At 64.4% G+C, this 56,802-nt stretch carries 51 protein-coding genes; 23 read left to right on the plus strand and 28 right to left on the minus strand.

Features of this window, described 5'->3' with window-relative positions; all coding sequences use genetic code 11:
- The 8 genes from Q0Q36_RS17070 to Q0Q36_RS17105 form a co-directional block, all read right to left on the minus strand.
- Positions 1 to 157, minus strand: a 157-nt coding sequence (locus Q0Q36_RS17070) for a CoA-transferase (RefSeq protein ID WP_293799738.1), incomplete at its 3' end; no start/stop codon positions are given.
- Positions 154 to 1,125: a DMT family transporter gene (locus Q0Q36_RS17075; RefSeq protein ID WP_293799585.1), complete on the minus strand. Its 972-nt coding sequence runs from the start codon at positions 1,123 to 1,125 to the stop codon at positions 154 to 156. The genes Q0Q36_RS17070 and Q0Q36_RS17075, both read right to left, overlap by 4 nt.
- Positions 1,118 to 1,777 carry an ABC transporter permease gene (locus tag Q0Q36_RS17080; RefSeq protein WP_293799587.1) on the minus strand — a complete coding sequence of 220 codons (660 nt, stop codon included), beginning with the start codon at positions 1,775 to 1,777 and terminating at the stop codon, positions 1,118 to 1,120. The genes Q0Q36_RS17075 and Q0Q36_RS17080 overlap by 8 nt, the downstream gene beginning before the upstream one ends.
- Before the next feature lie 184 nt (positions 1,778 to 1,961).
- Positions 1,962 to 2,927 (minus strand): ABC transporter substrate-binding protein, encoded by a 966-nt coding sequence (locus Q0Q36_RS17085; protein WP_293799589.1) that lies wholly within the window; start codon positions 2,925 to 2,927, stop codon positions 1,962 to 1,964.
- A gap of 69 nt (positions 2,928 to 2,996) precedes the next feature.
- Positions 2,997 to 4,025 (minus strand): ABC transporter substrate-binding protein, encoded by a 1,029-nt coding sequence (locus tag Q0Q36_RS17090; RefSeq protein WP_293799591.1) that lies wholly within the window; start codon positions 4,023 to 4,025, stop codon positions 2,997 to 2,999.
- A gap of 64 nt (positions 4,026 to 4,089) precedes the next feature.
- Entirely contained in the window at positions 4,090 to 5,052 is a 963-nt protein-coding gene (locus tag Q0Q36_RS17095) for a LysR family transcriptional regulator (protein WP_293799593.1), read from the minus strand.
- A 77-nt stretch (positions 5,053 to 5,129) separates the two neighbouring features.
- Positions 5,130 to 5,885 carry an ABC transporter permease gene (locus Q0Q36_RS17100; protein WP_293799595.1) on the minus strand — a complete coding sequence of 252 codons (756 nt, stop codon included), beginning with the start codon at positions 5,883 to 5,885 and terminating at the stop codon, positions 5,130 to 5,132.
- Positions 5,886 to 5,888: 3 nt separating this feature from the next.
- Positions 5,889 to 6,944 carry an ABC transporter ATP-binding protein gene (locus Q0Q36_RS17105; protein WP_260348573.1) on the minus strand — a complete coding sequence of 352 codons (1,056 nt, stop codon included), beginning with the start codon at positions 6,942 to 6,944 and terminating at the stop codon, positions 5,889 to 5,891.
- A 120-nt stretch (positions 6,945 to 7,064) separates the two neighbouring features.
- Here Q0Q36_RS17105 and Q0Q36_RS17110 point away from each other — a divergent pair, with 120 nt between their 5' ends.
- Positions 7,065 to 7,568 carry a MarR family winged helix-turn-helix transcriptional regulator gene (locus Q0Q36_RS17110; protein ID WP_293799601.1) on the plus strand — a complete coding sequence of 168 codons (504 nt, stop codon included), beginning with the start codon at positions 7,065 to 7,067 and terminating at the stop codon, positions 7,566 to 7,568.
- Positions 7,569 to 7,666: 98 nt separating this feature from the next.
- On the opposite strand, the gene Q0Q36_RS17115 is transcribed toward Q0Q36_RS17110, so the two are convergent.
- From Q0Q36_RS17115 to Q0Q36_RS17125, 3 genes are all read right to left on the minus strand, one after another.
- Positions 7,667 to 9,454, minus strand: a complete 1,788-nt coding sequence (locus tag Q0Q36_RS17115; RefSeq protein ID WP_293799603.1) for a thiamine pyrophosphate-dependent enzyme — start codon at positions 9,452 to 9,454, stop codon at positions 7,667 to 7,669.
- A 191-nt stretch (positions 9,455 to 9,645) separates the two neighbouring features.
- Positions 9,646 to 11,115, minus strand: coding sequence for an aldehyde dehydrogenase family protein (locus Q0Q36_RS17120; RefSeq protein WP_293799605.1), 1,470 nt, complete (start codon positions 11,113 to 11,115; stop codon positions 9,646 to 9,648).
- Between the two features lie 73 nt (positions 11,116 to 11,188).
- Complete coding sequence (locus tag Q0Q36_RS17125) at positions 11,189 to 12,526, minus strand: Rieske 2Fe-2S domain-containing protein (protein WP_293799607.1); 1,338 nt, start codon at positions 12,524 to 12,526, stop codon at positions 11,189 to 11,191.
- 115 nt (positions 12,527 to 12,641) lie between these two features.
- Here Q0Q36_RS17125 and Q0Q36_RS17130 point away from each other — a divergent pair, with 115 nt between their 5' ends.
- Complete coding sequence (locus Q0Q36_RS17130; protein ID WP_293799610.1) at positions 12,642 to 13,601, plus strand: PDR/VanB family oxidoreductase; 960 nt, start codon at positions 12,642 to 12,644, stop codon at positions 13,599 to 13,601.
- A 9-nt stretch (positions 13,602 to 13,610) separates the two neighbouring features.
- A complete protein-coding gene (locus Q0Q36_RS17135; protein ID WP_293799613.1) occupies positions 13,611 to 14,810 on the plus strand; it encodes a Gfo/Idh/MocA family oxidoreductase in 1,200 nt (399 codons plus the stop codon).
- Between the two features lie 29 nt (positions 14,811 to 14,839).
- Here Q0Q36_RS17135 and Q0Q36_RS17140 read toward each other — a convergent pair whose 3' ends face one another.
- Complete coding sequence (locus Q0Q36_RS17140; RefSeq protein WP_293799616.1) at positions 14,840 to 15,913, minus strand: hydroxyacid dehydrogenase; 1,074 nt, start codon at positions 15,911 to 15,913, stop codon at positions 14,840 to 14,842.
- Between the two features lie 255 nt (positions 15,914 to 16,168).
- Here Q0Q36_RS17140 and Q0Q36_RS17145 point away from each other — a divergent pair, with 255 nt between their 5' ends.
- The 7 genes from Q0Q36_RS17145 to Q0Q36_RS17175 all read left to right on the plus strand — a co-directional run bounded on the left by Q0Q36_RS17145 (position 16,169) and on the right by Q0Q36_RS17175 (position 22,937).
- Positions 16,169 to 17,119, plus strand: coding sequence for an ABC transporter substrate-binding protein (locus Q0Q36_RS17145; RefSeq protein WP_293799619.1), 951 nt, complete (start codon positions 16,169 to 16,171; stop codon positions 17,117 to 17,119).
- Between the two features lie 198 nt (positions 17,120 to 17,317).
- Positions 17,318 to 18,133 (plus strand): ABC transporter ATP-binding protein, encoded by an 816-nt coding sequence (locus Q0Q36_RS17150; protein ID WP_293799620.1) that lies wholly within the window; start codon positions 17,318 to 17,320, stop codon positions 18,131 to 18,133.
- Positions 18,134 to 18,152: 19 nt separating this feature from the next.
- On the plus strand, positions 18,153 to 19,142 hold the full coding sequence (locus Q0Q36_RS17155; RefSeq protein WP_293799623.1) for an ABC transporter substrate-binding protein: 990 nt from the start codon (positions 18,153 to 18,155) through the stop codon (positions 19,140 to 19,142).
- The gene (locus tag Q0Q36_RS17160; RefSeq protein WP_293799626.1) at positions 19,139 to 19,882 is read left to right on the plus strand and encodes an ABC transporter permease; all 744 of its coding nucleotides are present in this window, start codon (positions 19,139 to 19,141) and stop codon (positions 19,880 to 19,882) included. Before Q0Q36_RS17155 ends, Q0Q36_RS17160 begins: the two co-directional genes overlap by 4 nt.
- Entirely contained in the window at positions 19,864 to 20,649 is a 786-nt protein-coding gene (locus Q0Q36_RS17165; protein WP_293799629.1) for an ABC transporter permease, read from the plus strand. Before Q0Q36_RS17160 ends, Q0Q36_RS17165 begins: the two co-directional genes overlap by 19 nt.
- A 63-nt stretch (positions 20,650 to 20,712) precedes the next feature.
- Positions 20,713 to 21,909 (plus strand): alpha-hydroxy acid oxidase, encoded by a 1,197-nt coding sequence (locus Q0Q36_RS17170; protein WP_260348635.1) that lies wholly within the window; start codon positions 20,713 to 20,715, stop codon positions 21,907 to 21,909.
- 101 nt (positions 21,910 to 22,010) lie between these two features.
- Entirely contained in the window at positions 22,011 to 22,937 is a 927-nt protein-coding gene (locus Q0Q36_RS17175; protein ID WP_293799634.1) for a DMT family transporter, read from the plus strand.
- A gap of 37 nt (positions 22,938 to 22,974) precedes the next feature.
- Here Q0Q36_RS17175 and Q0Q36_RS17180 read toward each other — a convergent pair whose 3' ends face one another.
- The 4 genes from Q0Q36_RS17180 to Q0Q36_RS17195 all read right to left on the minus strand — a co-directional run bounded on the left by Q0Q36_RS17180 (position 22,975) and on the right by Q0Q36_RS17195 (position 26,761).
- A complete protein-coding gene (locus tag Q0Q36_RS17180; protein ID WP_066734985.1) occupies positions 22,975 to 23,181 on the minus strand; it encodes a hypothetical protein in 207 nt (68 codons plus the stop codon).
- Between the two features lie 250 nt (positions 23,182 to 23,431).
- Positions 23,432 to 23,899, minus strand: a complete 468-nt coding sequence (locus tag Q0Q36_RS17185) for a MarR family transcriptional regulator (protein ID WP_293799642.1) — start codon at positions 23,897 to 23,899, stop codon at positions 23,432 to 23,434.
- 90 nt (positions 23,900 to 23,989) lie between these two features.
- Positions 23,990 to 25,936 (minus strand): FAD-binding monooxygenase, encoded by a 1,947-nt coding sequence (locus Q0Q36_RS17190; protein WP_293799645.1) that lies wholly within the window; start codon positions 25,934 to 25,936, stop codon positions 23,990 to 23,992.
- A 33-nt stretch (positions 25,937 to 25,969) separates the two neighbouring features.
- On the minus strand, positions 25,970 to 26,761 hold the full coding sequence (locus tag Q0Q36_RS17195) for a class II aldolase/adducin family protein (protein WP_293799648.1): 792 nt from the start codon (positions 26,759 to 26,761) through the stop codon (positions 25,970 to 25,972).
- Positions 26,762 to 26,961: 200 nt separating this feature from the next.
- Between Q0Q36_RS17195 and Q0Q36_RS17200 the strand changes: the two genes are divergently transcribed.
- Positions 26,962 to 27,204 (plus strand): hypothetical protein, encoded by a 243-nt coding sequence (locus Q0Q36_RS17200; protein ID WP_293799651.1) that lies wholly within the window; start codon positions 26,962 to 26,964, stop codon positions 27,202 to 27,204.
- A gap of 17 nt (positions 27,205 to 27,221) precedes the next feature.
- On the opposite strand, the gene Q0Q36_RS17205 is transcribed toward Q0Q36_RS17200, so the two are convergent.
- Positions 27,222 to 29,501, minus strand: coding sequence for a methyl-accepting chemotaxis protein (locus Q0Q36_RS17205; RefSeq protein WP_293799654.1), 2,280 nt, complete (start codon positions 29,499 to 29,501; stop codon positions 27,222 to 27,224).
- Positions 29,502 to 30,226: 725 nt separating this feature from the next.
- Between Q0Q36_RS17205 and Q0Q36_RS17210 the strand changes: the two genes are divergently transcribed.
- The 10 genes from Q0Q36_RS17210 (at position 30,227) to Q0Q36_RS17255 (ending at position 43,317) form a co-directional block, all read left to right on the plus strand.
- Complete coding sequence (locus Q0Q36_RS17210; protein ID WP_293799657.1) at positions 30,227 to 31,693, plus strand: amidase; 1,467 nt, start codon at positions 30,227 to 30,229, stop codon at positions 31,691 to 31,693.
- A 60-nt stretch (positions 31,694 to 31,753) separates the two neighbouring features.
- On the plus strand, positions 31,754 to 32,764 hold the full coding sequence (locus Q0Q36_RS17215) for an ABC transporter permease (protein WP_293799660.1): 1,011 nt from the start codon (positions 31,754 to 31,756) through the stop codon (positions 32,762 to 32,764).
- 2 nt (positions 32,765 to 32,766) lie between these two features.
- The gene (locus Q0Q36_RS17220) at positions 32,767 to 33,606 is read left to right on the plus strand and encodes an ABC transporter permease (RefSeq protein WP_293799663.1); all 840 of its coding nucleotides are present in this window, start codon (positions 32,767 to 32,769) and stop codon (positions 33,604 to 33,606) included.
- Between the two features lie 10 nt (positions 33,607 to 33,616).
- Entirely contained in the window at positions 33,617 to 34,603 is a 987-nt protein-coding gene (locus Q0Q36_RS17225; protein WP_293799666.1) for an ABC transporter ATP-binding protein, read from the plus strand.
- Positions 34,531 to 35,403 carry an ABC transporter ATP-binding protein gene (locus Q0Q36_RS17230; RefSeq protein WP_293799669.1) on the plus strand — a complete coding sequence of 291 codons (873 nt, stop codon included), beginning with the start codon at positions 34,531 to 34,533 and terminating at the stop codon, positions 35,401 to 35,403. Before Q0Q36_RS17225 ends, Q0Q36_RS17230 begins: the two co-directional genes overlap by 73 nt.
- Before the next feature lie 207 nt (positions 35,404 to 35,610).
- The gene (locus tag Q0Q36_RS17235) at positions 35,611 to 36,975 is read left to right on the plus strand and encodes an ABC transporter substrate-binding protein (protein WP_293799672.1); all 1,365 of its coding nucleotides are present in this window, start codon (positions 35,611 to 35,613) and stop codon (positions 36,973 to 36,975) included.
- 44 nt (positions 36,976 to 37,019) lie between these two features.
- A complete protein-coding gene (locus Q0Q36_RS17240; protein ID WP_293799675.1) occupies positions 37,020 to 38,555 on the plus strand; it encodes an ABC transporter substrate-binding protein in 1,536 nt (511 codons plus the stop codon).
- A gap of 108 nt (positions 38,556 to 38,663) precedes the next feature.
- Positions 38,664 to 40,067 (plus strand): M20/M25/M40 family metallo-hydrolase, encoded by a 1,404-nt coding sequence (locus Q0Q36_RS17245; protein WP_293799677.1) that lies wholly within the window; start codon positions 38,664 to 38,666, stop codon positions 40,065 to 40,067.
- 180 nt (positions 40,068 to 40,247) lie between these two features.
- Complete coding sequence (locus tag Q0Q36_RS17250; RefSeq protein ID WP_293799680.1) at positions 40,248 to 41,003, plus strand: GntR family transcriptional regulator; 756 nt, start codon at positions 40,248 to 40,250, stop codon at positions 41,001 to 41,003.
- Positions 41,004 to 41,997: 994 nt separating this feature from the next.
- The gene (locus Q0Q36_RS17255) at positions 41,998 to 43,317 is read left to right on the plus strand and encodes a hypothetical protein (protein WP_293799683.1); all 1,320 of its coding nucleotides are present in this window, start codon (positions 41,998 to 42,000) and stop codon (positions 43,315 to 43,317) included.
- A 117-nt stretch (positions 43,318 to 43,434) separates the two neighbouring features.
- On the opposite strand, the gene Q0Q36_RS17260 is transcribed toward Q0Q36_RS17255, so the two are convergent.
- Genes Q0Q36_RS17260 through Q0Q36_RS17280 form a run of 5 tightly spaced genes read right to left on the minus strand, consistent with a single transcriptional unit; the run spans position 43,435 to position 47,521 of the window.
- Complete coding sequence (locus Q0Q36_RS17260) at positions 43,435 to 44,172, minus strand: ABC transporter permease (RefSeq protein WP_293799685.1); 738 nt, start codon at positions 44,170 to 44,172, stop codon at positions 43,435 to 43,437.
- Complete coding sequence (locus tag Q0Q36_RS17265) at positions 44,172 to 44,924, minus strand: ABC transporter permease (protein WP_293799687.1); 753 nt, start codon at positions 44,922 to 44,924, stop codon at positions 44,172 to 44,174. The genes Q0Q36_RS17260 and Q0Q36_RS17265 overlap by 1 nt, the downstream gene beginning before the upstream one ends.
- Before the next feature lies 1 nt (position 44,925).
- Complete coding sequence (locus tag Q0Q36_RS17270) at positions 44,926 to 45,696, minus strand: ABC transporter ATP-binding protein (RefSeq protein ID WP_293799689.1); 771 nt, start codon at positions 45,694 to 45,696, stop codon at positions 44,926 to 44,928.
- 44 nt (positions 45,697 to 45,740) lie between these two features.
- Positions 45,741 to 46,718 (minus strand): ABC transporter substrate-binding protein, encoded by a 978-nt coding sequence (locus tag Q0Q36_RS17275; RefSeq protein ID WP_293799692.1) that lies wholly within the window; start codon positions 46,716 to 46,718, stop codon positions 45,741 to 45,743.
- A 53-nt stretch (positions 46,719 to 46,771) separates the two neighbouring features.
- Positions 46,772 to 47,521 carry a class II aldolase/adducin family protein gene (locus Q0Q36_RS17280; protein ID WP_293799695.1) on the minus strand — a complete coding sequence of 250 codons (750 nt, stop codon included), beginning with the start codon at positions 47,519 to 47,521 and terminating at the stop codon, positions 46,772 to 46,774.
- 252 nt (positions 47,522 to 47,773) lie between these two features.
- Here Q0Q36_RS17280 and Q0Q36_RS17285 point away from each other — a divergent pair, with 252 nt between their 5' ends.
- Positions 47,774 to 48,703, plus strand: coding sequence for a LysR family transcriptional regulator (locus Q0Q36_RS17285; RefSeq protein WP_293799698.1), 930 nt, complete (start codon positions 47,774 to 47,776; stop codon positions 48,701 to 48,703).
- Here Q0Q36_RS17285 and Q0Q36_RS17290 read toward each other — a convergent pair.
- The 5 genes from Q0Q36_RS17290 to Q0Q36_RS17310 all read right to left on the minus strand — a co-directional run bounded on the left by Q0Q36_RS17290 (position 48,700) and on the right by Q0Q36_RS17310 (position 54,463).
- Positions 48,700 to 49,608 carry an NAD(P)-dependent oxidoreductase gene (locus Q0Q36_RS17290; protein WP_293799701.1) on the minus strand — a complete coding sequence of 303 codons (909 nt, stop codon included), beginning with the start codon at positions 49,606 to 49,608 and terminating at the stop codon, positions 48,700 to 48,702. The two genes, Q0Q36_RS17285 and Q0Q36_RS17290, sit on opposite strands and share 4 nt — an antisense overlap.
- A 355-nt stretch (positions 49,609 to 49,963) precedes the next feature.
- Complete coding sequence (locus tag Q0Q36_RS17295) at positions 49,964 to 51,139, minus strand: enolase C-terminal domain-like protein (protein WP_293799704.1); 1,176 nt, start codon at positions 51,137 to 51,139, stop codon at positions 49,964 to 49,966.
- A gap of 41 nt (positions 51,140 to 51,180) precedes the next feature.
- The gene (locus Q0Q36_RS17300) at positions 51,181 to 52,155 is read right to left on the minus strand and encodes a tripartite tricarboxylate transporter substrate-binding protein (protein WP_293799707.1); all 975 of its coding nucleotides are present in this window, start codon (positions 52,153 to 52,155) and stop codon (positions 51,181 to 51,183) included.
- Between the two features lie 75 nt (positions 52,156 to 52,230).
- Positions 52,231 to 53,559 carry an adenylosuccinate lyase family protein gene (locus Q0Q36_RS17305; protein ID WP_293799741.1) on the minus strand — a complete coding sequence of 443 codons (1,329 nt, stop codon included), beginning with the start codon at positions 53,557 to 53,559 and terminating at the stop codon, positions 52,231 to 52,233.
- Positions 53,560 to 53,713: 154 nt separating this feature from the next.
- Positions 53,714 to 54,463, minus strand: a complete 750-nt coding sequence (locus tag Q0Q36_RS17310; protein WP_293799710.1) for a GntR family transcriptional regulator — start codon at positions 54,461 to 54,463, stop codon at positions 53,714 to 53,716.
- 501 nt (positions 54,464 to 54,964) lie between these two features.
- Between Q0Q36_RS17310 and Q0Q36_RS17315 the strand changes: the two genes are divergently transcribed.
- Positions 54,965 to 55,807, plus strand: coding sequence for a carboxymuconolactone decarboxylase family protein (locus tag Q0Q36_RS17315; protein ID WP_293799713.1), 843 nt, complete (start codon positions 54,965 to 54,967; stop codon positions 55,805 to 55,807).
- 73 nt (positions 55,808 to 55,880) lie between these two features.
- Here Q0Q36_RS17315 and Q0Q36_RS17320 read toward each other — a convergent pair whose 3' ends face one another.
- Positions 55,881 to 56,777 carry a LysR family transcriptional regulator gene (locus Q0Q36_RS17320; protein WP_293799715.1) on the minus strand — a complete coding sequence of 299 codons (897 nt, stop codon included), beginning with the start codon at positions 56,775 to 56,777 and terminating at the stop codon, positions 55,881 to 55,883.
- Positions 56,778 to 56,802 lie beyond the last annotated feature (25 nt).

The raw sequence follows: 56,802 nt of genomic DNA on the forward strand, positions 1-56,802 counted from the left end.
AGATCACGGTGATGTTCTTCACGCCGGAATCGCGGATCTGCGGGATCAGGCTCTCCGGATTGCCCGACAGGCCGAAGCCGCCCGACATGATCGTCATCCCGTCGAACAGCAAACCCTCCAGCGCCGCCGAAGGGCTGCTATAAATCTTCGTGCTCATGACCTACTTCCGATCTCCGCTCGTTGCCGTTCCCCCGACCTGGGGGATGCCTGCGTCGTGACCAGGGTGACACCCGCGACGATGACAACGAAAGCCAACGGATGATACCAAGCCAACGTTTCCCCAAGGAAAACCGACGCGAGCCCTGCGCTGAAGAGCGGAAGGAAATGCATGAACATTCCCGTCGTTGCTGGGCCGAGCACGGCCACCGAGCGGTTCCAGAAAATATAGGCCAAGATAGAGGGGAAAATGGCGAAGTAGATTAGAGCGGGCAGGGTGCTCGATGTCGGCACGAACGCGCCGACCGTGTTTACCTCGAAGAGCATGAAAGGAAGATGGAAAAGGACTCCGAAGGCCGTCGTGCTTCCTAGAAGAGACAACGGTTTGAGGCCGGGCGGCCGCCACCTGATGAGCACGGTATACAGCGCCCAGAAGCTCATGCCGGCGAAGACCAGGACTTCGCCGCGACCGATCGTCAGCCGAGCGAGCGCAGATGGGTCGCCCCTGGCGATCACCAGGGCGGCACCTGCCAGCGACATCAGGATGCCGAGCGCGCGCCGAGAGGTGACGAGCTGGCCGAGCAGTACTCGCGCGATTGCAATGGTTACGACCGGCAGCAACGAATTGACGAGCGCAGCATTGACCACCGTGGTGTAATGGAGCGCAACATAGACGAAACAATTGAAGGCCGTCACACCGATCGCTCCCAGCAACGCCAAGAAGGCGAGCTGGGAACGGATGCGCGACCAGTCCCGCCGCACCGGCGCCACGATGAACGGCAGCAGGATTGCAAGCGCCAGCAGCCAGCGCCAGAACGACATCTGGATTGGCGGGATCTCGCCGCGCATCAGCCGCGCGACCAGAAAATTTCCCGACCAGAACAGGGGTGGAAGCACCGCGACCAAATAGGCCGCCAAGGCGGGGACGGACGCTTGGCGCGTCCGCTCGGCCCGAACAGTCTCAGCCATCGGATGCCTTCTTTGCCATCCGGACCTCCGTGTAGCGTCCAAGGGCGGTGTTCACCGCAATGGCCAGAAGAAAAACGATCAGCAGCAGTGCGTACATGCGCGGCATGTTGAAGGTCGCGTAGGTTTGGATGACGGCATAGCCCAGGCCTTGGTTGGCGAGCTTGGTCTCTGCCAGCAAAGTGCCGACAACCGCGACGCCTAGGCCGATGCGGATGCCGTTGATGACCGGAATCCGCATCGCAGGAAGATAGATCTTGGTGAACATCTGGGACGCGCTCAGCCGGAAGCTGAGCCCGACCCGGATCAGCACCTGATCAACTTCGCGCATGGAACTCGCGACGCTAACCGAGACGGGGAAAAAGCAGGAAAGCGCGCCCATCGCGATCTTGGAGCCAGGACCGACGCCGAACCACATGATCATGATCGGAAAGAAGATGATCTTCGGCGTCGGACCGAGATAATGGAGCAGCGGCTCGAAGGCGCTGCCGAGATAGCGGTTGCGCCCGAGCACGACGCCCACAGCAATGCCGGCTCCCCCGCCCACCGCCACCGCCAGCAGAACCTCGCCAACGGTGACGCCAAGATTCCAGTAAAAGGAGGGGTCGACGAAAAGCAGGACGAATTCCCTCACGATCAATGGCAAGGGCGGCACGACGTCCCGATAGAGCAGCCCTGAGCGGGCGAGAAGCTCCCAGGCGACCAGGACCGCCGTCAGGATCGTCAGGCGTGTCAGGAGAACGGACCGGGCCTCGTCCGATCCGCCGACCCGAGTCAGCTGTGTCGCTCCCAGTGCTGCGAGCCGCTGCATGATTTAACTCTCCGGGCTGGCGTCGGGATCACCGACGCGGCGGAATCTGAATGAGCGTGTCGAGCTGAGCCTGAGTCAAAGGCTGCGCAGTATACTTCAGGGTGACCGCATCGTTTACAATGGTTTCCAATCCAACGATGCGGTCAGGATTCAGCGCTTCCTTCGGGAAGAATTCGTCGCGCGTGCGTTTTGCGATTTCCAGTGGCACGCCGACGAATTCAGCATAAACTTTGAGCGCCTCATCGCCGGAATACATCGCCTCGACTGTCTCGCGGTAGGCTTTCATGAAGCGGTCAATCTGATCTTTCTTGTTCTGTAGAACCGCGGTGTTCGTAATCAGGAGACGAACCGTCTGGCTCTTGAACGCTTTGGTATCGTTGCCTGTAGCAATGACACGAATCTCACCCTTGTTGAGTTGTTCGAGACCAAAGGGGGGAGCCGACCAGCCCACATCGATCTGACCCGACATCACCTGCGTGAGTGTCGGGGCGGGACCTCCCGTTGCCGTCAACCGAGGCTTGAGGCCGTTTTCCTGAACGAATGCGTTGACGACGCCGTGGGTCGACGAGCCGTTGGTCGAATAAGCCACGGTCTTACCGTCGAAATCCTTGAGGGTCTTGATCGGCGAATCCGCCTTCACATACCAGTACAGATCCTGGCCGCCAGTGGTTTCGGCGCCGATGATGCGGACCGGAGCTCCCTTTGAGAAGGCCGACAGCGCACCCATGATGCCGCCTGCAATCCCGATGTCGACGCTGTTCGAAAGGACCGCCTGCTGCGTTTCGCCGCCGCCCTGCGTATAGAGAAGCTGCAGCTCCAGATTGTGCTTCTTGAAGATGCCGAGCCGGCTGCCGATCTCCGATACCGACGTGTCCCAGTTGCCGCGTTGGCCGACGGCCAGCTTCAGCTGTTCCTGTGCTTGGGCCGAGCCCGCGTTCGAAGCCGCCAGCGCGACCAAGCCGGCAGCCATCAAAATTCGCTGCAATAGAGTCATTTGTTCCTCCCTCCTCTGTTTTTGGATTTTCCGCTGCTAGCGGTTGAAGAGCGCCAGTTCGGACAGACGTCAGATCTTGAAGGCCTCCAGCGTCGTAGAATGAAACAGGTCATCGACCGATAGCCGATGGGACGACAGGCCTTGGGAATGATGCGTCTTCAGAAACATATCGAGCACATGCCGGTTAGGGCCCACGCCGTAGGACCAGAAGTCCTCGCCCATCAGGCTTCTGGCCGCCTGGAGCTGTTCCTCCACGAAGGGTAGCGTGATCTTGGTCGCTGACGTGTCGTTCAGCCGGCCAAGCGCCACCCGCTTTGATTGCTCGAACGCTTTGAGCAGCGCGGCCGGCAGCCACGGATGCTGGTCCACGATCGTGCGACGCGCACCGATCATGTGCATGATCGGAAACACCTTCGTGCGCCGGTAATAGTCCGCCGCCGCTGAGGTGGGATCCGAGAAGAGCCGCACGACGTTCGGATGCCTTGCGTCGAAGGAAGAAGGAGAGCGAGGACCGATGAAGCCATCGATATCACCATCGACGAGCATCTGATTGACGGTCTTGTCCGGTGGTGCCGGCACTACCTTGATCTCGGAAGGCAGGTCGAGACTGATCTTCTCTGTTCGTCCGGTCTGCTCCACGCCCCCACGGACCCAGGTGATGTCGGACAATCCGATACCGTAATCGTCCTCCAGCAGCGAGCGGATCCAGACATTTGCGGTAAGCTGATACTCTCCGCAGCCGATGCGCTTGCCCTTGAGATCCTCCGGGCGCTCGATGCCGCGGTCGTTCCGGATGAAGATGCCGGTATGCCGAAAGGCTCGCGACACAAAGGCCGGTACGCCGATATAGGGGTTCGTGCCTTGCGCTGTTTTGATTGTGAAACTTGAGAGCGACGCTTCGCACACATCGAATTCAGCATGCCTGAAAGCCCGAAAAAATATCTCCTCCGGCACGAGCTTCATGAAGACCGGATCGACACCATCGATTTGGACCTCGCCGTCTAGCAACGGCCTGTTGCGGTCGTAGTCACCAACAGCGATTGAAAGACGAAGTTTCGACAATGATGCCTCCCGAGCGACACGACCGGTCGCGCTCATTTTGAAGGATCATGCTGCCTGCGGACGCCCACGACAAAGACTTATCCGAGATGCCAGTGAGATATTACCTGTTTGGCGCTGAGGCCCCGACACGCTGCGCGAGCGGACCGAGCGACTCGAGCAGACGTTTGACGATCGTGTCGAGAAAGCTGTCGATCGCATCCTGGTGGCGGGACACCGGCGCGTGGGACGGTTTCAGCAGATAAAGGGTACGGGTCAAAGGGGTATCTGAAATGCGTTGAACCGCAATTTTACCGGCGCGAATTTCCTCCACCGCAGTTCCGTAGGGCATGAAGCTCGAAGCAGCTCCCCGTACCACCAAGGTGCGCATCGCAGGAATGGACTGCGCCTCATAGACGATCCGCAGATTTAGCGTATATTTCTCGGCGGCACTTTTCAAAAGGCGCTGGACCATGTCACGTTCACCAGCTTGGACCAGATCATGCGTCAGCGCTTCGGCCAGCGTCAGCGACTCCGGTAGAGGCGTGTCAACTGCCGGACGTACGAAAAGCAATTCCTCAATCAGAATGGCCTTGCGCTCAACGCCTGGACGCGGCTCGTCAGTTCCATAGGCGAATGCATAATTGAGCTCGCCGCGTTCGAGGGACATCGCAAGGCCGTAGCTGAGCTCTTCCACGAGGCTGAGCGACACGTTCGGCATGGTCTGCTTGGCATCGAGCAACATGTCCGGGCCGATCTGTAGCATGATGCTGGGGGTCAGCCCCAATATGAGCATCTCCTGCTCATGACCCGACAGGCCGCGAAACTCTCGCTTGATCTCTTCTACGTCCTGAAGCAGTCGGCGAGCGCGCTCCAACAGGAGCTTGCCGGCCTCGGTGAGTTCCACGCCACGAGAATGGCGCAGCAGCAAATCGGCGTGAAGTTCTTGCTCCAGCTGTCGAATTTGCAGGCCAAGGGCAGGCTGGGCGACATTGAGTTGCTCGGCAGCGCGCGTGATGTTTCCGACCTCTGCGATCCGCACGAAATATTGAAGCTGTCGGAGATTGATCTTCGCCTCCTCTGGCAATGCAAGACGCCAATTATGTCGCTGGCGAGCCTTGTCGAGAAGAAGCTAATACATCATGTCCATGATCACGAGGCACGTTACCGTGCAGGACGAAGCCAGCGTTCGATCCGCTCCAACGCCGAGAAAAGGACGACGCTCACCAGGATCACAAAGATGATAGTGGCAAAAACGCCAGGAAGATCATACCGTTCAGCAAGATCATTGATGAGCTGACCGAGGCCGCCAAAGTTGATCAGGAATTCAACGCCAATGAGGTTTATCAGTGTGAAAATCAAGCCGAGGCGAATACCGGTAAAGATCGTAGGAATCGCCGCAGGAAACTGAATTTTCCAAAACATCTGCGTCGGGCTCAGATTGTAGCTGTGGCCCACATTCAGCAGCGTTTTCCTGACACCCTGGAACCCTTCAAGCGTCTTCAACAAGGCCGGAGCGAGCCCAGCAACGAATCCCATCGCGACAATCGTTGCCGAGCTGCGACCAAATATGACGAGAAAGAGCGGATAAGCGAGTACGATCGGTGCAGCAGCGGCGGCTGCGATCCATGATTCTGTGGCCAGCCTCAGGATGCGGTGCCTGTGAAGCAATATGCCGCCACCGATGCCGAAGCCGATGACAAGCAGGCTCGCGGCAAGTGCCTCCGCACCGGTAACCAGCAGCCTGTGCAGAAGCTGCTCCTCGGCGAACAGTCGACCGAAGGAGCTGATAACGGCAGAGGGGAAGGGGATGACGAACTGGTTCAGCACCCCGACAGCGAGCATGACCTCGACGGCGCAGAAGGAGAGCGCGACGCAGCCCAGCCCGAATGCAATGGGCGGTATCCTGACAATTTGCACGGTTTAGGCTCCCCTCAGCCGCGCACTATCCTCGGCTTCCGCCATACCACGCGATGCCTCCTCACGCAGATCGTTCCAGATCTCCGCCACATAGCGGCCGAAAGCGTCACTGCCGACCACATCACCCTGGCGCGGGCGCGGCAGATTAATATCTACGATCCTTTTCACCTTGCCGGGCCGGAACGTCATGATGAGGACCCGGTCGGAAAGCTGCACGGCTTCCGTGATGTTATGAGTTATCAGCAGCGTCGTCTGGCGCAAATCCTGCTGGATCTTGAGAACCTTGTCTCCGAGCAGCACGCGGGTCTGCTCGTCCAGGGCCGCGAAAGGCTCGTCCATCAGCAGGATCTTGGGCTCGAATACCAGCGTGCGGGCAATGGCCACGCGCTGCCGCATGCCGCCGGAGAGCTCGGACGGATAGCGCTGTTCGAACCCGGTCAAGCCAACCATGTCGATGAACTTGCGTGCAATCACATAACGCTCCGCTTTGGGAACGCCTTTGACTTCCAGCGGAAAGGCGACGTTATCGATCACGGTGCGCCAGGGGAACGTCGATTCCTCCTGGAAAACCATGCCAATCGACGCATGAGGCCCCGAGATCCGTTCGCCTCCGACAACGACAGAGCCGTCGTAACCGCGCACGAGCCCGCCGAGGATGTTGAACACGGTCGACTTGCCGCAACCCGACGGGCCGATGATGGATACGAACTCTCCTCGCTTGATCTCGAAGGACACTCCGTCAACGGCGGTCACCGTGCCTTCACGCGTATTGAAACGCATGGAGACGTCCTGGATGACCAAATCGATTTCATCGGTCGTGTCGGCCGCCAGACGCAGCTTCGCACCGGATGCCCGCATATCCGTTTCGTCCTCTGAATGGCTGCCGCTCATAAACCCGATCCGCGCTTCGAAACGCACAATGGTGCGGCGCGCGGAACGGAGGCATTGCTTTCTGTTGCGATAAATCCGAGCATGCCGGCCCTTCCCTTTATCGCGGTCGTCGTTATGGAGATGCTCCGCTTGCAATCGACGGTATGAGCGTCGGGCAGCCAGGTCCAAGATTATCTCGCTTGGCCTCTCAAACATTTGTGCGGTACCCTCGACGCTCCGCGTGGGTGCGCGAAAGTCGGTGTCGCACACATGAGTAGAGGATCAGGTCGGAGTCGAGATCCGGAAATCATGGCAAGCAGAAAGCACGCGCGGGTCGATGAGCCGGCGGTCGAGTTTAACGATCTACCCTTGCAATCGAGCGTCGGCTATCAGTTGCGCATGGCTAATCGCGCGATGCAGCGTTATCTTCAGTCGCAGATCGAACCGCACGGCGTGACACTCGGCATGTGGTACTTCTTGCGCGCTCTTTGGCAAGAAGACGGCCTCACACAGCGCGAGCTGTCCCAACGAATCGGCACGATGGAGCCGACAACGCTCTCTGCCTTGGCGGCGATGGAGCGCTCCGGGCTGGTGACCCGTGAGCGTGACGGTACGGATAGGCGCAAGCTGAACGTGAGGCTCACGCCGAAGGGACATGCGTTGAAGAAAAATCTGATCCCCTGCGCGGAACACGTTATCGATCGCGCGACGATCGGCTTCGCTCCAAAGGACAAGGCGAGATTCCTGGGCTATCTCGCCGCGGTTCAGCGCAATTTTGGGGGCAACTGCGCAACGGCTGAAGAGGTCGACTAGAGCATTTTCGAGCGAAGTGGACACCGGTTCGCGTGAAGAAAATGCGATAAAACAAAGATCTGGAGCAATCCCGTGATTCGGAGAATTGCGGAATTGCTCTAGTCTCCAGTCGCTTTAGAGGCTTCGCGGGTCATTCCCGCCGCCATGGTCGGATTATAGCCTGGCTTCACCCGCGCATCTATCAAAACCGATGCGCCTGCCTTTGCGGCTGCGGCCCCCTCACGGACGGCTGTCACGAGTTCGTCCGTACTCGATACCGGACCGATTCCGACCAGCCCTTGCGCCCGAGCAATGGCCGCGATGTCGATATCGGGGTCTCCGATCCGCTGCCCGATCCACTTGTTTTCGACAGGCCGGTCGCGCGTGCGCGCGACACGCTCCTGATGGATTTCGTCATTGTAGAACGACCGGTTGTTCGAAACGATCGCTAGGAAGGGCAGCTTGTAGCGAGCGGCGGTCCACAGCGCCGAGACCCCCATCATCGTGTCCCCGTCGCCGAGGACGGCGACCGGAAGCCGCCCGGAGCCCCTGAGCGCAAGCGCTGCGCCAATGAGCATGCCGGGGCCGGAACCGATACCGGCGCCGCCGTCGGAACCGAGATAATCGAGCGGGTGGCGAAAATGCCAGGAATCGCCGGCCCAGCCCAGCGGCAGCCGCACCAGGGAGACGATCTCGTCGCGCAGGACCTCACCGATCGCCGCGGCAAGCGAGACCACGTCGAGTTCGCCGGCCTCGCTCCCGAGCCTCAGCGCAGGCAGGGCCGGAAGCGTGTCCGGCTCCGGGCCTGCGCCCACGCCGAGCTCGTCCGCGATGAGATGCAGGGTGAGGTCCGGGTCGCCGCTCAAATACAGGTCGGCGGGCGGCAGCGCCTGATGATCCATGCTCCAGCCATTGTGGAGATGGTGATCGAGCGCAACGTTGATCACCTTCGCACCGGCCGCGCCGCCGCCCTGCTTCAGCGTTCCGGCGAGATCGACCCAGTCGAAGGCTGCGATCACGTCCGCCTCGCGAATATGCCGGGCTCCCGTCTCGTCGAGGAAATGGCCGGGCTTGGCGGCGTGGAGCTCATGGTCGGTCGGGAAGACCGCGCCCACCTTGATATCGGTGAGCACCCGCGCCTTGAGCCGCTCCGCGAGCGCGACACGGCGCGCCCAGTCGCGCGGGTCGCGCGACAGCCGGCCGAGCAGGATGAGCGGGTTTCGGGCGCCGGCAAGCAGCGCGGCGGCGGCGGCGATGTCATCGCTCGCCGGAACGCTCGTAGACGGCGCCCTGTAGCGCGCCGGATCGGGAAATTCGGGCATGGCCTCCAGGCGTCGCTCCTGCATGGAGACGTCGAGGCAGACATAGGTCGGCGCCATGGGGGTCGCGCGCGTCAGGTTGACGGCGCGCAGCAGCGATTCGAGCGTCGCCGGCACCGAAACGGGCTGGTCGTCCCATTTGATGTAAGGCCTGATCAGCGCCGCCTGGTCCTTGGCGGTGTGCAGCCAGTCGATCCAGGGGCGCCGCTCGGCGGCGTCGAAAGGCCCCGTCGCGCCGAGGATGAGCATGGGAACGCGATCGCACCACGCATTGTAGATCGCCATCGCTCCATGCATGAGCCCGACATTGCTGTGAAGGATCACGCCCATCGGATGGCCGGCCACTTTCGCATAGCCATGGGCTACGGCGACGGCATGCTCCTCGTGCAGGCACAGCAGCATCTGCGGCTGCTCGTTGCCGAGATGGTTGACGAGGCTGTCATGCAACCCGCGGAAGCTCGAACCCGGATTCAGGGCGAGATACGGTATGTCGAGCTTGCGAAGCATGGCGGCGACGGCGTCACTGCCCCAGATCCCGTTATCATGGGATGCCACCGGCACGTCGATGCCGTCCAACGGAATGCTCATCAGGTTTTCCTCGGTTGTTCTTCTCATTGCTCAGGCGCCGCCGCCATCCGCACTTCTCGCACAGGATGTCGGCGGCCAGAACGGTTGATGATTGTCTGGCAGCAAGCTCCGGTGCTTTGGGCAGGAGCCGATCGAGCGCATGACGCTCGACCGGCGGCTCGTCGTCACAAAGGCGGGATCCCGCGGGCCGTTCAGGCGCGGCCCTGTTTCAGGCTGACGTGAACATTCTTCTCCTGCGTGAACGCCAGGAGCTCGCCCAGGCACTCCTCGCGCCCCAGCCCCGATTGCTTCCAGCCGCCGAAGGGCGCGCCGAGGAAATGCTTCGAGACCTCGTTGATCCAGACGAAGCCGGCCTCGACCGCCATCGCGGTGCGGTGCGCCTTGAGCAGGTCGTTGGTCCAGATCGAGCAGGTCAGCCCGTATTCGACGCCGTTGACCTGCGACACCATCGCAGCTTCGTCGTCCCAGGGCGCGATCGCCAGGACGGGACCGAAGATCTCCTCGCGGGCGATACGCATCCCTGGCTCGACATCGGCGAAGATGGTCGGTTCGATGTAGAAGCCCTTCTTCAGGGCCGGGCCGTCCGGCGTGCCGCCGCCGGTCACCAGGCGCGCGCCCTCCTCCCTGGCCGATGCGATGTAGCCGAGCACGCGCTCGTACTGCGTGCGGCTGATGATGGCGCCCATCGTCGTCGCTTCGTCCGTCGGCAGGCCCGGCACATAGTGGCTCGCCTTGGCCGGAAGGCGGGCCAGCACATCTTCGTAGATGGCGCGGTGCACGAAAGCACGGCTGGTCGAGCCGCAGGACTGCCCGCACCAGGTGAAGTTCATGCCTGCGACGATGGCCTGCGCGACCCGCTCCGGATCGGCGTCCGGAAAGGCGATCAGCGCGTTCTTGCCGCCGAGCTCGAGCAGAACCGGCTTGATCGTGTCGCTCGCGGCGCGCATCACCGCGCGCCCCGCCCCCACGCTGCCGATGATCGCGACCTTGTCGATGCCGGGATGACCGGCAAGTGCGGCACCCGCCTCGCGTCCGCCCGGCAGGACGCTGAACACGCCCTTCGGCAGGATGCCGTGGACGAGCTCCGCCAGCCGCAGCGATGACAGCGGCGCCTGTTCCGGCGGCTTCACGATGACGGCGTTGCCGGCCGCGAGCGGGGCTGCGATCTTGCCGGCACAGAACATGAACGGATGATTGAAGGCGAGGATCCGCGCCACCACGCCGAGCGGCTGCCGAACCGTGAGGTTCAGCACATCCGGCCCCATCGGAATGGTGTCGCCCTTCATCTCGGTGACGAGACCTGCGAAGAAATCGAGCTGGGCCGCGGCGATCGCGGCGTCGCCGATCATCTCGCGCACGGGATTGCCGCAGTTCGCCGCATCGAGGGCGGCGAGTTCGCGCGCATTGGCGCGCACCACGGCCGCGACCTCCTTGAGAAGGCGCCCGCGCTCCAGCGGCGCGACATCGCGCCAGACACGGAAAGCCTCGCGGGCGGCGGCGACCGCTGCGTCGACATCGGCGCCGTTCGCCTCCGCAACAGCGCCGATCGCTTCATCGAGCCCGGGATTGAAGGTCGGATTGTAGCGTCCCGAGCTGGGATGGCGCCACTCTCCGTCGAAATAGAGACTACGGCCGCTCGGTGCCGGTTGAGATTTCAACATCCTTCAGTCCTCACAAGCCACCGCCACGTCGAAGGGCGGCCACGAGGGCCGCCCTTCCCAAACTGCTTCAGGATCAGGAGTGCGCCGCAGCCGCCATCTCGGCTTCCGTCTCATCCTGCTCCATTCCCTCGATCAGCGCGATCTCCTCGTTCGACGCGCCGAGCCGGCGCCAATCCTCGCCCTTGGGGACGATCCCCTGATAGGAGCGCAGCTTGGCCTGCGGGATATGCGGTTCGATCAGGCCGATGGGCGGACCGCCCGCGGCATATTTGCGGGCGGCATCGATCATGACGCGGCGGAACTGCACGATGGCGATGTCGCTGGCGCCGAGACGTTCGCTCGTGCGGTCGGCAATCGGCCCCATGGACTCCCACATCATGATGTCCTGGTTGGGGATGCCCGGGACGCCCGTGAAATTGCCGAGCTTCATCCACTGACGATCCTGCATGTAGTTATTGGCGCGGGTGCGCAGGACCGGCTTGTAGTTCTTGTCGAGATCGATCCCCACCTGAGCCACGCAGAACTTGCGCCAGCTCTCCTGGTCGATGCAGTCGTCATTGCCCCAGGCGATGAAGTGGAAATAACTCGAGACGTCATCCTTGGGCACGATCACGCTCGCGACGTTGTAGGACGAGTTCGGTGGAATCAGCGCGGTGAACGGCGCCACATAGACGGTCAGACGGACGTAGTCATGCGTCTGGGCATTCGTGATCGGCCGGCGCAGGGCGGCGTAGCGGAAGCCGTAATTGGTGAGCTGGACCTGGATTCGCGGGTTCTTGTCGGTGGAAGGCCGCGTCCAGTGCGTGTCGGTCGCCCCGGCCGTGGTCACGCGCGCCGGCTTCATGTCGGAGGAGTGGAGGCTCGAGGAGTGAGCGGAGTCGATCTGCCCCTCCATGATCTGGGCCCAGTTGCAAGGCAGGTCGATCTTCACGATCGAGACCTTGGCCTCGGGCGTCGGCGCCCAGGGCGGCGGCTCGAACTCCGGCATCTCGTCCTTCGGCCCCATATAGACCCAGATGAAGCCGCCGGCCTCATGGGTCGGATACGCCTTGTGCTGCACCTTTTCGGCGAAACCGCTCTCGGCCGGCTCGGAGACCATCTCCAGCACCTTGCCGTCCACGTCGAACTTCCAGCCGTGGTAGAGGCAGCGCAGGCCGCATTCCTCGTTGCGCCCGAAGAAGAGCGAGGCCTTGCGGTGCGGGCAGTATTCGCCGAGCACGCCGATGCGCCCGTCCGTGTCGCGGAAGGCGACGAGATCCTCGCCGAAGAGCCGGACGCGAACCGGGGCACCGTCGCTCTCGACGAGTTGTTCCGAGAGCAGGGCCGGCACCCAGTGGCGCCGCATCAACTGGCCCATGGGCGCATCGCCCTCGACACGGCATAGCAATTGGTTTTCTTCGTGCGTCAGCATTGGCTTCCCTCCATCCATCGGCCGGGGCTAGCCAGCCGGATAATACTTAGATATCTAATCCTCACATTAGTCTGGATGCAAGCTCCTGTCGAGCGGGGGCAGGCTGAGGGTGAAAATGGCCGAGGAAAATCAGACCTTTAATGTCAAAATCGTCGAGAAGCGGGCGATCGCGGACGACATTGTGATGTTCGAACTGCAGACCGTCGACGGCAGCCCGCTGCCGCCTTTCACGCCGGGCGCGCATTTGGGCGTGCAGGTGCCCAATGGCGAGCTCCGCAAATATTCGCTCTGCAACGGGCCTGACGAACTCGACCGCTACGTCATCGCGGTGAAGAAGGAGCATGGCGGGCGCGGCGGGTCGATCAGCTTGATCGAGGGCACCGAGATCGGCGACGAACTTCCGATCACGCCCCCGCGCAACGACTTCTCCCTGAAGGAGGGTCCGTCGAGCTACATCTTCATCGCCGGGGGCATCGGGATCACGCCGATCCGGTCGATGATCCGCCATCTGATGGCGACGCGGGGCAGGCCGTTCAAGCTCTATTACTTCACACGGACGCCGGCGATGATGGCGTTTCGCGAGGAATTTGCCGGCCCGGAATTCCGCGGCAAGGTCGTCATCCACCACGACAACGGCGACCCGGAACAGGCCTATGACCTCTGGCCCGTGTTGGAGGAGCCGAAGGGCGCCCATCTCTACTGCTGTGGCCCGCGCGGCCTGATGGAGGCCGTGCGCGACATGACCGGCCACTGGTCGTCGGCTGCGGTGCATTTCGAGGATTTCGGCGCCGCCAGGGCTCGCCCGGAGGACAACACGCCCTTTACCGTCGTTCTGGCCAAGAGCGGCGAGCGCTACGAGATCCCGGTCGACAAGACGATCCTCGAGGTGCTCCGCGCCGCGGGCAAGACATTGCCGAGCTCCTGCGAGAGCGGCACCTGCGGCACCTGCAAGACGCGGCTCGTCGGCGGCGAACCCGATCACCGTGATCTGGCCCTTTCCGAGCAGGAACGCGCGCGCAACATCATGATCTGCGTCTCGCGCGCGAAATCCGACGAACTTGTGCTCGATCTCTGAGGAACGGCGATGAGCGATCCGTTGCGCCTTGGCGTGGTCGGTCTCGGCCGCGCTTTCATGCTGATGCTGCCCACCTTCGCCCAGCATCCGCTGGTGCGCCTGACCGCGGCGAGCGATCCGCGCGAGGAAGCGAGGCGGCAGTTCGAAGCCGATTTTTCAACGCCCGCCTCGGCCGCGCGCTCCTACGAGACGCCCGAAGCGCTGTGCGCCGATCCCGGCGTGGAAGTGGTCTATATCGCCTCGCCCCACCAGTTCCATGTCGAGCATGTGCGGCTGGCCGCGCGCGCCGGGAAGCATATTCTCGTCGAGAAGCCGATGGCCCTTGCCCTGGCCGATTGCCGGGCCATGATCCTGGCCGCCCGCGAAAACGGCGTCCATCTCCTGGTGGGTCACAGCCACTCCTTCGACGCTCCCTATCTTCGCGCCGCCGAGCTGATCCGCTCCGGTGAATACGGCCGGCCGCGCATGATCCTGGCCGCGAATTTCACGGATTTCCTCTACAGGCCCCGAAGGCCGGAGGAGCTCGACACCAGCCAGGGCGGCGGCGTGGTGTTCAGCCAGGCCGCGCACCAGGTGGACGTCGTCAGGCTGCTGGCGGGAAGCAGGATCAGCACCGTCCGCGCCGTGACGGCACGGCTCGATCCGGCGCGCCCGACCGAGGGCGCCTACCAGGCGTTCCTGACTTTCTCCGATGGCGCGAGCGCCATGCTGACCTACAGCGGCTACGGCCGCTACGACACCGACGAGCAGCTGGGCTGGCTCGGCGAGATCGGCCAGAAGAGGGACCCGTCGCAATATGGCTCGGCGCGCCGAGCGCTCGCCAAGATCGCGACGCCGGAGGAAGAAGCCGCGCTCAAGAACAAGCGCGCCTACGGCATCTCGACAGGCGAAGCCGGTCCCTTTCCCGTCCCGGCAGGTCACAACCATTTCGGACACGTCGTGGTCTCGTGCGACAAGGCCGATCTGCGGCCGACGGCCGAAGGGGTCCACATCTACGCCGACGAACGCAACTGGCTCGACCGGTTGCCGGTCCCGGTGGTGCCGCGATCGGAGGTCGTGGACGAGCTCTACGCGGCCGTGCGCAATGGGGTGCCGCCGCTCCACTCCGGCGAGTGGGGCATGGCGACGCTGGAAGCCTGCCTCGCCATCCTCGATTCGGCGGCCTCCGGCCGGGAGATCGACCTCGGCGGCTCACCTGCGGGCGTCTGAGCCGTTCTCCCGACGGCGCAGACGCCGGCTCAGGCGCAGGCGGGCCGCTCCGGCGCGAAGCCCATGATGGCGGTGAAGCGCCGGCTGAAATCCGGCCAGGCTGCCGGATTGACGATGCGCGGCGGCGCCCGGCCGTTCAACAGTTCGATCCACTGCTGTGCCGCCGAAACCGCCATCTGGCGCAGTGCCTCCTCGGTGATGCCGGCCGTATGCGGCGTCGCGAGGACATTGTCGAAAGCCAGCAGCGGGTGGTCCAGCGGCGGCGGCTCCTTCTGGAACACGTCGATGCCGGCTCCCGCGATGCGCCGCTCGCGCAAGGCCGCGGCGAGCGCCTCTTCGTCATGGATTCCGCCGCGAGCGGTGTTGATGAAATAGGCGGTCTGCTTCATGAGCGCGAACTCCGACGCGCCCAGCATGTTGAGCGTTTGCTTCGAGCGCGGGCAGTGAACGGAGACGTAGTCGCTGCTGCGCAGGAGCTCGCCGAGATCGACCTTGCGTCCATGGCGGCGCGCGATCTCATCGGCATCGAGATGGGGATCGCAGGCCAGCACCGTCATGCCGAACAGCCCGTGGCAGAGTTCGGCGAAGCGGCGGCCGATCGTGCCGATGCCGATGATGCCGACCGTCTTGCCGTGGATGTCGTTGCCTTGCAGGGCATAGCGGTCGATTGCAGCGCCCGGCCGGCGCAGCAGCTTGTCGGCGAGCCCGATGCGCTTGGACAGGGCGAGCATCAGCCCCAGCGCGTGCTCGGCCACCGCCTCGGTATTGGTTCCGCCCTGGTTGCAGACCAGAACGCCGGCCGCCGTGCAGGCATCGACGTCGATATAGTCGTAGCCCGCGCCGGTCGAGCTCATCGCCAGCAGATTCGGACAGCGCGCGATCAGCGCCGCATCGCCGAACCAGGGTTCGCGCAGCTCGGTGCGTGCCTGGACCTGATAGCCATGGGCGCCGGCCATGATCTGCCAGTTGCGGGCTTCCGGCGTGGCGTAGTCGAGCTTGACCAGCTCGAGGTCGTCGCGGTCGCGCAGCATGGTCTCGGCTATGGAGTCGACCCAGCTGTCGAAGAAGACGAGCCGCGGCCTGTTGGTCGAAATGCCTGTCATGATCCGTCCGTCCGGGAGCTAGGCCGCATCTGCGGCGGTTCCAGTGAAGAATACGCCGCTCGATCCGCAGGAAGCCGGGATTGAGCGCGAAGCCGCAGCATGGGCGCCCGCCTGCCCGTCCGTGCTGAGGGGCACCGACGCTTCGACCGGGAGCTTGGCCGCGAGGCGATTGCCATTCTCCGGAATGTCGCTTAGTTTTCTAACTAATAAAAGATGGAAACGGCGCTGGCGAGCAGGAGGAGAGCATTGAGAATCTTGCTGAGCCTACTCGTCGGGCTGGGAATCGTCGCGGCGACATCGGTGGCCGCCGAAGGAACCAAACAGCTTCATGTCGCGATCGTCTCGCGAACGATATTTTATCTCCCTGTCTGGCTGGCAGTGGAGAAAGGCTACTTCAAGGACGAGGGGCTCGACGTTCGCATCGACGTCTTCGACAATGCCGAGAAAATCAACGGCGCCCTGCGTGAGAACGCCGTCCAAATCGCCGTCTCGACGCCCGAGAGCATCATCGTCGACGCGCTCAAGGGCGGCAGTTTGCGAATGGTCGCCGGGAACGCCGGTCGGCTGCCGCACTATGTGATCGCGCGCCCGGAGATCCGTTCCATCGCGGATCTGCGCGGCAAGACGATCGGCGTGCTGTCGAACGAGGAAGGCACCACGCATCTCGTGCCTGAAGTGACACGCAGCGCGGGCCTCCGGTCCTCCGACTACACGGTGAAGGCTGTGGGCGGCGCGCCGACGCGCTGGCGGCTATTGCGTTCGGGCGAGATCGACGCCGGCCTTCAGCCGTTCCCGCTGAGCTACGAGGCTGAGGCTGCCGGCTTCAGCAATCTCGGCCCCTTGGCGAATTTCGTGCCCGACTGGCAGTTCACGAGCGTCAATGTCGACCTGCGCTGGGCGGAGCGGCATCGGGCGGAACTCGTCGGCGCCCTGCGCGCCCTGCAGCGAGGGCTCGATGCGATCGCCGGGGATCCCGCGGCCGCGGTCAAGGTCGCGGCGCGCGAGCTCCAAACCGACGAGAAGCTCGCCGAGCGCGCCATCCGGGATACTGCCAAGCTGGGGATATTGACGCCGAAGATGGAGATCTCCGCCGCAGGCACGAGGCGGGTCCATCAGGCATTGATCGCGGCCGGGCTCGTCCGGGACGAGCCGTTCGGCCTCGAACGCGTTTCCGATGCGCGGTTTCTGCAGGAAAGCCGCCGATGAACGAGCCGGCGCGATCCCGGAGTTCCTCCGGCAGGGAGATGGTTGCCCACGCACCGGTTCGCGGGCTGTCGCGCACAGCCCTGGCCAGATGACGGATCGCAACCGTGAAGCCGTTCTGCCGCCGCCTTGAGAGAGACTGCGCCGATCCCCGCCGGCCGGTGCCGGCGGCTCTGCGCAACTTCAGGTGGGAGGACTCGTTTGGCCAATGATCTCGAGATACGCGGCGTTTCGAAGCGCTATGGCGATCCGCCCGGCGGGTTGCTGGCGGTCAGCGACATCAGCCTGAATGTGCGGACGGGCGAATTCGTCTCGATCATCGGGCCGAGCGGCTGCGGCAAGTCGACCCTGTTCGGCATCATCGGTGGGCTCCTTCCCGACTACGAAGGCGAGGTGCGCGTCGGAGGGCGGCGTCATGTCGGGACGCACAAGGACATCGGCATCGTCTTTCAGGAAGAATCCACCCTGCCTTGGCGGACCGTGCTGGCCAATGTCGCGCTGCCCTTGGAGATCCAGGGGGTCCCGCGAGCGGAGCGCGAGGAGCGCGCGCGCCATTATATCGAGCTCGTCGGCCTGACCGGCTTCGAGAACAGCCGCCCTGTCGAACTGTCCGGCGGCATGCGGCAGCGGACGGCGATCGCGCGCACCCTGGCCTTCCAGCCAAAGGTGCTGCTGATGGACGAGCCCTTCGGCGCGCTTGACGAGCAGACGCGGCTGCTGCTCGGCGACCGGGTGCTCGCCATCCACAAGGAGCTGAAACAGACGACCTTGCTGATCACCCACAACATCACCGAGGCGGTCCAGCTCAGCGATCGGGTGGTGGTGATGTCCTATCGGCCGGGGCGTGTGCTGCGGATCGTCGACATCGACCTGCCGCGGCCGCGCAGCTCCGACAGCGTCACCGACGAGCGTTTCGGGCGCTACGTCGCCGAGATCTGGGGCGACCTCCGCGCGGAGGCGAGCCGCGGCATGAAGGAAGCCGAGGCGTTACGGGGAAGCGGCCGAAGAGCCGGCTGAATCGAGAGGAGAGAAACGTATGTCAGGACTGCCGATACGATCGTTCACGCCGTCGCGTCGCAGCGTGCTCCAGGGGGCGGGCGCCGCGCTCATCGCGTCGCGGCCGGCCAGGGCAGCCGACAGGATGCGCATCGTCAGCAGCCAAAAGGGCTTCTGGGATACGACGCTCATCCTGTTCGGCCAGCAGAAGGGCATCTTCGCCGATAACGGGCTCGAATTCGACATCATCTGGACGGATGGCGGCGCCGACATCCAGCAATCCATCATCGCCGGGTCCACCGATTTCGGTGTGGCGCCCGGCATCCTGGGGGCGCTCAGCGCCTTCGTCAAAGGCGCCCCTGTCGCCGTCACCAACGCCGCGATGACGGGCTCGAGCGACCTGTTCTGGTATGTGCGCGCGGACAGCCCGATCCGCAGCCTCGCCGACTGCGCCGGCAAGACAGTGGCATTCTCGCGCCCGGGCGCCTCGAGCGAGCTCATTGCCGCCACCCTACTCGACCATGCCGGCGTCAAGGCCAAGCTGGTCGGCGCCGGCGGACCCGGCGCCACCCTCACCCAGGTCATGTCGGGCCAGCTCGATGTCGGCTGGTCGGCACCCACGGTCGGCCTGGCCGAAGAACGTGCCGGGCAACTGCGTGTCATCGCCCGCGGCAACGATGCCCCCGGCCTCGCCACGCAGACGGTCCGCGTCGGCATGACCAACACCCGGTTCCTGACCGAGCGGGCGGATTCGCTCCGGCGCCTTCTCAAGGGAATCCAGCAGACGATCGAATGGGCCTATTCCGGAGACGAAGCGGTGCAGATGTATGCCGATCTCAACCGCATCGATCTCGCCACCGGCCGGCAGGCGCGGGACGTCAATTATCCGAAGGCGGCGCTGGCGCTGGCCCCGATCGGCAATCTCGATCTCAGCATCGCGCAAGCCGTCAAGGACAAGCGGCTGTCCGCTCCGCTGACGCCCGAGCAGACCAGGGCCTTCACAGCCAATGTCGGCCGGTTCCTGGCATGAGGCGCGGCGGCAGCCTCGGCAGCGTCGGATTGCTCGTCGCGGTCGCCGCCGGGCTGGAGGCCCTGTCGCGCAGCGGCCGGGTCTCGGCGTTCGTGATGCCGCCGCCATCGGACATCCTCGCCGCGATCCCCGTCCTCGTGCTGCACGAGGGCCTCGGCTACGCGACCTGGCTGACCTTTCAGACCACCTTCGCGGCCACGGCGGCGGCGCTGCTGGTCGGGGTTCCCGCCGGCGCCGTGCTGGCGCGCCGGCGGCTGCTGGGGCAGGCCTATGAGCCGTGGCTCGAGGCGGCTTTCGCCGCCCCGATCATCCTGCTCTATCCGCTCTTCCTGATCTTCTTCGGGCGAAGCCTGGTGACCGTGGCGGTGATGGGGTTCGTCGTGGCGGTGATCCCGGTCATCATCAAGACGCGGGAAGGAATCACCGCGGTGAGGCCGGTTCTTCACAATCTCGCGCTGTCGCTCCACATGACGCCGCTGCAAAGCCTCGCCAAGATCGTGCTGCCGGCGGCGCTTCCGACGATCTTCGTCGGTTTGCGGCTGGGATTGATCTACGCGATGATCAACATCGTCGCGGTCGAGTTCCTCGTCGGCATCGGCGGTCTCGGCTTTGTCGTCGCCGACATGTACGACCGCTACGATATTCCCTCGATGTATTCGGCCGTCGTCTTCGTCATTGTGCTGAGCAGCCTGTTTTTCTTGCTGATCGAGCGGGGGGAGCGATGGCTACGGCCGGTCTGACTGCGTTCGCCCCGTCCCGATCCGGCGGCGTGACGGTGACCATGATCCGGATGCTGACGCTCGCCGGCCTGCTGGCCGCATATCAGGCGATCTCGTCATCGGGGCTCGTTTTCACCGGCGCCATGCCGAGCCTTTGGGCCATCGGCTCGGCGCTGCTGCGGCAGCTCGCGGATGCCGGCTTCTACGCGCATCTCGGCGTCACCGCCTATGAAGCAGGCACGGGCATCCTGATAGGCGGGAGCGTCGGCCTGCTCTGCGGGATCGCCCTGGGCGTCTCGCGACTGCTGGCCGCGGTGCTCGATCCGTGGGTGCGTGCGCTCGCCCCCGCACCCAAGATCGTTTTCCTGCCCATCCTAATGGTGCTCTTCGGAATCGATACCGGCCCGAAGATCGCGATGGCGGCGATCTCGGCTTTCTTCCCGGTGGTCGTGGCGACCTTCGGCGGCATGCGCAGCGTCAGTCCGATCTTGATCCGGGTCGTGCGCAGCTTCGACGCCTCTCTGCCGCAGCTTGTCCGGCTGGTCTATCTGCCCTCGATCGTGGTGCCCGTGCTCGGCAGCTTGCGGCTCGCCACCGGCGTGGCTCTGATCGGGGCGCTGCTGGCCGAGGTGAAGATGTCCAATCGCGGCCTGGGGTATCTGATCATCCAGGACTACAATGCTTTCCGGACGGCGGAGATGTACGCCCTGCTCATCTCCGTGTTTACCCTCGCACTGGTCGTCAATGCAGCGCTGCGGACGTTCGGGCGCCGCTACGGTGCGGTGTGAACGATCGTTTTTCATGACGGCCCGCCTTGCGCAGACTTCCGCCTTATCCGATTGGAAGGGACCATGCCTCTCGACAACGCGATCAATATCGCGGACCTTGCTGCCCGCGCGCGACGGCGCCTGCCGCGTGTGGTCTGGGACTATCTCGACGGCGGAGCGGAGGACGAAGCGACGCTGCGCGACAATCGTGCCGCCTTCGAACGGTGGCGGCTGACGCCAAGCGTGCTGACCGGCAACAAGCAGCGCGATCAGTCGGTCGAGCTGTTCGGCAGCCGGTTCCTCGGGCCGTTCATGATCGGGCCGACCGGGCTCAACGGCCTGTTCTGGCCGGATGCGGACCTCGAACTCGCCCGAGCCGCGGCCGATGCGGGCGTGGGTTTCGCATTGTCGACGGCATCGAACAACGCGCTCGAACAGGTGGCCGCGATCGGCGCAGGCACGCGCTGGTTCCAGCTCTACCCCTGGGGCGACGTCAGCTTCGCAAGCCGGCTGCTCGAACGCGCGCGCAACGCCGGGTATCAGGCCGTGATCGTCACCGTCGATACGCTGACGGCCGGCAAGCGCGAGCGCGACCTGCGCAACAATTTCTCGCATGAGTTGCGCCTGACGCCCCGGGTCGTGCTCGACGGTCTCCTTCACCCCGGCTGGCTGGCCAATGTCTGGCTGAACAAAGGGATGCCGCGCTTCGAGAACCTCGCCGAGTTCCTGACGCCCGGCGCCACGGCTGCCGAGCTTGCCGACTTCACGCGCTCGAAGCGCAATCCCGCGTTCTGCTGGGACGATATCGCACGGCTGAAGGAGCGCTGGAACGGGCCGCTGCTCGTCAAGGGAATCCTCTCCGGCGCCGATGCCCTGCGCGCCCGCGAGCACGGCGCCGACGGCGTCATCGTCTCCAACCACGGCGGTCGCCAGCTCGACGGCGCACCGGCCTCCATCGACGCCCTGCCCGAGGTGGTGCAAGCGACGGATGGTCGGATGGTCGTGCTCATGGACGGGGGCATCCGGCGCGGCTCCGACATCGTCAAGGCTGTGGCGCTCGGCGCCGATGCCGTCCTGCTTGGGCGCGCGACTCTGTACGGCGTTGCGGCAGCGGGGCGGGCCGGGGTCGAGCGTGCGCTGGCGATACTGCGAGACGAAGTCGATCGGACCATGGCGTTGACAGGCGTGCGCACCCTCGCGGAGCTTCGCGCGAGGGACATCCTCTTCCCGCATCCGGCGTCCAGGAAGATATCCGCCCGGTCCGAACTCGCGGCGTGCTGAGCGCCACGATCGATGCCTCTTCCCCTCTTTGCCACGCCCGCCCGTTTCCCTCCTCATCCCGCTCGCCTGATGGCGAACCGCGTGGAAAGGTCGCCTCTCCCATGACATTGCTGGCGGCGCGGCTCGGCGAGCTGTTTTCGATTCTGTCCGTCCTGGCCTTCGCCTTCGGCGGGGTCGCGATCGCCAAGGCACGCAAAAGCGGGCCGGGCGACGGAGGGGCCACTCTCTCGGTGGGTTTCACCGCGCTGCTTTCTGCAGTCCTCTGGCTGAGCATGGCGCGGGGTTCTGAGAACCTGGTCGGAAGACCTGGCGCGCTCGCAGGTCTCGCATGGTTCGCGCTTTCGGGACTTCTCGCGACGGCCCTTGCCCGCAGCCTCTATTTCCTGTCGGTACGGGATCTCGGCGCGATCCGCGGTGCCGCGGTCAAGCGTGCCATTCCCTTTTTCTCCGTGCTGTTCGGCGTCGTCTTTCTCGGCGAGATCCTGACCTCGGCCAAGCTAGGCGGCCTCCTGCTGATCGCGATCAGCGTCGCCGCCCTGGTGGCGGTCGATCTCGCGGGCAGCGGAAAGTTTGCGGCGCCGGCCACGGACAAGATCGAACCGCTGGGCTATGTCTGGGGAACGGCTTCGGGTCTCTGTTACGCCTCGGCCTACGTCGCGCGTAAATTCGGCCTCAACCTCATTCCGGACGGAGCGTTGGGTACCTTCGTCGGAGCCATGGCAGCCATGAGTTACTATATGCTGGCGGCGCTCGTCAGCCGACATAGTCGCAGGACGATCGTCACGGCGCTGATCGCGCGCAATGTCTGGGGCTTAGTCGCGGCGGTATGCTTCGCAGCGGGACAGATCGCCAACTTTTATGCGATACAGTACACCGCGATCTCGACCGTCGGTGCGATCCAGTCGCTCGAAGTTTTCGTTTCGATGCTGATAGCCGCGTTCCTCCTACGAACCGAACGCGCTCCGAATCTTATCACCATCGCCGCAGCATTGGTCGCAACTGCAGGGGTGCTGCTGGTCGTCGCCTGACGCCAGCTGCACGATTAACCGCATATCCAATCGATGCTTACCGCCTGTTAGGCGGTTCTTCCGGCGGGGGATTGTTCGCGGCGGCCGACAGGATCGCAATGGTATCCTGCTCGGCGGCCGCGGCGCTCTTGTAGCGCGGTGCCGTGGTCACCAGCGGCTTTTCGGCGTCGGCCGGCAGGTAGATCTCGATGGCGAAGCGGCCGGAGGCACGATCCTCGACTGGTTCAATACGGATCGTCGGCATGTCAAATCCTCCCTATTCTCATGAGCGCGAAAGTCTCCTCTGGTATTTTAGGATATTCGCAGGCCGGTGGTCCAAGACAAAAGCGCTTTGTCAGCCAAGCTTCATGCTCATGGTCGCTTTCGGCCGTCGCGGCCATCAGGCTTTCGATCGTAGCGGAGCAAACCGGTGTCGAACCCGCTCGCAGATGCTCCAGGCCTTTGATTTTGCACCGGCTCTCCCGAAAACCGCGTTACGCTTCTCGGGCCATGCTCTAGCTGGCCGACACCAACCGCAATGGCGCGCGCGAGGCCTCGTTGTTGGATTCGACGAGCCTGGCCAATATGCTCAGGAAGGCCTGCCGGTCATCGGGCGGCAGCGGGGCCAGGATTCGCATCTGGGCTCGCTCGACCAAGGGCTCGGCCTGCACGAGAACCGCCTCACCCTCGGGCGTGAGCCGCAGAACCTTGACGCGCCTGTCGTTGTGATTGCCCGAACGCAGGATGAGCCGTTTCGTCTCGAGACGCTCCAGCACGTTGGCGAGCGTGGAGCGATCGAAAGCGACCAGCGCGGACAACCGCGTCGCGTCGATCCCCGGATTGTCGCGGATGGTGACGAGCGCGGCATATTGCACCGGCGTCATGTCCAGGGACGCGCATTCGTCGAGGAAGATCGAGACTGCGATCTGCTGGGCGCGCCTGATCAGATGACCGGGCATCGAATAGAGATTCTGGCTCGCCATTCTATGATCTTCGCCTCGCCTTCATCCCGCAACGGCGGCAACCCATGCCAGGAGCGACATCCCGCGGCAAACAGAGCCGGTCTTCCTCTTTCACCTCGCCGGTCCGATCTCCTCCGGGACCAGCATGAAGGACGCGAAGAAGGCCGAGAGCGCTGCCCCGTCTGCGAGCGGCAGGATCTCCGCGACATACTGGTCTGGCCTGACGACGACGACGCAGCCGGCCTCGCGGCGGACGCCGCGCAGATCGAAGATGTCCTGCCCCGAGCGCGTATCGGCGCAGAACAGCTTTTCATAGTCCCATAGACCGTAGCGTCCCTTCGTCGGCCGCAGAAGGGCCGGGACGCGGGCCATATCGACCTCGCGATGGTTCTGCTGCAGCACCGCCAGCACGTCGATCACGGCGTCGACATCCTGTCCCGGCGGCGTATGGCGCCGGACGGGCGACGATCCGTCGGCATCGAGGAAACGGCAGAGCTTCATCAGCTCCGATCCGGCCTCGAAAGGGTCGCCCGCATCGGCGAAGGCGACCAGGCGCCAGCGTCCGTCCGCCTTCGCACAATGGCCCAGTTCCACCGGCTTTGCGTCCGCCAGCCGTACGACCGGGGCCGAATGCAGCCGCATGCCGAGCGGAAAGCCGCTTGCCAGACCCTGGTGCCGGCCATCGCCGCAGATCAGCGAGGGCTTGTAGCGGACGGCCGTGCCGGCTGTGAACCGCCCCTGCTTGACGAAATAGCGCTGGAACTCGGCAGGATCGACGGCATCATCCTGGTTGCCGGCCCCCGTTTTGGGACGGGCGCTGAACATCCGGGCGAACTCGCGGTCGAAATCGATCAGCTCCTTTGCGACGGCATGGCGCTCGATCGAATATGTGTCGAGCAGCCGCGGCGAGGCCTGTCCCCGGATGACGGCCGCCAGCTTCCAGCCGAGATTGAAGGCATCGCCCATCGAGACGTTCATGCCCTGCCCCGCCTTGGGGCTGTGGGTGTGACAGGCATCCCCGGCGATAAAGACGCGCGGCCGGCGATCCTCCCCGGCCGGGACGTCGTCGAACTTGTCGCATAACCGCTGGCCGATCTCGTAGACCGACCACCAGGCGATCTCCTTCACATCGAGGGAATAAGGACGGATGATGCGCCGGGCTGCCGCAACGAGCCGGTCCGCGGTGATCGCGCGGGCCGAGACCCGCTCGTTTTCGGCGAGCTTGTCGAGCTCGATATAGAAGCGCACGAGATAGCCGCCCTCGCGCGGGATGATCAGCATGCTGCCTTCCTCGGCGGAGTGGATGGCGCTCTTCAGGCGGATATCCGGAAAATCGGTGACCGCGAGGACATCCATCACGCCCCAGGCCTGATTGGCCGAGTCGCCGGTCAGGCTGCGGGCGAGCGCCTTTCGCACGGCGCTGCGCGCACCGTCGCAACCGACCACGTAGCGGGCCTTGACGACCTCCACCGTTCCCCGGCCTTCGGAGCCCACCCGCTCCAGCCTCACCGCGACCGGATGGGACCGGCGGCCGTCGCCATCCCCGCCCGCGATCTCGAGATCGACAAAGCGCAACCCATAATGCGGCTCGAGGCCGAGCGGCGCATGGCGCATGGTCTCGAGGAGAAAATCATGCACGCGCGCCTGATTGAGGATGACATGCGGAAACTCGGACAGGCCGTCCTCGGTATCCTGGATGCGGCCGTGACGCATGATCTTGCCGGCATCCGCCTCATCGGGCTTCCAGAAGGTCGTTTCGTTAACCCAGTAGGCCTCCTTCACGACACGTTCGGCAAAGCCGAAGGCCTCGAACATCTCCATCGTGCGGCAGGCGATGCCGTCCGCCTGCCCGATCTGGAGCGGTCCGGACTTCTGCTCGACGATGCAGACGCTGAGATCGGGAAAGGCGGCGAGCTGGGCCGCCAGGACCAGCCCCGCCGGGCCGCAGCCGACGATCAGGACATCGACCTCCCGCGGCAGGCTCCGGTCGCCTCCGGACGCCGGGATCGTCCGCACCGCCGGATCCCCCGGCCTGAAACCATCGAGATGAAATTGCACGGGCGCTTCCAGAATCTCGGAACAGTTTGCGGTTCAGCCGGGCACGGCCTCGCAGCGAATGCGCGCTCTCTCGAGCCAGAGATCCCAGGGCCGCTGCATCTGACCCTCGACCTTGTCGACGCAGGCGCGGCACTCGCCCTCGGTCAGGAAGGTGACCTCGCCGAGCTGCATCGCCTGCAACTGGTAGCGTGCGTTCAGCTCCGCATAGACCGCGCGATAGACGGCACGCTTGATCGAATCGCCGACGACGGTCGAACCGTGCCCCCGCATCAGCACGATATCGCTTGAAGAGAAATGCTGGGCCAGCGCCGCGCCGATGTCGCCATTGCTGATCAGCAGATCCGTCGCCTCGCCGGCCACCTCCCGGATCTCGAAGACCGGTGCGCCGGGCCCGATGAAGCCCGCCATATGGAACAGCGGACGCAGATGCGCGCCCTTGACGACGCTGAGCGGCACGATCGAATGCGAGTGGCTATGGACCACCGCCTGGACGTCCGGCCGTGCCTTGAAGATCTCGGAATGGATGAAGCGTTCGAGATAGACCTTGCGCCCCTTCGCGTTCACCGCCTCGCCATCGAGCGTGAACTCCACCAGATCGTCGCGAGTGACCCTTCCCGGCGCCATGTTGCGGGCGAGGAAGAAACGGTCCGGCCGCTTGTCGTGCCGGACGCTGACATGGCCGAAGGCATCGACGACACCCTGGTCGAACAGGATGTGATTGGCGGCCACCAGCTCGTCGAGCAAGGCAGGCGAAACGTCGCTCGACGCATCACCGACGTCAGGAACCGCAACCGCGGCCTGGCTTTCAGACTCGTTGCGACACATGGCCCGTCCTCCCTTGGAAGCTGTTCCGCCTTGTCTCTCCGTAACGGCCTCAGCGGAGGCTGAAGAATATGAGAGCACTGAATATCAGCATACAGATCAATTACAAACCTTATCGGCGCATTTTCGAGCAGAGCGGAACGCCTCCGCGTAAAAACGACGAATAAGATGCTTGGGGCGCTTTGACGGAGGTACGGAACGCAATGGCCGGCCACGGCTTCACGCTGCTTCCGCTTGGCGCGATGCTCAACCAGGTCGGCGATACCCGGACCTTCCTTGCCCCGCTTGTCGATCCGGAAATGACCGCGGTGCTGAGCATGGTATTTGCCTACAACAAGCCGACCTCGTTCCTGACGCGGGAATTTGTGGGCGAGCTGCGCGCCCGCATCAAATCGTTTTCGGAAGAGCAGGCCCGCGTGATCGCGTCGTTCGAGCGGCGATACTGACCCGGGCGGACTCCGGGTCAGGCGACGCGCCGCAGATGCGCCTCCTCCGCCGCGGCCGTCCGGAATTGCGCGACCAATCCGTGAAGCCGGTCGATCTGGACGGCGAGAGCCACTGCCGATGCCGAGCTCTGCTCGGCGAGCGCGGCGTTCTGCTGGGTCATCTCATCCATATGCGCCACGACCTGGCTCACCTCGTCGATTCCGCTCGCCTGCTCGTCGCAGGCGACCGAGATCTGGGACACGTTTCCGACGACCCGATCGGACGCCTCGACGATCCGCGCGAGCGTGTCGCCGGCCTGACGCACGAGCGCCACGCCCTGCTCGACCTCGCGCGTCGACGAGGAAATCAGCGTGCCGATGTCCTTGGCGGCGTCCGCAGCGCGCTGCGCCAGCGTCCGCACTTCGGTTGCAACCACCGCGAAACCGCGGCCGGCATCGCCGGCGCGGGCGGCCTCGACCGCAGCGTTGAGGGCAAGCAGGTTCGTCTGGAACGCGATTTCCTCGATGACATTGGTGATTGCCGCCACGCGGCCAGCGGTCGTTTCGATCTGTGACATGGCGGTGACGGCCTGGCCGATGATCGTGCCTCCCTCCGCCGCGACCGAGCGCGCCGCTTCTGCATCGGCGACCACGAGTTTGGAGGAGCGGGCCGTCGATTTCACGGAAGCGGCCAGCTGCTCCGTCGTTGCTGCTGTCTCCTCCAGGGAAGCGGCCTGCTGCTCCGTGCGCTGCGCCAGATCATCGGCGCCAGTCTTGATCTCGGTCGAGGAGACCTGCACCTCCTGCGCCGTCCTCTGAATCGTCGCCACCGCGGTGCTCAGCCTGTTCGCGGTGCGGTTGATGGCCGTCTTCAACTGATCGAGCCGCCCGCGGTAATCACGGTTCACATCCTGGACGAGATCACCTTCCGCGATGGCTTTCAGCACCCGCTCGAAATCGCCGGTGGCTTCGTCGACGACGGCATTGATCCGGTTGATGCCATCGGCGAGAGCGCGCAGCGAAGGATCATCCGCGACGACCTGGACGCGCCCGGTGAAATCCCCCTCCGCAGCGCGATGGACGACCTCGCCGACCGACGCGACGACCTCGGACATCGCCTGAGCGCGCTCCGCGCGTGCATTCAGCGCCTTTCGCTCCTCCGTCTCCAGATCGCGGACCTTCGACGCATTGGCCCGGAAGACGTCGAGCGCGGCCGCCATGCGGCCGATCTCGTCGGAACGGTCGGCAAACGGGACGGCTGTGTCGAGGGAGCCGTCCGCAATCTCCGTCATCGAAGCCGCAAGGCGGCCGAACAGCGAGCGGATCACGCGGCTCACCCGCAAAGCCAGCCCCACCGCAAGCAGGATGACGACGACCGATGCCGCCCCGTAAAGCAGGAAGCTGCGATAGCTCGAGTCGAGCAGTTCCGCGGTCTGCACCGATAAGCTGTTGCGCATCTCCTCGATCTGTTTCAGCCAGAAGGCCCGGCGCGCCTGGTCGGCCTTCGTCCAGCCGGGTGCATCCTTGGGATCGAGCTTGTCGTAGCCGGCATCGAGCAGCAGCGGCCGCACGCGGTTGATCAGCTGATAGTCGGCGGATCCGAGGAAATCCTTGTATTGGGCGATGTGCTCCGGCCGCGCGAACGCCTCGAACTGCCGCCCGAAGATCTGCTGGAGCTCCACGCCCCGGTGCATGACGCGAAACAGCGACTGGCTCAGCTTGCCCGTCTGGAATGCGATCTCGCCGCGGCCGCCTTCGTTAAGACTGCCGGTGCTGATCTCGAGGGCCGCATGCAGGGCCAGGATCGGCCGGGCGATCTCGCTGTTGTCGACGGCGCCGGCGATACGTCCCACGAGCTCATTGGCGAGATTGCTGCTGTTCTGCAGGAATGCGCCCATCTGCGAGCGATCCGTCTCGCGGCGCATGGCCTTCTGCCGGATCTCGCCGAGGAGCTGGCGCTGCTCGAGTATCGTCCGCAACAACCCGGCCGTTTCGGGATTGGGGATCTGCGCGGCCCCGGCAGCGAGCTCGATGCGCTGGAAGGCCTCGTCCGTCAGGGGCCATTGCGTTTCCATCTTGGCGCGCGCCTCGGCCGTACCCTGAGCGAGATAGGGATAGGCGGCCCTGCCTTCGTTCGGGATCGCGGTCGCCGAGAAGATCGTGGTCGCGTCCACGAGCGCCTGCAGATGCGAGGCTCTCCGGACCTCCTGATAGGTGCGGAAACTCTGGTAGGCGAGGATCGCGCCAAAGCACACCAGTGCCAGGAGAGGCACGAGCGTCAGGCAATGAAGCAGATTGCCAAGTCGGATTTTGTGCATTTTGTCCGCCCCGTTCAGAGGCGAGGATCGTTGCTTAGAAACCTAAATTTTCTCTGTGCCGCCGATGGGCGCCTTCCCACAAGCGACCTCCTCCACAGCCGCGCCCAAAGGCTCAGAACGCCGAACGCAGCCGGCTGCCAGGATGCCGGCGGCGCGACGGCGAACCTGCTTACGCCGTTGAGCTCATTACTTTTTCTGTCGCGCAACATCGCGATTGGTAGGACGATCGAGCGGCCGGGACAGGGACGAGCCACCCAATCGAGACAAACGACATCTTTCAGACCAAACAATTCAGTTTGACAGATATTTTCTCGCCCGGAGTCACCGCTTCTGCACGGAAGTGAAGCGTCATCGCCGCGCTCGCTTCCGGTCATTTTTCCAGTTCGATCTCGCAAGCGTCCCAACCGGCGCACGATCGCCGACTCTTGAGAAAAACCCCTTCTTTCGGAGCGGATGGCGGGGAAACGCGCCTGAAATCACGGATCACGGCAACGGGAAGCGCGAGGTGGCTGGGAGGCGATAACGCCCGCACCTCACGACGAGACCGCTCGGGTTCTCGTCCCGCTTGCTGGATCTGAAGCGCAGTTTCAGGAAGGCCCGAAAGCTTCGATAGCTAAGGAAATGACCTTGACAAGCCGGCCGAGGGGCGAATGGTATTCGTTATGACGGTATACCATTTGGCCGCAATGAACGGTCGGGATGATAACGAGGGGAATACGCAAGAAATGGTCCAACCCTGCGACCTCACGGCTTCCGAAGCCCGCTTCCTGATCGGCGCCAAACAGCTCTCCCCGGTCGAACTGCTCACGTCTTGCCTCGCCCGGATCGAGGACGCCAACGAAGCCGTGAACGGTGTCGTCGCCATCGACGAGGAAGGGGCGCGGGCCGCCGCCGAAAGGGCTGAAAAGGCAGTCCTGGCCGGCGAGGAGTTGGGCCCGCTGCATGGCCTGCCGATCGGCATCAAAGATCTCAACGATACGGCCGGCTTGCGCACGACCTACGGCTCGCGGCTCTATGAGCAGCATATGCCCGCCGAGGACGAGCATCTGGTCGCCAATCTGCGCCGCAAGGGCGCCATCGTCTTTGCGAAGACCAACACTCCCGAATGGGGCGCCGGCGGCAACACCTTCAATCCCGTCTATGGCGTCAGCGGCAACCCGTTCGATGTGAGCCTGACCTGCGGCGGCTCCTCCGGCGGCTCCGCGATCGCGCTGTCGCTCGGCATGATGCCGCTCGCCCAGGGCTCCGACAATGCCGGGAGCCTGCGCATCCCCGCCGCCTATTGCGGCGTGGTGGGCTTTCGCCCGACGGCGGGCATCGTCGCGTCCGAGAAGCGGCTGATCGGCCTGTCGCACCTGCCGGTGCAAGGGCCGATGGCCCGCACGAGCGAGGATGTGCGCCTGCTGCTGCGTGCGATGGCGACGTCGGCGAGCATCGACGCGCTGGCCACGCCGCTCGACGAGAAGGACGACGCGCCCGTCGACGTCTCGAGGTTGAAAGTGGCCTTCTCGCAGGATCTGGGTTTCGCCCCCTGCGAGGAAGGGCTGCGCCGCACCTTCGACGAACGGACGGCCGCCTTCGCATCCATCTTCCGCGAGACGGCGGTCGCGCATCCCGATTTCGGCGAGGTCCGGCGCGTCTACGAGATCCTGCGCGCCGTGAACTATATCGGCATGTTCGCAGACCGCCAGAAGGACAAGCCCAGGCAATGGGGACCGCTCGTTCAGCAGAACCTGGACCATGCCGCGCGCTTCTCCCTGGAGGACGCTTCGCTGGCCTTCATCGAGCAGAACCGCATCTACCAGCGCGTGCAGGCTTTCTTCCGCGAGTTCGACCTGCTGATCACGCCGACCGTCGGAGCCTATCCCTGGCCCAAGCACGACATGTATCCCGCCGAGATCGGGGGCGAGCCGATTGCCAACTATTTCGACTGGGTCGGGCTGACCTACGCGATCACGCTGATCAATCACCCCTGCATCTCGATTCCGTGCGGGCGCGATGATCGGGGCCTGCCCTTCGGCCTCCAGATCATCGGTCGCAGGAACGCGGACCTGCATCTGGTGCGTGTCGCCGAGGCGATCGAGAAGGTTCTCGCGCCGTCGCCCGCGCTGGCGAGGCCGCTGCCCGACCTGAGCTATGTGCGGACGGTACAGGTGAACGACCGCATGCAGCCCGTCGTCGCGGCCGGCTGATGTGAGCGGCACTGACGACCGGCAGCGGAGCCGGTCCCGTGCCGAGCGGGGGGAGCCAGGATGCTTCGACATATCGCAGGACGAGTTCTGGGAGCCGTTCCGGTCGTCCTCCTCGTCGCATTGGGGATCTTCGCCCTCGTCAGGCTCGCTCCCGGCGACGCGGCGAGCACGCTGGCGGCCGAGGATGCGACCGAGGCCGATCTCGCCCGCATGCGGGCGCAATGGGGGCTGGACCAACCCCTGCTGGTCCAGTTCTTCTATTTCCTGTCGAATCTGGCGCGACTCGATTTCGGCACCTCCTATCGCTACCACGCGCCCGTGACCGAACTCATCGGTCAGCGCTTGCCTGCCACCATCGAACTCGCGGTGATCGCGCTGCTCATCGCCGCCGCGATCGCCGTCCCGCTCGGCGTCGCCACGGCGCTGCGCAAGGGCAGCTGGCTCGACGGTCTCGGTTCGCTCGTCGCGGTGCTCGGCGTGAGCGCGCCGTCCTTCTGGGTCGGCATTCTGCTGGTCCTGTTCGTCTCGGGCTACCTGAACCTGCTGCCTTCGAGCGGACGCATTCCACTGGACGTCCCGCTGCGCGAGGTGACGGGCTTCGTGCTGATCGACAGCCTTCTGCAGGGCCAGGTCGGCCTCTTCCGCCAAGGGCTCCAATACATCCTGCTGCCGGCCACGACGCTAGCCTTCGGCATGATCGGCATCATCGCGCGCATCTCGCGCTCGGCGGTGATCGACGTCGGACAGGAAGAATTCGTCGTCACCGCCGTCGCCAAGGGGCTGAAGCGGCGGGAGGTCGTCCGCAGCCATCTGCTGCCGAATGCCACGGTGCCGATCATCACCATCATCGGCCTCGAGCTCGGGACCCTTATCAGCGGCAGCATCGTGGTCGAGGTCGTCTTCTCCTGGCCCGGACTCGGCTCGCTGCTCTACTCGGCCGTCACCTCGCGCGACATCCCGCTGACCACCGGGATCGTCGTCTCCTACACGTTCATCTTCATCTTCCTGAACGTTCTCGTCGATCTGGTCTATGTCCTGATCGACCCCCGCCTCAGGGTCGGGAGGACCTGACCATGCAGGCCTGGCGCTTCCTCGAACTCAAATTCATCGTCGGCGTGGTCTGTCTCGGCAGCATCGTCGTGCTGGCGCTTTTCGGCGGCCTCATTGCCGGGCACGACCCCAATGAGCAGAACCTGCTGTTTGCGCTCGAACCGCCTTTTGGCACGGAAGGCGGTTACCTTCTCGGCACGGACCATCTCGGGCGCGACCTCTTATCGCGCATGACGTCGGGAGCGCGGGTATCGCTGGCCATCGCCGGTTCGGTCGTCGTGCTCTCCGGCGTGGTGGGCGTGCTGGTCGGAGCTCTTTCGGGCTACCTCTCGGGAACACGCGACATCCTCATCCAGAAAGTCGTCGAGACGTTCTGGGCGTTTCCTCCGATCCTGCTCGCGATCGCGATCCTCGCCTTCTTTGGACCCAGCTTGACCAATGTCATCATTGCGCTGACGATCCAGCGCTGGATCCCTTACTGCCGGATCGCGCGGGCCCAGGCGCTGATGCTGCGCTCGCGGGAATACATCTCCGCCGCCAAGATCATGGGAGGCGGCACGATCTGGGTGCTGCGTCATCATGTCCTGCCGAACCTGCTCGCCTCGGCCATCATCATCGGCACCTTCACGATGGCGACCGCGATCCTGGCGGAATCGAGCCTGAGCTTTCTGGGGCTGGGCGTTCCGCCCAGCGTCCCGACCTGGGGCGGCATGCTGGCGGAGGGACGCTCCTACATCACGCGCGCCTGGTGGCTCGCGGTCCTGCCGGGGCTGGGCATCTTCCTGACCGTGCTCGGCCTCAACCTGCTCGGCGACTGGCTGCGCGACCAGCTCGACCCCAAGGCGGCGCTGAATCTGTCCTGAGGAACGCGGCATGCATGATACATCCCGGACGGCCGGTGCGGTTCTCGAAGCGGAGGAGCTCTCGCTGTTCCTGCGGGCGGGACACGGCGCCCAGCTGAAGATCGTCGACGGCGTCAGCTTTTCGATCGCACGGGGCGAATTCTACGCGCTCGTGGGCGAAAGCGGCTCGGGCAAGACCGTGATTGCCCGCTCGCTGATGCGGCTCTTCCCGCCGAACACGCTGCGCATGGAAGGTCGTCTCGTTCTGGACGGCGTCGACCTGACTACGGCGCCTGCGAACCGCGTGCAGCAGATGCGGGGCCGCAGCGTCAGCATGATCTTCCAGGAGCCGATGACGTCGCTCAACCCGTTGATGACGGTGGAGCGGCAGATCGACGAGGCGATCGCCGTCGCAGGCGGACTGGGCAGGCGCGAACGTCGCGAGCGGGTCGTCGAGCTGCTGGCGGACGTCCAGTTCGCGAATCCCGAAAGCGTGAGGGGCATGTATCCCCACGAGCTCAGCGGCGGCATGCGGCAGCGCGCGATGATCGCGATGGCGCTCGCCAACAATCCCTCCCTGCTGATCGCCGACGAACCGACGACCGCCCTCGACGTGACGATCCAGCAGGAGATCCTGCAGTTGCTGCTGCGGCTGCGCGATCAGCACGGGCTGTCGATCCTGTTCATCTCGCACGATCTTTCGCTGGTGCGCCGCTTCGCCGATCGCATCGGCGTCCTCTATGGCGGGGTGCTCATGGAAACGGGCCCGGCGCATGGGCTGATCGATCACCCGACGCATCCCTATTCGCGCGCATTGATCGGCTGCATCCCGCGCCGGCGCGAAGCCGGCAGACGGCAGGCCGGCATCGAAGGTCTGGTGCCGGGCGTCGCCGACTGGTTCGACGGCTGCCGTTTTGCCCCGCGCTGCCCGCGCGTGGGCGAGGATTGCCGGCACGGCCGGATCGAGATGACATCCACCCGGCCCGCCCAGACCGCGCGATGCCTGTATCCGCTATGACAGTCCCTTCGGCCCCCGTCCTGCGCGCCGAGCATATCGGCAAGACCTACCAGGGGCGCAGCAGGCTGTTCGCCCAGGGGACCGGCGTCACGGCTCTCACCGACGTCTCCTTCGAAGTGCGACCGGGAGAGATCCTCGGCATCGTCGGGGAATCGGGCTGCGGGAAATCGACCCTGGCGCGCATCATCGTCGGGCTGGAACAGGCGAGCGTCGGCCGCCTCGTCACAGGCGACGCCACGCTCGTCGACGTGGCCGAGGGCGTCTTCGTTCCGCCGGCGGCGCGGCGCATCCAGATGGTGTTCCAGGACCCGTATTCGTCGCTCAACCCGAGGATGAAGGTGGGCGATGTCGTCAGCGAGGGACTGAGGATCGCCGGCGAGACGAATCGAGGACTTCTGGCCGACCGCGTGGCCGAGATGCTGCGGCTCGTCGGGCTGCCGGCCGAGGCAGCCTCTCGCTATCCGTTCCAGTTCAGCGGCGGCCAGCGGCAGCGGATCGGCATCGCCCGCGCGCTGATCACCGAGCCGCGCATCCTGATCGCGGACGAAGCAGTTTCCGCGCTCGACGTCTCGGTTCAGATGCAGATCCTGAACCTGCTGCTCGATATCCGGGATCGACTCCGGATTGCCGTGCTGTTCATCAGCCATGACATCGGGGTCATCGAATATCTTTGCGACAAGGTCATTGTTCTCGCGCAAGGCAAGATAGTCGAATCCGGTGCTGCTGGCGCGGTAATCTCAGAACCTTCTCATGCCTACACGAAGAAGCTCATCGAGGCCGTGCCCAGAATCCAGGATTGAATTGCGTAACACATCGCCAACACATTGACCCATGTCGGAGGACCGAAGATGATTGACTGCCGAAAGCCTTCGCTTCGAATGGCCGTTCTCGCCGCCGCACTCGCATCGGCCTTTTCGGCATCCGCTCAGACGGACAATGACACGCTCGTTGTCACGACCACGGACACGTTGGTCACGCGGCATCCCTATGCCGAAAGCAGCGCGCAAATGTATTCTGTATGGTGCCAAGTCTACGGCTGCCTTGGTCGCTACAACTATGCCGCGCGCAAATTCGAGGGCTTGCTTGCCGAGCGCTGGGAGCAGCTCGACGACCTGACCTGGCGCTTTCACCTCCGGCGCGATCTCATCCGGCATGATGGCGGCCCCGGCCCGACGACCGCGGACGTCCTGCATTCCTACAATCAGGTCATGACCGATCCGCAAAGCCAGGGACGCTTCTATCTGTCCAGCGTCAAGGAAATCAGGCGGGTCGACGACCACGCCTTCGATGTCATCACGAAAGAACCCGCCTCGTCTCTGCTCGGCCAGCTCTTCGACAAGTTCACGATCACGAGCGAGGAGATCTTCAAGAAAGAGGGCGGCGTCGCCAGCTACAACACCGCACCGATCGGCTGGGGCCCCTACAAGCTCCGCAATTTCGCGATCAGCGAGCGCATCACGCTGGACCGCAACGAGGCTTATCCGGCAAAGGTCGAGACCGCGCCGCGCACGGTCGTCTTCCGCCGTATCCAGGAGCCGGACCAGCGCGTCACCGCCCTGCTCAACGGCGAAGTCCACATCGCCCGGCTCATTCCCCCGCAGCTCGTCGGCCGGCTCGACAACGTTCCGGCCGTGGAGGTGCGGCGCGCGCCTTCCAACGAGCCGATGTTCATCGGTTTCAATGCAAAGATTAAGCCGTGGGACGATCCCCGCGTGCGCCGAGCCGCCGCGATGGCGATCAACAAGGACATCATCATCCAGCGCATTCTGTTCGGCATGGCCAGTCGGCTCGACGGCCCGGTCGGGACCGAGCAGGTCTGCTACACCGCCCCGATTGCGAACAAGACGCCCTACGACGTGCAGGGCGCACGCAAGCTGCTGGCGGAGGCCGGCTACGCCAATGGCGGCCCGGCGGTCGACTTCTACACCGCGGCTGGACGCTACATTTCCGACCGGCAGGTCGGCGAGGCGATCACCCAGATGTTGAACCAGGCTGGTTTCAAGGTCACGCTGCACACTCCGGAGTTCGCAAGCCTGTGGGCGAATGTGCGAACCGGGAAAGCGCCGATGTACTATATGGGCCGCGGGCTGGCGCTCGAGCCGTCGGAGTGGCTGTCCCAGTATTTCGAAACGGGCGTCACGCCGCGCATCAGCTACTCCAATCCGCAGCTCGACGCCCTGTTCGACAGAGAGAGGAAGACCTTCGCCTTCGAAGAGCGCTGCAAGATCATCCGGGACATCAGCCAGCTCATCGACACCGAGGCGCCAGCCATCTTCCTGTGGAATCACCAATACGTCAGCGGCGTCCGCAAGAGCGTCCGCTTCGTGCCCGACGCTTCGGGAGAACTCTGGCTGCCGGATGTCGGCCTATGAGACGCCCCGATACGTTCCAATTGCACTACAAGGATTGTGAGCTCATGAACGAGGATCTCATCCGGAAGCCGTCACGGCGGACCGTATTGCAGGTGGCCGCCACCTCTCTGCTGGCCTCGTCGGCCCTGCCCAGGCCCGGCGCGGCGCAGACCAGGGCGTTGACGATCACGACGACCGGCATCCTGAACAATGCGAATCCGTACGCGCATTCCAGCATTCATCTCTATTACATCTGGAGCCAGGTCTACGGCAGCCTGGGTCGCTACAATTACGGCCGCAAGGCCTATGAGGGCGTGCTCGCCGAGAGCTGGGAGGTCGTGGAGCCGACGCGCTGGCGGTTCAGGCTGCGCAGCGATCTCAAACGCCATGATGGCGGCCCCGGCCCGACGGCACGGGACGTCGTGCATTCGTGGCGGCGCATCCTCAGCGACGCTGCCAGCCAGCAGGCGTTCTATCTGACCGAAGTCGAGAAATTCGAGGCGGTGGACGATCGCACGGTGGATATCGTGACGAAGCGGCCGGTTGCGCAGCTTCTCTCGTTCCTTTTCGACCGCTTCGTCGTGACGAGCGCGGACCTCTACGAGAAACATGGTGGCGATGCCGACAAGATCGCGGCCTTCGGCTGGGGACCCTACAAGCTGGAGCGCTTCGACATCGACCGCAGCGTCATCGTGGCCCGCAATCCCTTCTGGCCGAACATGCCCGCGGCAGCGCCCGAGACGGTGGTTTACCGGCTGATCCTCGAGCCCGAGCAGCGTGTGACGGCGCTGCTCAACAACGAGGTCCAGATCGCCCGGCTGATCCCCCCGCAACTGGTCGATCGCTTGAAGTCCAATAGCGGCGTCAGGCAAATCGAGACCGGCTCGCTGGAGTGGATGTTCCTCGGGGTGAACACCGCCATAAAGCCTTTCGACGACCCGCGCGTGCGGCGGGCCGTCGCCCATGCGATCGACGCCGACCTGATCATCAAGCGGCTCCTGTTCGGCCTCGCCGACCGCATGCAGGGCGCCATCGGCAATTTCCAGGACTGTTTCGGCCCCAGCGCGAACCGCCCGGCCTACGATCCGGGCCGGGCCAAGGCGCTGCTGGCGGAGGCGGGCTTCCCGAACGGTTTCGACGTCGAATTCTCGACGGCAAACGGGCGTTACGTCTCCGATCGTCAGATCGGCGAAGCGCTTGCGCAGATGCTGCGTCAGGTCGGCATCAGGGCCAAGCTGAACACCCCGGATTACGCCAACTTCACCAATGATATCCGGCAGGGCAAGCTGCCGCTCTACTATACCGGCCGGGCTGCGAGCAACGACCAGATCGAGGCGCTGGCGCAGTACTTCGAGACGGGCGGCTCGCGGCGAACCAACTATTCCGACCCGGAGGCGGACCGCCTGTTCAAGGACGTCCGCTCGGCCTTCGACGTCGAGAAGCAGTGCGCGCTCCAGCGGACGCTGAGCGACAAGCTCTCGCAGGACTCGCCCGTCGTCTTCCTCTGGACACACCGCCTGGTGAACGGCGTGCGCACCAATGTCGATTGGCCGGCCGACGCGACCGGCGAGCCGTGGCTGACCGACATATCAGTCCGTTAGTGGGCCTTCACCGTATCCGGCGCCACGCTTGCGGCCTGATCCGCAGCGTTTCGCGGCACGCAGACCATACCATCCGGCCGATGAAGCCGGCACGCGATCGAGGACCTGATGAGCAACAGACAAAGCGCGCTCGAACGCGCGCGAGGCTATATCGACGACGGCAGCTTCCTGCAGCGCCTGACGCGGCTGGTGGCCTATCAGACGGAAAGCTACCCCCCCGGCCGCAAGAAGGAATTGGAGCACTACTGCGCCGAGGGCCTCGGGCCGATCGTCTCAACGCTCGGCTTCGAAACCGAAATCCTGCCGAACCCTCTCGACGAGCATGGGCCTGTCCTGATCGCCTCTCGTCACGAGGGCGCCGGTCTGCCGACGCTGCTGATCTACGGGCACGGCGACGTCGTGAGAGCGATGCCCGAGCGCTGGAGATCGGATCTGGATCCGTGGATCCTCAAGGTCGAGGGCGATCGCGTCTACGGCCGCGGCGTCGTGGACAACAAGGGGCAGCACCTTCTGGCGATCGAGGCGCTGCGCGCTGTTCTGGAGGAACGGGGATCGCTCGGCTTCAATGTGAAGATATTCGTCGAGACCGGCGAGGAAGCGGGCTCCCCGGGGTTGAAGCGCTTCCTGGAACTTCACCGGGAGCGCTGCGCGGCCGACGTTTTCATCGGGCTCGACGGTCCCCGTCAAAGCATGTCGGTGCCGGATATCACGCTCGGAACGCGCGGCGGGCTGGCGCTGGACCTCGTCGTCAACCTGCGGGAGGGCTCGCACCATTCGGGACACTGGGGCGGACTGCTCAAGGATCCGACCGTCATCCTGGCCCATGCGATCTCGGCCATCATCTCGCGGGACGGCCGCATTCTGGTGCCCGGCTGGACGCCTGCCTCGGTGCCCGCTTCGGTGACTCAGGCCAGCCGGGCGGTCGTGATCGACGACGCGCCGGGTGCGCTGAAGCCGGACGAGGGATGGGGCGAGCCCGGCCTGACCCGTCCGGAGAAGATCTATGCATGGAGCAGCGCGATCGTGCTGGCTTCCATCAGCGGACAGCCTGAGGCTCCCGTTCCCGCCGTTCCCGGCTTCGCCAAAGCGCGCATACAGTTGCGGCACACCGTCGACGTCGCCGCCGAGGATGTGGCGCCTGCGTTGCGGCGACACCTGGACAAGCTGGGCTTTACGGAGGTCGAGGTCGTCCCGGTGGTCGAGCGCGACATGTTCCCGCCCTCGAGAACCGACCCGGAAGACGTCTGGGTACGCCGGATCGCGGATTCCATGACGGAGACGGTCGGGCATGCCCCGAACATTATCCCGAACATCGGCGCCTCCGGCCCGTCCGAATTCTTCCGGAAGACGCTGGGCGTCCCCGTCCTGTGGATCCCGCATTCCTATGGCGGCTGCGGCCAGCACGGGCCCGACGAGCATGGCCTGATTCCGCTTTTCCGGGACGGTCTTGGCATCATGGCCGGGGTGTTCTGGGACATCGGTCTCAGCCCCGCTGCACGCGCGGAGGCCTGATGGTCTTCGCTGTGATCGCAGACAGACTGACGATTGCCTCAGGTCGGCTTTGAGACTAGATCGTCTTCGAGCGAAGTGGAATCCGGTTCGCTCGAAGACAATATGCTTGAACAACAAGCTAGTGCAATTCCGAAATTCGGATGATTGCGGAACTGCTCCAGCTGGAAAAAGCTGCCGCACATGATTGAGATGGCATTGCATCACCGCGCGCCCGAGGCTGGAGCCGACATGCCGCAACCGTCTTCGCTCAAGGTCGTGCAGGATACCCTCAGCCTGCGCGATCGGACCACGGCAGTCCTACGCAATGCTATCCTGACGATGCGGTTCAAGCCCGGTCAGCGCATCGTCGAGCGGCAGCTCTGCGTCGAGACGGGGGTCAGCAGAACCTGCATTCGCGAATCGATGCGGCATCTTGAGGCGGAGGGTCTCGTAAGGCGCGAGCACAACAAAGGCATCTTTGTATCGAGCATCACGCCGACGGAGGCGGCCGAGATTTACGAGGTGCGCAAGATCCTCGAGCCGAAGATGATGGAAAAGATGATCGGCAACATCGACCCGCTGTTCGTTCAAACCATGAACACTGCGCTGCGGCGAGCTGAATCGTGCATAAAGCTGCCAATGGAATACGTTGCAGTGATCGGAGATGTCATTAAAATTCTCTGGAGCGGCTACAACAATGATACTGCAAAGAACCTCCTGAGCTCAATTTTTGACCGGATTTCCTACATCCGGATCATTCTAAGTTTTTCAACGACCGCCGAGCAGAAGATTGAGACTATTAAGATTCTCGAAGGTGTAATTGATGCCATCGGCCGGCGCGATACTGTTGCCGCACAGGAACGGTACATTCATTATCTCTCTCGTGCGCAGGATACAGTGATCCAAATCATCGAATCGAATACCGAGGCTGACACCTTATGGCCTGCCGTCGGCTGAATCTTGAAGAAGCGGTCGAACTTTTTTCCAGTTCCGGGGGCACGGGCGGAGCGCGCAGTGGCAGGACCTAGCCGGCCAGATGCCTTGCCTGCTCCGATTCTTCGGATGAATCACATTGACGTCAGGCAAAATAGCTTTATTGAGAACAGTTCTTTACATATGTTTCCGTCAGTTCTAAGATACAGTATTTAACACTGAAATAATCTGATCTATTTTTTCATTTTGTTTTAAGAGTCGCGGTGCTCGCTCGTTAAATTCGTTCACACATTGTTCAATCGTCGATCTTGAGGTCCGCGCCTTTTCTCTGAGCTATACATAGCGACACGCAAATCACTCTCGCTTTCTACGGGGCGGGAAAGGCCGGCTCTTTCCAACTGGTTCACCGCACTCACGACGGATGGGCCGACCGCCTTGACCAGCGACCAAGCACGATCTGCGAAATGCCGCCCTGAAGATACAGCGCCCATAGATAGGGCCACATTCCTATAATGCGCCTTGCTCCGCGAGCAGCTCCTTGATCTGGTCCCAGGCGCGCCGATTGATGGTCTGAACGAGAAGCCGACGTTCCAAGCTCCGGAATAGAACGAGTATCTGCCCTCGTCATCCAGCCTCGTCCGGCGCTCCCTGCCGGGACTTACCCAAAGCCCGGCCCCGTTCTTCTTCATCATCTGTCGTCCTCTCGCCGCCGCCGAATCCGGTTCGCGTATCTACCAAGCTATTCGGAACATTCAGCTTTATTGAAGCCCGGCGCCGAGGTCTCCTCATCTGAAACCGAAACGGCGGCCTCGTGCCAAAACGCTGGAGCAGCATGGTTGACAATGCTCCATTCGCCAATAACTTAGCTAGTATAGCTAAGTTATTGGCCCTCGGCGCGAAATGTAGGATGGATAGGTCCTGCGCCGCCAATCGGCCCAGCCCCTGGCTTTCACACAGCGCTGAATACGCGCCTCGTTGAACGATTGTAATTGAAACAAGAATTGATCGGGAGGAGCGCATGAAAAAATTAATATCCGCCGCTATCGGATCAGTTCTATGGCTTGGCCTGACTGCGACAGGCGTCACTTCTCAGGAGAATAGGACATACTTTGCACTCGGACCGGCGCGTGCGGTCTACGCCACTCCTGCAAGTTCGGCCAGGATTGCCTTTCTCGTCATCCATCGAACGGCCGATTTCACCACCCATATCGCGTGCCAGGAGTTGCCGAAGCGCGGCTTCGCGGCGCTGTGCATGAGCACCCGCTTCACGAACAATGAATTCCAGGTGGATTGGGACCGCGTCGCCCTCGACGTGAAAGCAGGAGTCGAGTTCCTGAGGAAACAGGCCGGGATCGAGAAAGTCATCCTCTTCGGCCACAGCGGCGGCGGGCCGACCACGAGTTTCTTCCAGGCGGTCGCGGAAAACGGACTCGCCTTCTGTCAAGATCCCAAGAAGATCCTACCATGTCGCGACGACCTCGCCGGTCTGCCGAAAGCCGATGCGCTTGTTCTCGCAGACGCGCATCCAGGCGTGCCGGTCATCCTCCTGCGCAGCCTGAACGGCTCCGTGATAGACGAAACGCCCGGCCGATTCGACCCTGCGCTCGATCCGTATAATCCCGCCAACGGCTATAGCCCTGCCGGATCATCCTCTTATTCGGAAGACTTTCAGAAGCGCTATTTCGCGGCGCAATCGGCGCGCATGAATGCGCTCATCGAGTCGGCACGATCGCGGCTCAAGGCCATCCGGGAGGCGCGCGGTCCTTATCCGGACAACGACCTTTTTGCGATTCCGCATGGCGGCAATCCCGGTGCGGGCCCTGGTGGCGCATCCCAGCTCCACAGCCTCGACACATCGATCGCTTTACGGAAAACCCGCGAGCCGCAGAAGCTGCTGCGCAATGACGGTTCGATCGTGAGAGAGATCGTCACCTCGGTGAGTCCTCCCGAGCTTGAAACCAAGGACTCGACGATGCGCTTCAATACCGGCACGAAGATACTGTCCTTGCAGTCCTTCCTGGGCACGCAAGCTGTCCGTTCCAGCAATTCCCTGGATGGCATCGATCACTGCAGCAGCAACAATTCCACTGTCTGTGCCGTTCGATCGATCCGTGTGCCATTGCTGATCGCCGGCATGGGAGGGTACCTCTTCATTCGTGATTCCGAAGAGGAATACGAGAATGCCGCGAGCGTCGATAAGGACCTTATCTTTATCGAAGGCGCTACGCATGGCTTCACCCCATGCGTAACCTGCGCGAGCACTCCCAATGCCTACGGCAACAGCCTGCGCAATTTCTTCGATTATGTAAAGAAATGGGTCGACGACCGGAAATTTTAAATAGCAGGAAAACTTATGGCTGAAGCAATTCTTCCGCTGGGGCGCTGCAGAACGGCCCCGCCCGGCGGTCGAAGAATGAAGCGTCGGGGAAAGAGCGTTTCGTGACGGGTCCGCGTCTCAAGCCGCGCCATGGCGAAGGCGTTTGTCGACAGCCAGCAGCGCCATGCTCGCCGTGATCGCGAAGGCCACGATCAGGAGCGTCAGGGCCATGATCACGTCCGTGTCGTGCAGCCCGATGGCTTGCATGAGAAGAAACCCGATGCCGCGCTGGGACGCGAACATCTCGCCGAGCAAGGTGCCGATCAGCGTCAGGGAGAAACCCAGCCGTAGCCCGGTGAAGATCTCCGGCCGGGCCGCGGGCAGGAGCACCGTCCACGCGCTTTGCCAGCGGTTCAGGCGCAATGCGCGGGACGTCCGGCCGAGCACCGGGGGAAGGTTGCGCAAGGCGCCGAGGGTGAAGATCGCGATCGGCATGATCCCGTGGATCGCGCCGAACGCGATCTTGGAAGGCATCCCGATGCCGAAGATCAGCAGGACGATGGGGTAGAGGGTGATCTTCGGCAGGGAGTAGAAGGATACCAGCAAGGGCTCTCCCACCTCCCCGGCGAGCCGGCTCATGCCGAGGCAGAATCCGAGGCCGACCCCGACGACCACGGCGATGCCGAGCGCGAGGGCGAAGGCCCGCATCGTCTCGGCCAGATGGGCCGTGAAGCCCTCCGAGGCGATCAGGGCGGCCGCCTTGCACAGCGTGTCGAGCGGAGGCCGCAGGGCCAGGTCCCCGATCGCCCAATAGGCCAGCTGCCAGAGCGCGATCAGTGCGAGGATGACGAGGAGGTTGTTCCTGGCGCTCGTCATCACGACCGGCTCCTGCGGCTCAAGAGGCGCTTTTCCCAGGCGTAGAAGAGACCGTTGACGGTTCCGGCCACGAGCAGGACGAACAGGATCAGCGGATACATGATCTCGTTCTCGAAGTTGTTGTAGGCGAAGACGATCTCGTGCCCGATGCCGACGCGGGACATGATGAACTCGGCTCCGATCACCCCGATGAAGGAGTAGGAGACCGCGAGCTTGACGCCCGTCGCGAGATAGGGCCCCGCATGGGGCAGGTAGATGCGCCTGGCGGCTTCCAGCGGGCTCATGCCGTAGACCGCCGCCGTCTTGTGCAGCACGCGCGGGATGCGGTCCAGCGCGTTGATCGTGTTCACCACGACCGCGACGACCGCGAGCATGAAGCCGATGACGACCTGGGGCGCCTCCCCCACGCCGAAGATGGCGATCATCAGCGGATAGAACGCATAGACCGGCACGGCGTAATAGGCCGTGAAGAACGGCGCCATCGCGTCGGCCACGGCGCGCGAGCGCTGGACCGCGACCCCTACCGCGCTGCCGACGACGATCGCCGAGGCGCAGGCGATCGCGATCTTGCCCAATGTCTGGGCGATCGCGGGCTGGACGCGACCGGAAAGCAGCAGGCGCCAGAGCCCGGCGACCATCTCGCTCGGAGGCGGCGCCACGAAACGCGCGATGACGCCGGTGCGGGTGAGGAGTTCCAGCGCCAGGACGATCGCTGCAATCAGTGCGAGCCTTATGGCTGTCGCCCGCTTCATGTCAGCCGGCCTTCTGCGAGAGCGCCGACATCGACTCGTCGCGCAGGCGGGTCCAGAGCCTCGCGGTGATCTCGCCGAAGCGCGGATCCGCGACGACGCGGCTGTCGCGATCCTTGCCCCAGGGCGTTTCGACGAGGTCGATGATCCTGCCCGGACGGGCCGACATGACGCCCACACGGTCGGCGAGCATCGCAGCCTCGTCCAAGGCATGGGTGATGAGCAGCACCGTCGCCCCGGTTTCCCGCCAGAGCTTGAGGAGTTCCTCGCCCATGATCAGGCGCGTCTGCTGGTCGAGCGCCCCGAAAGGCTCGTCGAGCAGGATCAGGCGCGGGCGCTGGACGAGGGTCCGGGCGATGCAGACCCTCTGGCGCATGCCGCCGGAGAGCTGGGCGGGATAGGCGGCGGCGAAGTCGCGCAGCCCCATGAAGGCCAGGGTGTCGTCGACCCGGCGCTTGACCTCGGCCGCGCCGAGCCCGGCCCGCCGGATGCCGAAGGCGACGTTGTCCGCGACGGTCAGCCAGGCGAAGGAGGCGTCCTCCTGGAAAACGACGCCCACTCCCTCGGGGACGGTCCGGCCGTCGAGCGGCCGCCCCTCGAAGGTGGCGGTGCCGTCCGTGGCGGGCGAGAGCCCGGCCACGATGTCGAACAATGTCGACTTGCCGCAGCCCGACGGGCCGACGACGGCGAAGAACTCTCCCCTGCGCAGGTCGAGGTCGATGGGTCCCAGGGCATTGACCCGGGTCCTGGGATCGGTTCCGAAGATCCGGGTCACTCCGCGCAATCCGATATGGACGGCGGCGTCGGTCGCCGCGACGTTCATTTCAGGACGCGCTCGCCTTCGGGAAGGAAGCTCTCGTCGATCATCCGGCTCCAGTCGATGTCGCCATCCGCAGCTCCGACGAGGATCTGGGTCCGCCACATCTCCTTCAGCCCGACGAGATCGAACTTGCCCGTGCTCCAGTAGGGCAGCGCCCCCTTCGCGTCGTTCAGGTTCCTGACCGCCTGAAGCGCGACCGGCTGCTCCAGCTTGTAGACCTTCGCCACGATCGCCGCCGCCTCCTCCGGCCGCTCCTTCATGAAGGCGACGGCCTTCGCGCGGCCCGCGATGATCGCACGGAGGAAATCGCCGCGCTTGCCGGCCGCGGCCTGGGTCGTGACGCCGACGACGTTGCTCATCGGGGGGAAGAGCTCGCTGGCCGTCGCGATGACCCGGTATTTTTCGCGATACTTGGAGAGCAGCGGCTCCGTCGCCGGGGCCACGTCGATGGCGCCGAGGTCGAGCGCGACGAGGGCCTCGCCGAGCCCGCCGGTCATGACCAGCTCGACATCGGACGGCTTCAGGCCCGCCTTCTCCACGACCAGCATCGCGAGAGCCTGGCTGACGGATCGCGGGCTGGAATAGCCGAGCTTGCGGCCCTTGATGTCCGCGATCGTCTTGATGGGGGAATCGGTCTTCACCATCCAACCGAATTCGGAGACGGTCTGGACATTGTTGCTGATGATCTTCAAGGCCGCGCCCTGCCGGATCGCCGTCGCGACGGCGATGGGGCTCACCTCGGCATAGGCGATGTCCCCGGCCAGAAGGTTGCGCACGGTCGTGCCCCCGCCCTGCGAGGACAGGATTCCCGTGACCTTGCCTTCGAAGAAGCCCTTCTCCATCGCCACGGCGAAGGGCATGCCGCTGGCGGAGACGCCGTAGTTGCTGACGACGATCTCCTCGGCGCGCGCCGAGACCGCGCCGAGGGCGCATGCGGCCAGGGCCAGGGACAGGCATCGCCTGCGTAGTCTGCTCATGAAATGCATCTTTTCCTCCCAGAGTTTCTTGTTTGAAGGCTTGCCGGCCGGCGTCAGATCTGGTCCGACCAGTACTCCCAGATGCGGGCGATGACGGCTTCTGTCAGGTTGCTCCGGCTGGAAAGCTCGATCTCGCCGCTCGTCAGCGGCGACAGGGGCGCGATGCTTGCCGCCTGGAGCTGCAGCTCCGCGTTGAGCCGCAGGTGCACGGCGCGGAAAGTCAGCTCGCGGACCGAACGCCCGGCCACGGTGGCCCCGTGCCGGCGCATCGCGACCACCCAGTTGTCCGCCAGCGCCGCGGCGAGGGAGGTGGCCTGGTCCGGCGTGCGCACCAGCAGGTCCGTATCGCCGAATTCGTCGCGGCTGTCCCAGATGGGCACCCGCTGCCCGATCACCGCGCCGAGATGGCAGACCGGGACGATCTCGACGCCGGCGATGCAAAAGGCGACGACCGCGGGCGCGTGATTGTGACAGACGGACATGACATCCGGGCGCGCCTTGTAGATGGCGCTGTGGATCACCCGCTCGGCGTATAGTTTCGCGCCGGTATTGCGCACCGGGCGTCCCTCGAGATCGAGCTCGACCAGATCCGCCCTCTCCACCAGAGCCGGGCTGCGCGAGCGGGAGATGAAATAGCGTTCTGGGTCAAGCGGGTGGCGGGCGCTCACATGCCCGAATCCGTCCAGGACGCCTTCGCGCGCGAGAATCCGGTTGGCCGCGACCAGATCGTCCAGGACGTTTTCCACGTCCCCGTCGCGGCACGGCTCGTCCGCGCCAGCGTCAGAAGCGAGCGCTACGCTCATCTGCAACTTTCTCCTCCCCGAAGCCGATGGCGGCTCCGCATGGCCGGGCAGCGCCTGGGCGGGGCACAGATCGGCCGTGATCGTTCTTGTCGGCCCAATTTGCTCCCTCGCGAGAGGAGGCACAAAGGCTGTTTCCACCTGGCAGCCAGCGAAAAAACAGCTCGCCAGGGCCGCAGGTCATGTGGCATCGCTTCCCGGGCGCCGCATGCTCCACCAGTCCCGGCGCAACCTCTCAAAGGAAGGGCACCGATCGTGCGGTTCCGCCAACTCGAATGCTTCGAACGCGTGTGCGAGTTCGGGAGCATCACCCGGGCAGCAGCCTGTCTCAACGTCGCTCAGACCGCGCTGGGGCTCCAGATCCGGCAATTGGAGGACGAGATGGGGGTCCCCCTTCTGACCCGGACGAGCCGCGGCGTCCTTCCCACGGATGCCGGCAGGGTCTTCCTGGACTGGGTGCGGCGGACGCTCGACGGACGCCGGGACATAAAGGGCGCGCTCGCCGCGTTTCGCGACGACACGGCTCCCAGGACCGTGACGGTCGGCCTCACGCCGAGCCTTACCCTGCTCATGGGCGCGGACCTGGTTCAAGCGGTCGCGCGATCGCCGTTGAACGTGAGCCTCCGGCTCACCGAGGGCCTCAGCCACGTGATGGTGGCGAGTCTCCCCGCGGGCAAGATCGACCTGGCGTTCGCCTTCAAGCCCGAGACGGGCGGGTCCTATCGATGCTCGCCGCTATTGAGCGATTCCTTGTTCCTGGTGCGCGCCCCGTCCGACGACGGGCGCTCGGAAAGGACCGTATCGCTACGCGAAGCGCTGAGCGACCGCTTCGCGATGCCGGATCGCGAGGACGTCGTCCGCCGCATGGTCGAGGACAGCGCCTCCGCCGAAGGGCTGACCCTGGAGGTCGCTTACGAGGTGCATTCGCTCACCGCCATAAAGCAGCTGGTTTCGCGTGGCCTGGCCTCGGCCATCCTCCCGCTGGGAAGCGTCTACGACGACGTCGCCTCAGGGAGGCTGACGGCCTCACGCATCATGGACGCATCGCTCCAGAGGACCCTGTATGCGATCCGCGGCCACGATATCGACCCTACCGTAGACGCGCTCCTGGTCTCGACCTTCCTCTCCATTTACCGGGAAAATGCCGGCGCATGGGGGATGGGCGAGGTGTTGATGTTGGCCTAGGACCATCGGAGCTCGGTTTTCGCGCGGCGCTCCATCGGCCGGACGACCGCGGTCAGATCGTCGATCTCCACACCCTCGGATCTGGCGCGCCGGTATGCTTTCAGCGCGCTGCGGCAGGTGTCCACAAGCGCGCCGCCAGCCGCAGCCGGCTCGGCCAGGAACAGCTCCAGGTCCTTGATCACGACGTCCAGGCTCGCTCCGAAATCGAAGGAGCCGGACAGGACATGCGCCGGGAGCTTGCCCAGGGTCGCGCTGTTCTGGCCGCTTCCGTTGTTGATCACATCCAGCATCGCGTCGGCGGGCAATCCCGCCCTGGCGCCGACGACCATGGCCTCGCAGGCCGCCACGAGGTTGACGAGCGCGATCGCGTTGTTGACGAGCTTCAGCGTCTGGGCGCGCCCCGGCGCACCATCGACCGCGACGACCTTGCGGCTGTAGAGCGCGATCGCATCGCGGACCTGCGAGAGACATTCCGGCTCGCCCGAGACGATCGAGGTCAACTCGCCCGACCGCGCCTTCGGGGGACCTCCCGTCACCGGCGCATCGACCGTCTCGACGCCGTGGCGGCCCATCTCCGCGGCCAGCCCCGCGACGATGAGCGATCCGCTCGTCCCGAGATGGACATAGATCTTCCGCCGTCTGCCGTGCGCCAGCCCCGCCGGCCCCAGCAGCGCATCCCGATGGTGACGCTCGGCGGCCAGGCATGCGAAGACGATGTCGGCACCGTCACCCACCGCCCTCGGCGACGGCGCCGGCCGGATATCGGACGGCAAGCCGTCGAACCGCGCGGGATCTGGATCGAAAGCCAGGACTGGCCCCACCGCTGCCAGCCTCCTCGCGATGGGCGCGCCTAACGACCCCAGTCCGAGAAAGCCGATCGCCGGAGCCTGGTCGGAGCGCGCCATTTCAACCACCTCGAAGTTACCCGGTGCTGTTCACATCCGGTGCCTGAAAGCTTCAAGAATTTTTTTTTGCTTGCTGCGAGCGATGGATTGACGCCCGGCCTATCCTCTCCGACCTCCGCCATATCGCGTCCGACGCAACATCGGCCTCAGCGAGATCGATGGGATTGTTCAGGGACGAAGGCGGCATGTCTCCTTCCCGCAGGATGTGACGGCGTGTACAGATTTGGTTGCCTGCAGGGAGCTTAAAGGCCCTCGTCGGCTAAGTGTTTGATCCCGGTATTTGATGGTGCAGTCTTTTCGCAGAGCTGGAAGGATGCTCCTGGCCGCCAGCTGCCCTGGGGCGGCGTCGGCGACGTCAGAACGCTTCCGGGCACAGCCCGGCCAGCAACGAGCGCAACTCTGGCTTTTGCTCGAGGCCAAATCCCGGAGCATCGGTCGCGCGAACCTCGCCTCCGCCAAGCATACAGGCGGAAGGATATCCCCCGAAAGGCTGGAAGACGCCCGGATAGCACTCGCAGCCGCCGAGCCCGAGGCCGAGCACGATATGCAGGTTGATGAGATGCCCGCCATGGGGCACCGCTTGGCTTCGGCGGAAGCCATGTCGTTCCATCAGTGCGATCATGCGGGCATATTCGCCGAGACCGTAGCTCAACCCCGCATCCATCTGGAATAGATCCCGGCCGGGGCGCATTCCGCCGAAGAGCAGCAGGTTCTTCGCATCGGCGGCCGAGAACAGGTTCTCGCCGGTCGCGATCGCCCCGTCATAGCGCTCGGCGATGCGGCGGTTCAGGTCGAAGTCGAGCGGATCGCCGATTTCCTCGTACCAACGCAATCCGTAGGAGCTGATCGCCTGCGCATAGGCGAGCGCGGCATCGAGGTCGAAACGGCCGTTGGCATCGACCGCGAGCGCCCCGCCCTCGCCCGCCACCGTCAGGGCGGCCTCGATGCGGGCGACGTCCTCCGCGAGGGAAGCCCCGCCGATCTTCATCTTGAACGCCGTGAATCCGAGATCGCGATAGCCCGACAGTTCGTCGCGCAGCCGGCCTGCGCTATCGCCGGGGTAGTAATAGCCACCGGCGGCATAGGCGCTCGTGCTCGCAGCCGGTCCTGCCCGCCCGAAGGCCCGCGCGATCGCGACGCAGGCCGGCTCGTCGGCGAGCTTGGCGTTGAGATCCCAGATGGCCAGCTCGACCGCCGCGACCGCGCCGGCCCGGTCGCCATGGCCGCCGGGCTTCTCGTTGCGCATCGCGACCTTGACGACCTCGGCGGGATCGAAACGGCCGCCCGTCTCCTCGATCAGCATAGCGGGCTCCGCCGCCATCAATCGTGGCACGATGCGCTCGCGCAGGATTCCACCCTGCGAGAAGCGGCCGATCGAGTTGAAGGCGAAGCCGGCGACCGGCCGCCCGTTGCGGACCACGTCCGAGACGACGGCGACGAGCGAGACGTCGTGCTCCGCGAAGCTGACCACGGCGTTGGCGGCATCGCCTTGCAGGCGCACGGCGATGTCGCGGATGGCGGTGATGCGCATGCTGCTGCTTCAGCCGATGCGTCCTGCGGTGCCTCTCGGCCTCACTGCCCGGTGACACCGGCCTTCTTGATGACCGGTCCCCACTTGTCGAGCTCGGCCTGGAGATGCCTGCGCAGCGCGTCCGGCGTCGCACGCTCCGCCGAGACGGCTTCCGCACCGAGCTTGCCGAAGCTGTCGCGGACGCTCTTGTCCTTCAGGGCGGCGTCCAGCGTAGCGACCAGCTTGTCGATCACGGGTCTCGGCGTGCCCTTCGGCGCGAACAGCCCGTACCAGATCGAGAGGTCGAAGCCGGGCAGCCCCGCCTTGTCGGCGGTCGGCAGCTTCGGCAGCGCCTTGGCCGGCTCCTTGCCGGTGACGGCATAGGCCTTGATCGTGCCGGCCTCGACATTGGGGACGACGTTGACGATCTGGTCGCAGATGAAGTCGACCTGCTCGCCGATCAGATCGTTCATCGCCGGCCCGCTGCCGCGATAGGCCACCTGCGTCAGCTTGACGCCTGCCGCATCGGCGAAGAGCAGGCCGCACAGATGCGAGGCCGAGCCGACGCCGGCATGCGCGTAGGTCGTCTTGTCGGCGTTCTGCTTCACATAGGCGATGAGCTCGGCGAAGCTCTGGGGAGCGAGTTGCTTCCGCGCGACGAAGACCGAGGGCAGCTCGGCGACGAGGCCGATCGGCTCGAAATCCTTCATCACGTCGTATTTCAGGTTCGGGTAGAGGAACGGATTGGTCGCCTGGCTGACATGGATCAGCAGCAGCATATGCCCGTCCGGAGGCGCCGAAGCGACCCGCGCGCTGCCGATCGTGCCGCCCGCGCCGGCGATGTTCTCCACGACGACTTGCTGCTTGAGGGGGCCGCTCATCGCCTGCGCCAGGATGCGCGTCAGCGTGTCGCCGGGCCCGCCCGCGGCGTAGGGCATCACCATCGAGATCGGCTTGCTCGGGAAATCCTGCGCCAAGAGGGGCGGCGAGGCGGCGAGGACAAGGCCGGCGGCCAGACTGAGGATTGCAGCTTTCATGGTCGTTCTTCCCTGTGAGATGTCGATTGGCGGGACGCTCTTGCGGCGCCTTGCGATGCGGTCGGTTCGAAGAACTCAGGCCGCGGACCGTGCGGCGGCGGATGATTTCCCGAGCACCCGGTCGATCATCTCCCCGGCGAGGCCGAGATAGTTCGCCGGGTCGCAGCAGCGCTCGATCTCTTCGCGGCTGCCGAGCGCCTCCACCACTTCCGGTATGCCGGCGAGGATGTCGGCGAGGCGCCCGCCATGCTCGATCGCCTGCCGGCAGGCGCCGTAGACGACGTCATGCGCATGCTGGCGGCCGAGCCTGGGCGCCGCCGCCATCATCACCGCTTCGGCCACGATCAGCCCGCCGGTGAGGTCGAGATTGGCGCGCATGCGCTGCTCGTGGACGACGAGCCCGCCGAGCATGAAGTTCGCATTGGCGAGCGCGGAAGCCGTCAGCAGGAAGCTTTCCGGCAGGGCGATCCATTCCAGGTGCCAGGGCCCGGTCGCTCGCTCGAAATCATGGATCATGCCGTCAAGCATGGTCGCGACGTGCTGGCGCACGGCCTTGGCTGCCGCGAGGATGAGTTCGCTGGAGATCGGATTGCGCTTCTGCGGCATGGTCGAGGAGGCGCCGCGCCCCGGCACGAAGGGCTCGGAGACCTCGCCGAACTCCGTTGCCATCATCAGCATGACGTCGGTGGCGATCTTGGCGAGCGAGCCGGTGATCAGGCCGAGCAGCGAGACCGCCTCGGCGAGGCCGTCACGCGCGACATGCCAGGTGATCGCGGGCTGGCCGAGCCCGAGCTCCTCGCAGAACAGGCGCTGCATCTCGAGCCCACCCGCACCGACCGAGGCAAGCGTCCCGGCCGCGCCCGAGAATTCGCCGACCAGTACGCGCGGCCTGAGCTGCCGAAGGCGCTCCTGGTGCCGCTCGATGCCGGAGAGCCAGATCGCCGCCTTGTAGCCGAAGGTGATCGGCAGGGCCTGCTGCAGATGCGTGCGCCCCGCCATCGGAGTGTCGCGGTACTTGGCCGCGAGACCGGCCAGATTCGTCGCGAGCGTGGCCAGATCGCGCTCGACGAGATCGAGGGCTGCGCGCAGCTGCAGCACGTTCGCCGTATCCATGATGTCCTGGGTGGTCGCGCCCCAATGGACGAAGCCCCCGGCCTCGCCGGCTGCCTCGGAAAGCTGGTGCACCAGCGGCAGGATCGGATAGCCGACGATCTCGGTTTCGCGCCGCAGCCGGTCGAAATCCACGACGAGATTGCGCCCGGCTTCGTCGATCGCGGTGGCGGCACGGGCGGGAATGGCACCGCAACGGGCCTGGGCGCGGGCGAGCGCGCGCTCGGCTTCGATATAGCGGGCGACCAGGGCGTCGTCCGCGAAGACGGCCCGCATCTCGGCCGTGCCGAACATGTCGCGGAACAGCCGCGAGTCGAAAACGGTGCTGGTCACGAGCTTTCCCGAGCTTATTTGTCCGTACATTTATACATGTACGGACAAATCTGCGCTGTCAATAGGCTGCGCCTGGTTCCGGGACCACTCGGGATCGTAGAAGTTGGCTTGGGGGTCAGCCGCCCTCGGCATCGCGCCGACGCAGCCGCATTTCGTAGCTGAAGCGGTCGCCGGGATGGAGGCTGAACGTCGTGATGAAGGCGACGCCATTGGCGTCGACGTAGCGCCGCGTGATTTCGAGGGCGTGATCGCCGACGGCGGCCACCAGAGCGGCTGCGGCCACTTCGGTCAAACCGGCGGCACGGATGGTCTGCCTGATCTCGCTGACCCGCCGCCCGCGCCGCTCCTCGATCAAAGCGGCAAGCGCGTGGCGATAGCCGGGCAGTTCCTCGCGGATGAGAGCGGCATATTCATTGTCGATGTAGACGTCCGTCCAGCAGATCGGAGCCGCCGTCTCGTCGTCGGTGCTGACGCGGATGGTCGAGATGTGGAGCCAGCGCCCTCCGGGGCGCGATTGCAGCCGTCCGGCCAGTTGATCGTCCGCGACGATGTCGTTGATCTCCAGGACCCGTCGCTCGGTCGCATCAGCGTACTGCAAGAGGTCGTCGAAGGTGCCGAGAGACTGATTGTAGCCGGCGCCGGCGGAAGGCGGGCGTCGAGCCTCCACCCGCGTCCCTGCCCCCCTGCGCCGGCTGATGATGCCGAGCTGCTGTAATTGCAGCAGCGCCGCCCGCACAGTGGACCGGCTGACCTTGTGCAGCTCGGCCAGTTCGGGCTCCGGCGGCAACAGGTCGCCGACGGGATATTCGCCCTTGGCAATCTGATCCAGGAGCGTGGTGGCCAGCAACAGATAGCGCGGGCTCAAATCGAAGGTTCCGTTCTCTTTGCGGTGCGATCAATCGATCCCGTTTCGTGCAAAATCGCGGCAAATGCCAGCCGTGTTTTCCGGGAAGCGTTCGCGGGTAGAGAGAGACAGACGCCGAGGGAAACCAGTATCGCCGGCTCAAGACTTAGCGCGACGACGGTCAGACGCGTCCGACTTCGGCGCTTCGCGATGTGCTGGGGATTTCCGAGCCGCAAGGGAGCTTCACGTCGACGGCTCCGGCATTTCCTCGCAAATTTAACACTGGCGTCATTTTTGCCGAGCGCTTCCTGAGATGCGACAGCGGCGGACCCGCATTACGGCATCCGCTCCCAAGCCGCGCCGTCGCGCCGTGATTGATGAGCAAACCTCATAGACCTTATCTAATCAGACAATCTAATCACGGCTGAATTCCACGATAGCATGTGATGTCGCGAGCGAAGCCGTAAGACGACGCCGAACTTCCCCATTGCTTCCCTGTACCGATCAGCCACGAATTGATCGGTGACGGCATCGATCGAAAACTCGCAGTGGGCTTCGCCAGGAGAAGGTCGTATGAAGATAATCGCCGCAACACTTTTTCTCGCCGCAACGGCCGTCCCTTCATTCGCGCAGAATGCAGACGGAAGCCAGAATGCGCCATCGAGGACGCCTCTCCTGACCGACAGCAATTTCGAGGCCGTGTCGCCGGCGCTCGACCGCTATATTCGAGAAGCGATCCTCGGCGATCTGTGGCAGCGGCCGCAGCTGTCGCCGCGAGACCGCAGCGTCGTGACACTGGCGGTTCTGATCTCCCGCAACCAAACCGTCGAGTTGCCGTTCCATCTTCGCCGGGCCTTAGACAATGGCGTGAAGCCCCGCGAGATCTCCGAGATCATCACGCATCTCGCCTTCTATTCCGGCCTCGGAAACGCCACTTCCGTCATCCTTCTGGCGAAGGAGGCCTTCACGGAGCGCGGCATCGGCGCTGAGCAGCTTCCGGCGGCATCGCCGCAACTCCTGCCGATCGACCAGGCGGCCGAAGCGCAACGTGCCGCGGGCGTCGAGCGAAATGTCGGTCCCGTGTCGCCTGGCCTCGTGCAGTTCACCGGCGACCTCCTCTTCAAGAATCTCTGGCTGCGCCCCGATCTCGCACCGCGAGACCGCAGCCTGATCACGGTGGCAAGCCTCATCTCCAACGGGCATGTCGGCCAGATCTCGTTCCACCTCAACAAAGCCATGGACAACGGATTGACTCGCGAACAGGTAGGCGAAGTCATCGCGCATGTCGCCTTCTATGCCGGCTGGCCGAATGCTTTCTCGGCGGTTCCGGTCGTGGCCGAGGTCTTCAAGGGCCGCCCGGGCTGAGCCGGCAGCGCGATCCAGACATGCCCGGGCGACCGCCCGTGCGAGCGGCGTCGTGGTATTCTGCGATTGGCTCCTAGCCGCGTCGGGTGCGCAAGGCGTCGACCAACAACGAGAAGGCCGGCGAGGACTGGCGCCGACTTGGATAGTAGATCTGATATCCGTCCCAGGCAGGACACCAGTCCTCGAGGACACGCACGAGCTGGCCGCTTGCGATATGGGACTCGGCGATGTCTTCCGGCATATGGGCGATGCCGAGGCCGTCCACGCATGCCCTCAGAACCTGAAAGATGCTGTTGAAGATCACCCGACCCTCGACGCGAACCCGCAATTCCCGCCCGTTCTTCTCGAATTCCCAAGCATAGATCCCGCCATGCGTCGGCAGGCGCAGGGCGATGCAGGAATGCTGGGTGAGGTCCTGGGGAACCTTCGGCCTAGGGTAGCGCTCGAAATAGGAAGGCGCCGCGACGACCGCGAAACGGACATCGGGGCCAATCCGCACCGAGATCATGTCCTTGGCCACCTGTTCGCCGAGCCGGACGCCTGCATCGAAACGTTCGGCGACGATGTCGGTCAGGCCATAGTCGATGACGAGTTCCACCTTGATGTCGGGGTAATCGAGCAGGAACGTCTTCAGCTTCGGCCAAAGGATCGTCTCGATCGCATAATCGGTGGCCGTGATCCGGATCGTACCGGTCGGTTTCTCGCGTAGTTCGCTCAGCGCCTCGATCTCCGCTTCGATCTCTTCGAAGCGCGGCCCCAGGGTTTGAAGGAGCCGCTCCCCGGCTTCCGTCGGCGAGACGCTGCGCGTCGTGCGGGTCAGCAGACGAATGCCGAGCCTGGCTTCCAGATGCCGGATCGTATGGCTGAGCGCCGATTGGGAGACGCCGACCTTGGCCGCGGCTCTGGTGAAACTGCGTTCTCGCGCGACCGCCAGGAAGGCAAGGAAATCATTGACGTTGATACGCGACAAATCATGAGTCCTCCTCATATGAGGA

It is taken from the genome of uncultured Allobosea sp. (assembly GCF_945957345.1).
GTDB lineage: Bacteria > Pseudomonadota > Alphaproteobacteria > Rhizobiales > Beijerinckiaceae > Allobosea.

What these genes read in the sequence shown, in the direction of transcription:
- Q0Q36_RS17165 (WP_293799629.1), top strand. Translation starts at nt 19,864, where the DNA reads ATGGCTACGGCCGGTCTGACTGCGTTCGCCCCGTCCCGATCCGGCGGC.
- Q0Q36_RS17245 (WP_293799677.1), top strand. Translation starts at nt 38,664, where the DNA reads ATGAGCAACAGACAAAGCGCGCTCGAACGCGCGCGAGGCTATATCGAC.
- Q0Q36_RS17170 (WP_260348635.1), top strand. Translation starts at nt 20,713, where the DNA reads ATGCCTCTCGACAACGCGATCAATATCGCGGACCTTGCTGCCCGCGCG.
- Q0Q36_RS17175 (WP_293799634.1), top strand. Translation starts at nt 22,011, where the DNA reads ATGACATTGCTGGCGGCGCGGCTCGGCGAGCTGTTTTCGATTCTGTCC.
- Q0Q36_RS17125 (WP_293799607.1), bottom strand. Translation starts at nt 12,526, where the DNA reads ATGCTGACGCACGAAGAAAACCAATTGCTATGCCGTGTCGAGGGCGAT.
- Q0Q36_RS17200 (WP_293799651.1), top strand. Translation starts at nt 26,962, where the DNA reads ATGGCCGGCCACGGCTTCACGCTGCTTCCGCTTGGCGCGATGCTCAAC.
- Q0Q36_RS17260 (WP_293799685.1), bottom strand. Translation starts at nt 44,172, where the DNA reads ATGACGAGCGCCAGGAACAACCTCCTCGTCATCCTCGCACTGATCGCG.
- Q0Q36_RS17075 (WP_293799585.1), bottom strand. Translation starts at nt 1,125, where the DNA reads ATGGCTGAGACTGTTCGGGCCGAGCGGACGCGCCAAGCGTCCGTCCCC.
- Q0Q36_RS17195 (WP_293799648.1), bottom strand. Translation starts at nt 26,761, where the DNA reads ATGTGTCGCAACGAGTCTGAAAGCCAGGCCGCGGTTGCGGTTCCTGAC.
- Q0Q36_RS17235 (WP_293799672.1), top strand. Translation starts at nt 35,611, where the DNA reads ATGTATTCTGTATGGTGCCAAGTCTACGGCTGCCTTGGTCGCTACAAC.
- Q0Q36_RS17290 (WP_293799701.1), bottom strand. Translation starts at nt 49,608, where the DNA reads ATGGCGCGCTCCGACCAGGCTCCGGCGATCGGCTTTCTCGGACTGGGG.
- Q0Q36_RS17115 (WP_293799603.1), bottom strand. Translation starts at nt 9,454, where the DNA reads ATGAGCATTCCGTTGGACGGCATCGACGTGCCGGTGGCATCCCATGAT.
- Q0Q36_RS17295 (WP_293799704.1), bottom strand. Translation starts at nt 51,139, where the DNA reads ATGCGCATCACCGCCATCCGCGACATCGCCGTGCGCCTGCAAGGCGAT.
- Q0Q36_RS17205 (WP_293799654.1), bottom strand. Translation starts at nt 29,501, where the DNA reads ATGCACAAAATCCGACTTGGCAATCTGCTTCATTGCCTGACGCTCGTG.
- Q0Q36_RS17185 (WP_293799642.1), bottom strand. Translation starts at nt 23,899, where the DNA reads ATGGCGAGCCAGAATCTCTATTCGATGCCCGGTCATCTGATCAGGCGC.
- Q0Q36_RS17220 (WP_293799663.1), top strand. Translation starts at nt 32,767, where the DNA reads ATGCAGGCCTGGCGCTTCCTCGAACTCAAATTCATCGTCGGCGTGGTC.
- Q0Q36_RS17210 (WP_293799657.1), top strand. Translation starts at nt 30,227, where the DNA reads ATGGTCCAACCCTGCGACCTCACGGCTTCCGAAGCCCGCTTCCTGATC.
- Q0Q36_RS17130 (WP_293799610.1), top strand. Translation starts at nt 12,642, where the DNA reads ATGGCCGAGGAAAATCAGACCTTTAATGTCAAAATCGTCGAGAAGCGG.
- Q0Q36_RS17120 (WP_293799605.1), bottom strand. Translation starts at nt 11,115, where the DNA reads ATGTTGAAATCTCAACCGGCACCGAGCGGCCGTAGTCTCTATTTCGAC.
- Q0Q36_RS17250 (WP_293799680.1), top strand. Translation starts at nt 40,248, where the DNA reads ATGATTGAGATGGCATTGCATCACCGCGCGCCCGAGGCTGGAGCCGAC.
- Q0Q36_RS17225 (WP_293799666.1), top strand. Translation starts at nt 33,617, where the DNA reads ATGCATGATACATCCCGGACGGCCGGTGCGGTTCTCGAAGCGGAGGAG.
- Q0Q36_RS17305 (WP_293799741.1), bottom strand. Translation starts at nt 53,559, where the DNA reads ATGTTCGGCACGGCCGAGATGCGGGCCGTCTTCGCGGACGACGCCCTG.
- Q0Q36_RS17275 (WP_293799692.1), bottom strand. Translation starts at nt 46,718, where the DNA reads ATGAGCAGACTACGCAGGCGATGCCTGTCCCTGGCCCTGGCCGCATGC.
- Q0Q36_RS17090 (WP_293799591.1), bottom strand. Translation starts at nt 4,025, where the DNA reads ATGAGCGCGACCGGTCGTGTCGCTCGGGAGGCATCATTGTCGAAACTT.
- Q0Q36_RS17280 (WP_293799695.1), bottom strand. Translation starts at nt 47,521, where the DNA reads ATGAGCGTAGCGCTCGCTTCTGACGCTGGCGCGGACGAGCCGTGCCGC.
- Q0Q36_RS17300 (WP_293799707.1), bottom strand. Translation starts at nt 52,155, where the DNA reads ATGAAAGCTGCAATCCTCAGTCTGGCCGCCGGCCTTGTCCTCGCCGCC.
- Q0Q36_RS17265 (WP_293799687.1), bottom strand. Translation starts at nt 44,924, where the DNA reads ATGAAGCGGGCGACAGCCATAAGGCTCGCACTGATTGCAGCGATCGTC.
- Q0Q36_RS17255 (WP_293799683.1), top strand. Translation starts at nt 41,998, where the DNA reads ATGAAAAAATTAATATCCGCCGCTATCGGATCAGTTCTATGGCTTGGC.
- Q0Q36_RS17215 (WP_293799660.1), top strand. Translation starts at nt 31,754, where the DNA reads ATGCTTCGACATATCGCAGGACGAGTTCTGGGAGCCGTTCCGGTCGTC.
- Q0Q36_RS17110 (WP_293799601.1), top strand. Translation starts at nt 7,065, where the DNA reads ATGGCAAGCAGAAAGCACGCGCGGGTCGATGAGCCGGCGGTCGAGTTT.
- Q0Q36_RS17180 (WP_066734985.1), bottom strand. Translation starts at nt 23,181, where the DNA reads ATGCCGACGATCCGTATTGAACCAGTCGAGGATCGTGCCTCCGGCCGC.
- Q0Q36_RS17085 (WP_293799589.1), bottom strand. Translation starts at nt 2,927, where the DNA reads ATGACTCTATTGCAGCGAATTTTGATGGCTGCCGGCTTGGTCGCGCTG.
- Q0Q36_RS17135 (WP_293799613.1), top strand. Translation starts at nt 13,611, where the DNA reads ATGAGCGATCCGTTGCGCCTTGGCGTGGTCGGTCTCGGCCGCGCTTTC.
- Q0Q36_RS17240 (WP_293799675.1), top strand. Translation starts at nt 37,020, where the DNA reads ATGAACGAGGATCTCATCCGGAAGCCGTCACGGCGGACCGTATTGCAG.
- Q0Q36_RS17160 (WP_293799626.1), top strand. Translation starts at nt 19,139, where the DNA reads ATGAGGCGCGGCGGCAGCCTCGGCAGCGTCGGATTGCTCGTCGCGGTC.
- Q0Q36_RS17140 (WP_293799616.1), bottom strand. Translation starts at nt 15,913, where the DNA reads ATGACAGGCATTTCGACCAACAGGCCGCGGCTCGTCTTCTTCGACAGC.
- Q0Q36_RS17155 (WP_293799623.1), top strand. Translation starts at nt 18,153, where the DNA reads ATGTCAGGACTGCCGATACGATCGTTCACGCCGTCGCGTCGCAGCGTG.